The sequence below is a fragment of the Ornithinibacillus salinisoli genome, assembly GCF_042684965.1.
GTDB classification, from domain to species: Bacteria; Bacillota; Bacilli; order Bacillales; family Amphibacillaceae; genus Ornithinibacillus; species Ornithinibacillus salinisoli.
Genome location: NZ_JBHUMI010000003.1, coordinates 288,357 through 346,027 on the forward strand (window position 1 = coordinate 288,357; position 57,671 = coordinate 346,027).

The following is a 57,671-nucleotide window of genomic DNA, read 5'->3' on the forward strand; positions in this document are numbered from 1 at the left end:
TCGCACTAAACGCAACAGTAGAAATCATTGCAACCATAAAGAATGTTCGAGCATTATCCTTCATCCGAAAAGATAGATCGGAAAATAAAAGCATATTTGTTTTTTTCCAATACACCGATTCTCTCTTCTTTAATTGACGAATCACAAAAACACTCAACTGAGTAAACAATAAATACGTACCAATACTTACTACTAGAATAACTGGAATCATAGCGGCTAACACTGCTATTCCTTCTACATATAAAGCAACGGCATAACCGCCCCCAAGTAAAAGGATTGCTAGTATAGTTAAAAATATATTAGCTCTTGGCTCTCCTTTTGATTTTTTATCACCTTTAATCAATTCAACCAATTTTTTGCTTCGTAATATATAGGAAACAAAAAGGGAAATAAAAAAGAACAGGACAATGAACGATACAAACGTGATCATGACCGCTTGTATTGGAATATAAAAGTTAAGCGCATTTTCTAGAATGAGTACATTCTCTGCGACCATTAATATTCCCTTGGCAAAAACAAGTCCAAGAACAATTCCAGCAACTGTAGCAAAGAATCCAATTAACATGTTTTCCAGAAAAACCATTAACCGAATTTGTTTAATTGTCATTCCTTGTATCATCAGAATACCAAATTCTTTCTTTCGTGACTGAAGAAAGGAACTCATCGAATACAAAATAAAGAAAAAGGAGAAAAAGTAAATAATTCCCCCGGAAATGCTCATTCCTTGTGTGACATGGGAATTCATATCATCCCCACTCAATTCCGGATGAAAGGCAAAAATAGCAAACGTAAAAAATACCATTACAGTAAACATGCTACTTAGAAAATAGGCTGCATATAATCGTTTATTGCGGGAAACATTCTTAAACGCGAACTGACGAAAAGTCATTGTCGTCTCCCCCCAATAAAGACAGTGTATCAATTATCTTTTGGAAAAAAGCTTGACGACTGTCCCCTCGATGAATTTCGGAATAAAACTTACCGTCACGGATAAAAACAACCCGATTACAATAACTAGCCGCTTGCGGATCATGAGTAACAAGCATCATGGTTGTGCCGTCTTTTTGATTGATCGTTTCCAGCATTCCCATAACATCCTTCGACGACTTAGAATCTAAGTTCCCCGTCGGTTCATCAGCAAGCAATAACTTCGGTGAATGAATCATCGCGCGTGCAACTGCAGCTCGTTGTGCTTGTCCACCTGATATCTCGTACGTACGCTTATTCATAATTTCTGTAATACCTAGTTTTGTAGCAATTTGTTTAGCTTTCTGCTTCATCTCTTTAACCTTTGTACCATCTAATGTTAGTGGAAGAACAATGTTTTCCTCCACGGTTAATGTATGAAGTAAATTAAAGTCTTGAAAAACAAACCCCAACTCATTACGACGAAATTTTGCTAGTTTGTCTTTTTTTAAACGATGTGGATTATCACCATTTATTAAAATTTCTCCAGTTGTCGGTTCGTCAATCGTAGCAATTAAGTTTAATAAAGTCGTTTTTCCACTTCCCGACGGACCCATAATACCTACAAATTCTCCGTTATCAATGTTTAAATCGATATCGGTTAAGGCTCGATACGCCAATTTTCCTTCATATATCTTGCTGACCTTCTTTACATTTAACATCACAAGATCTCCTTTACATACACATTTTTGATCTGTGATTAGTATAGCGCTGTTTCTGGTGATATAACTATCGATTATTCTTTCAGTTACCTTACAAGCTTGTAAGGTTTTGGGTAGATGAGAAAATAATTCGAAATGTAGTCCCTTTTCCAACTTCCGAGTCCATCTCAATCCGATGTCCCAGATGTTCGCTCACTTCTTTTGTTAAGTAAAGTCCCATTCCTGTCGATTCTCTAAATTGCCGTCCGTTTTCCCCTGTGTAAAAAGGATCAAAAACACGTCTTTGATCCGATTTCGGTATTCCAATTCCAAAATCTGTTACTTCTAATATGGCTTCGGTGTTTTTTTCATATACAGATATGTTGATATACTTACTTTTGCCAAATGAATATTTCACTGCATTGCTAATTAACTGTTCCAAAATAAAAAATAACCATTTTTCATCTGTTTCCACCGTAATAGCATTATTTTCTATCTCTAGCTTAGGGTATACTTGATTTCGAATATAAAATCTCTTTTTATCGCCGTTTACTTCATGGATAATTTGTTGCAAAACAACAGGTTTAATATGTAAATCTTTCTCAATGGATCTTAGACGCGCCATATAAAGAACTGTATTCAGCCCTGTCTTGATTCGATCTGTCTCTTCTCGAATACTTGAGGAATCTGGTTCATCTAAGCCTTGAGCAGAAAGTTCAATAACAGATAAAGGGGTTTTCATTTGGTGTACCCATTGATCCATAAATTGTAAATGCTCTGCTTGATGCTTCTGTATTGTTTTGATTTGTGTTTGATATAGCTTATATTGATCTTTCATTAGCTGATCTAACCTCACTGATATTGGAGCTAACTCAGTTTTTTGCAATGACTCGTCCAATGTTTGTATTGGTTCACTTAGCCGATTATAAAACTTGCGCCGACTTACATAATGATAAAAAAGATAACAAGCTAAAACAAAGAATCCTAGAAAAGCAGCATAAAGTGTTACTCGAATTGAACGATACCCATCAAGCCAAAAAATAGATAATATAATAAAAAATTGTAAGGCTTGTACGACAATCAATAGAGCATGCTCTTTAAAAAATAGCTTCATTAGGCATCCGCCTTTTCCCAGGAAATATGCAACCGATATCCAGCACCCCTCACCGTTTCAATAGCACCTTGAATGCCGAGATCTTGAAACTTTTTGCGAACCCTAGTAACGTTTACATTCAATGTATTCTCATCTACATATGCCTGTTCATCCCACAGTTTTTCTAATAGATCTTCACGACCAGCAACGCGAGGGTAGCGTTCCATCAAAAGTTCAATGATATCTGCTTCCTTTTTTGAAAGAGTGGTATTCTTCGTATCGTATACCAATTCAAGACGCTCCGGGAAAAACTTCAGTCCCTCTTTCTCTATGACACGCTCCTCCATCTTGGTAGCATATTCGCCATAAGCACGACGAAGTTGACTTCTTATTTTTGCCATAACTACCTCAATTTGAAACGGCTTCGTAATAAAATCATCACCGCCATTTTCCAATGCCATGACCTGATCCATTCCACCAACTCGAGCAGAAATAAAAATAACCGGACAAATCGATTCCTGACGTATCTGGCGGCACCAATAGTATCCATCAAAACTAGGAAGATTTATATCAAGGAGAACGAGAGCTGGCATGTGTTTGCGAAACGCCTCCATGACCTGTTGAAAGTCATGAACCAAAACCACATCATACCCATATTTCCCTATATAGGACTGTAAATGCTCCGCAATCTTCGGATCATCCTCCACAATCATGATTTTCTGCACACACACCACACCCTTTTTAACCCTATTATGTCACAGAAAAAATTAAGGTCAAGCAAGGGGCGGAGGGCGGAGGGGTCAGACCCCTCCTCGTCCCACTTCCTAGGCTACTTATTTTCAACTCTACTAATACCTAATGCCGTGTTTTCCCATAAAATTTGCTCTACAGTTCCCCATTGATGATCTTCACAATGTATAATCAATACAATTTCAGATATAATATTGTTACTTTTCGATTTGTCTCGCTTTATGATTAACATTTTTATGAGAAATCCTATAAGTAAACCTGCGACAGCCCCAATAATCCCCCAAATAATTGGGCCCCATGTTAACACATATCCATAAATAGCGCCAAGAAGCATGCCACAAGTTCCAATTATAGCGGCGGCATCGAACATACTAATACCATCTGCTCTATGAATTGTGTCGAACAAACGCCTTGGTTCTGTTCTTTTATCAAGTGGTGCTGCTAATATATTTTCTTTTTTTATGCCTTTTTGCTCAAGCGCGCCAATAGCTAATTCAATGAAAATAGAATTTTCAAAAGTGGCAATAACGTACATGGCTACCATCCTCATTATTATATTGGTAATTTAAAGTTCTTATTTTGATAGTTTTGACGCAAATATTTAGACATCTCTTTTTCAAAAAGCTTATTAAGTTCAACTGCCGAACTATAGGCATTATATAATATAAATAAATAGATAGAAGGAATATAGAGCGTCCATTGCATGTCTAAAGCTTGTATAGCCTTATCAAAATTACCAGTCATGGTATGATGGATCGCTTCTGGTATATGCCCCAAATATAAAATCACTACCGTATAGCCGAACATAAAAAAGCCTGTAATAACCTTATGAAGATACAAATGACCTAGCCCAGGAATAACGACTGACCACATAAGAGCAACCCAAGGCTTTCGTTTATCTAAAAAGTTCATATCCCATGTTCCCATTTTCATATTCAATATTTGGGCATCTTCTCGATCAGCTAATACATACTGTTTGTTTAAATCGATGGTTGTTCGGTAGCTATCCCATATGCTAAACATATAGATACCAACGTATAAAATTAACCATCTTTCTTCCAAAATATGTTTAGCTTTTTCAAAATCACCTAATAATGTATATAAAATACCTTCATTAATATTTGCCATTTGATTAATAAATGTTTCCCACAAAATTAGAATAAAGGCCGCAGCATAACGATGTAGTATCATATGTCCGAATCCGGGATATGAAAAAGAAAAAAAAGCAACAACCCATGGGCTTTTCAAATGAAGTTGCCCAGTTGTAAATTGAGATAGATAAGCCCTCTGTCTACGAAAGAACGGTATTTGATTCATTTCATACACCTATTTCCCATTCAATAATCCTTCCATTATTATTCTCGAAAATTGTATAAGATATCCAAGAAGGATTTAGAGGAGAACCAGAGGGGTCAGACCCCTCGTCCCATTAAAGGCAGTTTAATAGGCAGGATTACTTTTATCAAAAGGATCTTGAATAATCAGGGACAGTGGACCTGTCCCCCGCTTCCTCAAGCTTCTTCCCTTCCATTAGGATTTTTCTTGTTGGAAGTGCTATCGTCACTTTTTCGCTTTCTAATAATGAGTATATTTGTAGGTTGATATCCTCTCTTACTTTTAAATATTTCCCCCATTCTGTTGTTTTTGTGAAAAAGTATAAGAAAATTTCTACCCCATTTTCTTTGTATTGATTAAAGTTCACTAAAATCGTTTCCGGATGAACTTCCGGATGATTCTTCAATAAACTTTCCACTTGTCGAATGATCGTTTCAATTTTTTCTCTAGTCGTATCATAAGTCAATTGTAAATTAAACGTAATTTGCCGTTTTCCCATTTTGCTCCAATTAGTAATCGATTCATTAGAAAGCGTTGCATTGGGAACAGTTACAAGTGCTTGGGCAAATGTTCTTACCTTGGTACTTCGAAAGGAGATGTCTTCAATTGTTCCTTCCACACTTGGTGTTTGCACCCAATCTCCAATCGTAAAAGGCTTCTCCGTAATGATGATAATTCCACCAAACATATTTGCTAGCGCATCCTTAGCAGCCAAGGCAAAAGCTAACCCACCTATGCCTAAACCAGCGACAAAACCATTCACATCATAGCCAAACTCCTGTGCAATCACACTCAAGCTAATTGCAATAATGATAAAACGTAACGCCCGTGAAAACAAAGGGATTAAGATGTTGTCAATTTTCATATTATACTTCTCGTTAATTTTTGAAAAAAGTGCCGATGAAGACGACGACAGATTAAATAGCCCCCAACCAATCATAAAAATAACGCTTGATCTGATCATATGAAGAAACAATGCATTCGTTTGTTCTAAATATGGAAAATAACCAACTGATATATAAACACCAACAATTAAAATGAGCCCTTGAATTGGTAAGGAAAAAGAAGAACGCAACTGATGAAACAAACCGTTCAGCCTACCTCGACTTACCTTTAATAAGAAAATATATACGTATCTTAAAATGTATTTTCGTAAAATGAAAAAAAGCAAGAAAATCGTAAGTGATACTACTAAATCAACCAAATAATTATACGAAATTAACACTTCCCAAGACATCCCCACACTACCCCCATTTTAAATAAGCCTGTACATCATAAATATTCTTGTCAAGCGCTTATTATGCGGGAACGAGTGGGACGAAGGGTCAGACCCCTCGTCCCATATTTACAACGAATAAAAAGGACTAGGCACCCTAAATATGCCTAGTCCACTACTTACTCCATTTATTTTTCGTCAATCCCAGTATCTTCAGCAAACGGTCCAATAATTTTATAATTCCTACATAACAATGAGCTATAAGTGACTAAGCTCATTTTAGTTTAGTTCGATTACAACCCGCTTTAAGCCTCTTCCTTCATCAAATGAGTGTTTATCGAATCAACAAGTTCCTCTACTGAACAATCGAGTGTTTTCACAGGTATATTAACCTGTGTATCCAATAATCCTTTATTCATACGATTTAACACACGCTTCAATCCACTTGCACGATTAATGATAAGCTCGGGATCTTTTGTGTAAATTCCAATATAATGTTGACCACCGAAACTTACAAAATCAACACCTGCTATTTCCTCCCAATTTACTAGACCCGCTCCAATATAACTGGAATGATCCGTAATCCCTTTATCTGAAACAATTAGAGCCGGCTTGCGCTTTATGAGAACTTTTATATAGTAAATCATACATAGTCCAAAAAATAAGATCGTGATTAAACCTATAATTCTGAGCCAGAGCCCGAATGCTCCTTCTTCCGCTCCTCCTGATGTATACATAGTACTTCCGACTACAACAAATACAAAGGAAAGAAAACCTAATACAAATAATTTTCCCCGATTAGAATAAATAATAATTTCATTCATACTATATCTCCCTCTCCATTCATTCACCCTTAAATATATCTCTGTGATACATAGTATCAAGGGTAAATAGTCCCTTTTTTGGTAAATATCCGGTAATATGGAGGCTATTCTCCATATTAGAAAAGGGCCTGACACCTTAAAATGTGTCTAGCCCTCTCATTTTACTTATTTTCGTCTTTCCCCGCTTCATCGGCTAACTGCTCAAAAGTCTTTACTTTGCCATGTGGATTTTTGGCATTCTTACGCGATCGCCATTGTCGTTCTTTTTGTGATTTTGATTCAGTCATAACAATTTCGTACTCCTTTATTTCATTTATCTAAAACTTCCAAAGGTCAGCTCTAGCTTGCTTCGCTTTTTCCTTATGTTCTTTATTAGCAGCTGCACTACCAAATTCTTTTGAGAATTCAGCATCCTGTTTGCTAGAATCAAATCCCTGTTTATTTTTTTGATCAGCATCATTTTTCTTTGTCCTCTTTGCCATGCATTTCCCTCCTTCTTATCTTTTATTATAAGGAGATGGAGTGGAAATATGCGAAAGAGTGCGAATGAGGGTCAGTCCCCTCGTCCCATGATGAAGCTGGGACGACGGACCTGACCCCTCAACCCACCTATTTACTCAATTCTGGACTGCGGGCTATAAAGACAAATTCTAAACCAGGACGATCTGGTGCATCTCGAATATCCTCCACAAGTAAGTTAGCCTTGAATAAGGAGTCCATAATCTCAGACTTACTACGGAACTTCAATGTAGATTCAGAAGTCAGTACTTGACCGTCGTTGTGAAATACGAATGTATGTCGAAACGTAACTAAAGGTAATTGCACATCAAGAAGATCGTGCCACCTCTCTATTTTTCCGATTTCAGGTACTTCTATCACTTTATAGGTCTGTTCACGATTCCAGTTCTTCCATGCTTCTTTTTCAGGGTCACGAACTTCAAAAACTAGCCGGCCACCAGGGCTAATAATATTGCGACATTTTATAAGTGTTGATAACCATTCATCATCAGTTACAAATACTTGTGCGACATTTCCAGTCATCGTAATAAGATCGGTTTGTAAACTTGGGAGTGTAGCTACTGTACCATGTATCCAATTGACTTGATCTGCATATGTTTTACGATTTGCCACTTTAAGAGAGGCGGCGGCTGGATCCACTCCAATCACTTCCTTCCCAAGCGCAGCAAGCCGACAAGCAAGGTTGCCTGTTCCGCAACCAAGATCAATTACTGTGTGAGCATTGAATTCTTCTGCCATCGCAATATACGGGGCAAGATCTGGTCGTTCTGCCGAATCAAACAAATCATATACATCTGCAAGTCTTTGCTCTTCAAATATTCTGTCAGCCAAATTTATATAGCCTCCTTAATTTTTAGTTATTCCATCGATTCGTTTCTAATATAATATCTTTGTAAATTATTTTCATAATAATCACCTCATTTGTAATTTAGTATATAATAACTGATAGGTCTGACATTCGCAAGAAAGTTAAGGGGTCAGGTCCGTCGTCCCATAATGAAACTGGGACGAGGGGTCTGACCCCTCAACCCAAGGAGGTTTTAATAAATGAATGGGAATGAGAGAAAGATGCATCCACCATATTATGCAGTAATTTTTACTTCACAAAGAACTGATGGTGATAATGGATACGGAAAAATGGCACTAGCGATGAAAGAGTTGGCTGCAAAGCAACATGGATTTTTAGGTATTGAAAGTGTAAGCGATAATGAGTTAGGTATTACTGTTTCATATTGGGAATCTTTAGAAGACATTAAGAGTTGGAAAGATAATTCAGCCCATAAAGTAGCCCAGGATAAAGGTAAAAAAGAATGGTATAAAAAATACAATATTCGCATTTGTAAAGTTGAGAAGGAATATTCTTTTCCAATGTAGTTTTTTAAGTGTTAACGGTACAAAAATCACATACAAGCTATCACTACCAAAGTTACAATTACTTAATCCACGGTATTTGTGTCAGCGTTTAGCAACTTGAATTATATGTATAGTAATTCATCAAAAGTTTTTTGGGTGCTGATTTTGTGGTTTACGGCTATTGTTTTACGTAGTGTATTAAAAAAGCAGTATTATCAAGTTATGTTACACTAGAAAGAAAATAAGGTGGAAGTGAGAATATGTTTGAATGGCTTACTGAAATAAAAAAGCCACAATTACCTTTTCATATTGACAATGGCAAATTAAAAATTGAGAAAGTAGAATCAGAGATTTCTTTAAGTAACATGAGTGAAGTTTGCCAATTTTTCGCTTCAGTAGACGTAATTATTGGGAGTGATGGTCTAACAATCTTACCAACTCCAACCGAATACTCGTTTCATACTATAATGAATGAAATCGTACCACATTACTTAGATGTTAAGAAGATTTTTATGAATGGTAAACTAAAGGAAATAAACGTAAGTTGTTTAAAAGAAGAGTCCAAGAAAATTGTAGAGGATTTATTTCCAAACAACGTTTATCCTGTAATACCTGACTTATATCGTTCAAATAATTTAAATATAGCAACTAAACCAAGAGCATTAAAAAACTACTTAGTAAATCAAGAACTAATCAAACCTTTACATTTAAAAGAAACAGAAAATATACGAGAATTTTTTATGAGCTCTTTCTTTGCTGAAAATGGTTCCATAATGCTACAACCAACTGGATGGAAGTTAGATGACGATTTAAAAGAATCCATAACAATACGTACTTTTAGCACATTTGCAAAACGCATTGTGTTATTAGTTGATGAAACAGATCAATCTGTGGTTTCACTTGAAATTTACGGTTAATTATAATGTATTATTGATTAACCGTTAAAAGCAATCGCTTCCTGTAAGTCAAGTATGCAGAAGGAAAATTCCTTACTGAACGAAAATATATATCAATTTTTTTACTTAAAAATTAGTACCAAGTGATAGTAGTAAGTTATAATATTAAGTGATAACTTTTTTATAAGTTCATATTATATAATGAGGTGATTTTTTGTTTATTTCCAAAGCTCGAATTACAGCGATAGGTTCTTATGTTCCTGAAAAAAGGTTAACAAATTTCGATTTAGAAAAAATGGTTGAAACGAATGATGAATGGATTGTTCAACGTACTGGTATTAAAGAGCGAAGAATTGCTGCTAAAGAAGAATTCTCAAGTGATATAAGTTATAACGCTGTCAGAAACTTAATGAAACGATTTGAAAAAACTATTGAAGATGTAGATATGATCATTGTTTGTACATTAACTCCTGACTTCAAAACTCCAAGTGTAGCTTCTTTAGTACAGGCAAAACTCGGCATTAGAGGCGCTGGTGCAATTGATTTAAACGCTGCTTGTGCAGGTTTCACTTATGGTTTGCATGTAGCCAATGGATTAATAACATCAGGTCTTAACAGAAAAGTTCTTGTTATTGGAGCTGAAACCTTATCTAAAGTTACAGATTACGAAGATAGAAGTACTTGCATTTTATTTGGAGATGGTGGAGGGGCTGTTCTTTTGGAGTACGATGAAGAACAACCAAGTTTTCTTTCTTCACATTTGGATTCGGAAGGCGAAGCAGGAAAACATTTATACTGTTCAAATCATTCAAAACATATGTTTGACGAGGAAATAATTAATAGTGATAAAATTGTACAAAACGGACGTGAAGTATACAAATGGGCTGTCTCTACCGTTCCAAAGGGAATGAAAAATGTATTACAAAATGCGTCCACTCCTTTGAATGAAGTGGATTGGTTTGTACCTCATAGTGCTAATTTGAGGATGATTGAATCAATTTGTAAAAGAAGTGATTTTCCCATTGAAAAAACACTGAACAGTTTAGTGGACTATGGAAATACTTCTTCAGCAACAATACCCTTGTCATTAGATAAAGGAGTAACAGAAAATAAACTCAAAAACGGAGATAAAGTTTTACTATATGGTTTTGGTGGCGGTTTAGCACATGCTGGTTTACTAATCAAATGGACAATTTAAGTTTTTTAAACAAATGGGACTATTCTTCAAGAAAGATTTTCATTATGGGAAGTGGATTGGGAATACCTAATACCTAGTGCACTTGGATCGGACTCCTTTACTAGAATTATTTGAAGATGAAGAGATATTATTTATAAGAGAAAAGAGTTATCCGTAGTGAGAATTTCGAAGTTTGACGCAAGAACTTCAAAATGAAGCACAATCAGAAGATATCAAGCTAGTTACAATGGTTAAAGTAAAATTAAAATTAGGATTATCAAAAAATGAGGTTAAAAATCTATTTGGTATCGATCATTAACAAGGAACAAGTGGAAATAATGAAAGTGAAACATGGCGTTATGATTTTTTGGTAAAATAGAAAATTATAGGTCCCCTAATGATAAGTATATTGAAAATGGAGATATCGAGGGGGTGCAGAGTGGTATGGTTCAAGCTCAATTATTTATAAGTTGGAATGAAGAAAATATAGTAAGCAATTATTCTATTTTTTAACAATATGGTGCTTTTTGACGACACAATTATATGAGATAAGTCAGGAGATGGTAACATGAATAATCTAGAAACAGCCGTTTGGGTAGGAAGTATTTCAATCTTACTCATTATTTTCTGTTTTTACTTTACACTTACATTTATTGAAAAATTACACGAGGGTGATACACGTATTACTAAACAGTCAAAATTAGCAGCGATAATTTGTCTTGGTTTAGCTTTATTTATCCCTTTTCTTTATAGTTTAATATTTTAATTGTAGAGACAAAATGTAGACTATCATTATTGAGCAAAACCAGTGATAGAAACTAGGAATTATTCAATCTATGAATGCATTCGAAAACTTAATGATGATAGTTAAAGAAGCCTGCCTCCAAGCTTCTTTTCTTTTGAATAACAATGCAATTTCATTCAATTTATTATGCGAAATGTTCAGTGTTTTCTGTGATTTAACATTTTGCACCTTTTAATGAAACTCATTACCTTTAGTTATGATTTTTGGGTATATAAATACGACGTTATAGCACTGTTTATTGAACTGCTATATAACTTTTAACCCCCAATTAATGCTTACATGATCATTTATTCCAAGGTGAATCATCTTACGTTATATTTTCTTTACTTTCCCTCAATGAAAACAGACAAAATTAAAAGGAGTGTGTATTATTGAACTTCCGCAAAACTCTAATCGTTACTCTCATCTTATTATCTGGGTGTAGTTCACAAACAAATTTTTTTATTGGTAATATACTAAGTATAAATGAGGATACCTTATCTATAAATTGTACGGAATTATTAAATAAAGGCGAGAACGCCGACGATTATGGAATTGATTGTAATATTTTTATAACGGAAGATACACAATTATTTGATGAGAATGGGGAATCTATTAGCGTAGATTACTTATCTGAAGGGGAATCAGTAAAGGTCAACCTAGAAGATAAAATCGATGTGAATCATGCACAACGAGAAGGAATCGCTAAACAAATAATAAAAGTTGAAGAATGAAAACGTTCAAAATCCGCAAAGAACTTTAATATTTGTCCGTACTTTATTCACCCATAATATTCCCCATCAATATGATATTCCACTATCTTGATCGGACAAGGTTCCTGTCACCTCGATCAAGAGCATCCGAAATTTTTATATTTTTTCAAACCAACCATGGGATAGTTTCGTCTAAAAATGTAGGAAGAGGTGATAATACATGAATGTAGATCAAGTGACTGGGACTGATGACCATACGGACGATAGAGAAGAAATAATTGATCAATTAATGTATGAATATAGCGATAATATCCTGCATCTAGTCTATACATATGTTAAAAACCGAACGACAGCAGAGGACTTAACGCAAGATATTTTTATTAAGTGTTATGAAAAGTTTGGTCAGTTTAACAAGCAGGCTACATTAAAAACTTGGTTATATCGAATCGCTAGCAATCATTGTAAGGACTATTTAAGAAGCTGGCATTATCGCAAAGTCACTTTCAATGAAAAGATTTTAGACTATATACCTTCTAAATCAACACAGGTTGATGAAGAAATCATATCAAAGAATGAACAAAACAGCTTAACAAAAGCGGTCATGGATTTACCTATTAAGTACAGAGAAGTAGTTTTCCTCCATTATTATGAGGAGCTACCCTTAGCGGAAATAAGTAAGGTTACTACTGTTAATTTAAATACGATCAAAACTAGATTAAAACGTGCGAAAGAATTATTGAAAGATAAGATGATAGAGGAGGTTTAATCATGGGCGATTCATTTATCAAACTAAAGGATTCTATGAAAGAAACAGTTTTTAAAGATCTTTCCTTTTCCGACGAGCGAAAAAATGCTGTGAAAGAGGTCATACGAAATAAACATTCTCTACACCAGCTTCATTTTTGGAAGGAGGAAACCCTTATAACTGTATTAGAATCGATTCGAAACGGAGAAAAACACGGATTCGATATATCTACCTACCTTTTTCATAAAAGTGAGCTTAGTTTTCAAAATAAAGAAGGGCAGCTTTATACACTCTTACATCTACTAGAAAACAAAGAAGTCCTAACTTCTAAATGGATAGAAGGAAAGAAATATTACTCCTTAACAAAAAAAGGGAAAAAACTATTAGTTGCGTCTAAGCAAGGAAGAATGAAACAACATACTCCCCTTCAAAGCTTACTGGAGGAGGCGTCTTTATGAGTTCCACCAAATTCGAGAAATTTTCAAGCAAAGTCACCTCTAGAGTGAAATCCAAAGAGGTTCATAACATGATCCAAAATGAGCTTACCAGTCATTTAGAAGAACGAAGCCAATTCTTCCAAAAAAAAACGTTTTCTAAAGATGATGCAGATGATAAGGCGATCCAAGAAATGGGAAATCCAATAATCATTGGAGATAACTTAAACAAACTCCATAAACCCAAAATAGATTGGATCCTAATCACCCTATTTGTTATTATTGCAGGAATTAGCTTTCTTCCTTTAATTGGTGGCTCTCCCGAATCAATAGCACCTAGCTCCTATTTTATCGGAAAACAGATGATCTGGTACATTATTGCAGTTCTTATAATTGTAGGTGGCATTCATTTCTTTGATTATCGAAAATTACAGAGCTTGTGGGTTGCCTTCTATGTAATCGGATTGTCGCTACTTTTATTGGTCCTAAATTTTGGTAAAGTAACGATGGGGACCAAAAGATGGGTTGTTCTTGGGGACATTAGTGTCGATGTAACACTACTATCTTTATTTTTATTTTTTCTAGCTTGGACTACGATCCTAAGCAGGGTTAAGGAGTTTAGTAGCTGGAAAAAACAAATCTTATTGTTTTTTCTTTTTTGGACGCCATTTTTCTTCTACATGATGCTTCTACAATTTGTGGTAAGTATCATATATTTCTTTTGCATATTAACGATGATTGCCTTTTCTCGGGCTCATATAAAATTATTCATTTGGTGGATTGTGACTAATGTGGCTGCTTGTTTGCTTTTTATTGGTACAATAATCAATACTTTTCAAAATAATTATTTCTATTTTAGATTATTAGCTTTTATTGATCGTTATTCTGATCCAGACGGAGAAGGTTATATATATTTTGTAATTAATGATGCCCTGTCCAAAGCAGGGTGGTTCGGTAATGGTCTTGACAATGATCTAAACCAACAAGCATTCTCAATAACACATACAGATCTTGCTTTTTCATATCTCGTCTTTTCACTTGGGTGGGCGTTCGGAATTTTTCTTTGTTTTATTTTGTTGGTATTTATTATAAGAATCTCTTTAAATGCTTTTAAAACAAAAGATCAATTTGGGAGATTATTAGTAATCGGTGGTGCTGCATTATTTACCGTTCCTACATGTTGGAACATATTGATGGGATTGGGAATAGTACCGATTATGGGAGTATCCCTACCATTTATTAGCTATGGAGGAAGCATGCTTTTATTTTACGCTACAATATTAGGGTTAACTCTTAATGTGTATCGGAAAAAGGATATTGTCGAGTTTACTGCAGTGAAGATATAATATTTGAATCGATGGTCAGATTTCTTATCCAAAATGAAACTGGGACAGTGGACCTGTCCCCCCTCGTCCCACTTTAAGAACTGCTTTTGTCGTATTTCTCTCGGTAGGGCTTCCCTGTTTAGCTGGGTAAAGCCTGATTGCATTCTTCCTCTTCACTAATAAGTCGAAAAATATAATCTCTCTGAATAGTCTCGGCTTTAGTTAGAAAACTTCACACCTATCTACTTCATTATTATCAATAGTACTACAAGAAGCATTGTTGGATGTATTGCATCTTGCAAGAAAGACGATAAAAATGCAAGAGGTTGTCTCATCACATTCTTTTTATACTTTTACTTTTTCTTTAATTAACTCCATAAACTTACCTGGTTCATCTACTCGAATAGCAACTCGGCTATATTTTCGTTTCATTCCCATTAATAGTGATGCTTCCGTTGGTTGTTTTAATTGGAGAATAACTGTTGGCAGTACTTTTTCCAGATCTTTTGCGATAAACTCCATTGTTTCTTTTGTCGGTTTCTTCTGCAACTCTTTGGGATCATCAATTAATTTTTCAACATTAGCCCATTCAATTTCCATCCGCTTCATTAGTCCTAAAGAAATATATATCTTTTTATCGGTAACTAGAACAGGATTGAATCGTACTGCTTGAATATCCCCTACCAATAGGATAACGGAGTAAATATTTAGTACCAATAAAATGAAAGACAATATAGGAGACCATTCATGTAACCACCAGTGAATCCCTATTGTCTCGATAATAATTGCATGAATAAGCATTACTTGAAGAGCTATTAAACTCGTTTTTTTATGTAATGTAAAGGTAGATTCATTTAAGTGGGGATGTTTTTTCCAACAAGCGAAGGCAAAATAGAATAACAGCATCTCAGAGCAAATAACTGAAATAATTGGTGAATGTTTTACTTTCATCGTTACTGCATGATGAAAAGAAAATAATACTGGCAATGTACTTTGTTTCACCGTCTGCACAATACGAGGTAAATATGTAATGAGAGTTATGACAATCAAAAGCTCGATAATAACTAGTAGACCTTCAACTGCAAATCCTACCCATGTAATAGGGGCAAAAGGTTCCAAGTATTTCATCGGTATAAGAAATCGAACTAGAATAAGACCAACAGCCATCGTCATAATAATATACTTCCAATTCCATTTCCTTGCCCATGTAACATAGAGAATAGGAGATATAATCGATAAATCTATGATGGACCCAATTACCACAGCATTTGAATCCTTTGGAATGATGCTTGCTCCAAACGTTGTATGGTATAACATGAAATTAGAGCCGATCACAACAAATAGAAATAAAAGCCAAGCCTGACGTAGAAACTCCCGCTTAAGTACCACAAAATCCCTCTCCTCAGCAAACAATAATAATGTCACATGTCATCCCGTATTTATGCTCTAACTAAATTTTACCATACTAATGGGGTGGGGGGACAGTCCCCTCGTCCCACCATCACAGAATTAGATAAGTGGGACGGAGGGACTGACCCTCCGTCCCACTCCGTCTCATAGTCTACACACTTGTCAATACTCCGTTGTATGCATTAGTGTATATTTCTCTAATTGAGTCGATGTTTAATGGCCGTGGGCTTCTATCAAGAAGGCGTTTTTGTTTCACACCATTTTGTGCTAAGCGTTCAATATCTTTTTCTTCAATTGGATAGGCACTTAGTTTCAACGGTAGACCAACGTCTCTTACTAAATCTTGTAGGCTAATTACTACATCAATAGAAATTTGTCGTGCACTCTTTCCCTCAGTAGGTAGCCCCATCATTTCTGCTATTTTGACCATTTTATCCAAACAAGATGGCCATATATAGTCATAAACATACGGTAATAGAAGCGCATTGGATTCACCATGGGGAATTTTGAATAATCCACCTAATGGGTAGGCTAAGCCGTGAACACCTGCTACTCCTGCATTATAAAAACTTAATCCGGCTATTAAACTACCAAGCGACATTTGTTCTCTAGCATGTTTATCCTGTCCATTCCAGACGGCAGTACGTACATTTTTTACGATTCGTTGAATGGCATCTAATGCTAAGGAGTCTGTTAATGGCGTCGCATGGATAGATGTATATGCTTCAACCGCATGTGTTAATGCGTCGATACCGCTCGCAGCAGTCACCTTTGGTGGCAAGGTGTATGTTAACACTGGGTCTACGATCGCATAGTCAGCTAGTAGATTTTCATGTGTAATAACATCCTTTGTGTCGTCTAAAGAAAAGACGGCAATGTCGGTAACCTCTGCACCTGTACCAGATGTAGTCGGAATTAACACTTTCGGTAACCCTTTATTCGTTGTTTGTTTACTTCCACTCAAGTTCAAGTAATCTTCTACAGATCCCTCATTCTCCGCTAGCACTGCCGCAGCTTTCGCCAAGTCCAATGCACTTCCACCACCAACGCCAATCACCAAGTCTGGCTTACTTTTTCTAACCGCCTCAACTACTTCATTCCCAGCGCTTAGTGGTGGTTCTGGTACAACATGTGTGTTAATATCCACTGTTACGTCCTGCATTTCCAATTGTTCTAACACTGGATTAATGACACCTAGATCTTTTAGCATCGGGTCTGTTAGTAAAAAAACTTTTCTCGCTTTCACCTCTTTTATAATGATTTCTAATTTAGCTAAAGATCCTTCCCCATGATATATTTTTTTCGGTGAAATAAACTGACTCATTGATGCACTCTCCTTTTTTGAATTTATGCTTTACTGCGATGTCTGACACCATTAAATTCATCCATTATCATTCGGTAATTATTTGGAAGTCGTCTTAACTGATCGATAGGTTTTGTTCTGAATCTATATCCTCATTTGCTTTTTTATTAGGAAATACTAATGTATGAATAATCATAACAACCATACTAATTAATACACCTAAACCAGCTGCTGCAAAAGGATTACTTACATCAAAGCCGAATGGTAGGTAAATAATCCAATAAGAAACTGTTCCTGCACTTAAGGAAAAAATGGCTCCTTGTTTTGTAGCCTTTGGCCATAGTGCTCCAACAACTAGTGGGCCTGCTGTAGCAGAAACGATCCCACCAATTCCAATCCACATAAACACTGATAAATACTGTGGCGGTGCCCATGCCATAAAGATAGCTACGGCAATGACCAGGAATGTTGAATATCTACTAATGATAAGTTCTAATTTTTCAGATTTTTGTTTCGAGATGTTTGTTCTAGGTACGATTGTCTTTCTGAATATATCATTAGCTAATAATTGTGTTAGTGAAACGATTAAACCATCTGATGTAGACATGATCGCTGACAAAACAGCTACCGCTAAAAATGCAGCTAAAAATGGTGGGAAGATTTCTTGGAATAATACTGGAATAATCTGGTCTGGACGAATATCTAAAGCAGGATCAACGACTGCTATCCCTAACATTCCACCTAACCCCATTAATGGCAAAATCGTAGCAAAAATGGTGCAGTACATAATTAATTTTTTCATATCTTTATTCGATTTAACTGCTAAAAACTTATTTCCTAAGTGTGGTAGAATACTGAATGGTAGGTGAGCTACAAATAGCAGACCAACTAACCAAAATGATCCATACGTATCGTGACCTGGGATGAATAACGTGTCAAACCCACCCGATGGATTTCGTTCTTTAATTAATGAAATCATATCTCCAAATCCACCAGTAACACCCACACTGGAAACAAAACATATGACGACGATAATAGATGTAATTAACATTAAAAACCCTTGAACCGCATCGGACATAATATCGGAATGGGAACCACCCATGAACACATAAATTGCTAGTACTACTCCAGTGATAAAAAGTCCTACATTATAGTCTACACCCATCATCGTTTGGAACATGGTCGCTGCAGCAACAAATTGAGACACGACGTAGAAGATCAATAGAACAGAAATGATCGTTAACGTTATCCGCAAAAATTCACTACCGTACCGATCCCCAATAAAATCAGGTATTGTTCTTGTTCCGAACTTATCCCCATAAATCTTGATCGTTTTAGCGACAAACAACACCCCAATGACTGTCGCCACAGGATACAAAAGTGGATACCATAAACTCGGAGCTCCTAAGTCATAGGCGAGACCCGGCATCCCCATAAAAGTGGAACCACTCGATATCCCTGCACTAATAACAAGTGCTATGACAATAGGTCCATAACTAGATCTTGCCGTCGCAAAATCATCGGAGGAATTTGTTTTCTTCATTCCAACGTATCCTAAAGTTAACATGATACCGATAAAAATAATCATAAAAATCCATGAAAACATCATTACATCATTCATAAAACCTTCTCCCCTCTATTTATCTAGTAATTTTGTTTTAAACAAGACAATGGCCATTCCTACCCAAGTTGTAACTAAAACACCAATCATTATATATAGGAAAGTCATATTATCACCTCCTGTTTGTTTAGGTAGTCCCTTACCTCCTTATACTTATCTAACAAATCCTCACTACCAGTGAAAGGCTCTAAAATAACAGTTTTATCAACCCCCTTAATCTTTTTTTGGTAAATAAGGTATGGAATATATAGAAAATAAGAATGTATCAATGTTAACTGTGGATACGACCAGACCTTTCTTTTGTGTAGGTAATTATTTTTCAAAAAGTGAGAGCCTACTTCCATTAACTCTTGTTCTGAGTAACATTTTGGAAGAACTTGATTTGAGTATTCATTTGAAAAAGGGATAAACTGGTCAGTATTCCATTCAAAGAAGCTCGTTTCTTTCTTCGTAAGGTTAGAAATTAGTTGTTTCTTTTCTGTGCGAAGCTTCATAAAAGGTAATGGTTTATATTCGATTTCCCATTCGGTCACTTGATAGGGATAAAATACTAAAGTTGATTCCGGCACTTTTTTTCTTGCTTCATCAAATGAAAATGTATACATATTTCACCGCCTAAAAAGAATAGTTCATGCTAATAAATTTCATATGGGCCATTTCTCGCATTGCATATTTGATTCCTTCATAGCCATATCCGGAAGATTTCAATCCACCATATGGCATGTGATCAAAACGTAATGTCGGCAAGTCATTGATCAACACTTGGCCTACTTCTAACTCATGGGCAAGCTTAAATGCTTGAGGTAGATCATACGTAAAGGCACCGGCATTGAGCCCATATGGACTATTGTTCATTTCTTTTAGCGCATCCTCTGCACTCGTTACGGAGTTAACTAAAACCACCGGACCAAACACTTCATTACAAGATATCTTTGCCTCAGGAGAAACTTTTACAAGAATAGTTGGGCTTATTCCGTTTTCGAATTTCTTACCACCAGTAACTAATTCACTACCTTCAGCAACCGCTTCTTCAATCCACGCTAAAATTCGATTTTGAGATTTTTCATCAATAACACCGGATAAATCTGTTGCTGGATCATTTGGATCACCATATGTTAATGATTCTGTCGCTTCTTTAAAATAGTGTAAAAACTCCTTCCTTACTTCCTCATGTACATAAATCCGTTGTGTACTGATACATACTTGACCATTGTAAGAAAAGGCTCCTACTACTGCTTTTTCTGCTATTTCCTTTAGCTTGTGACTGACACTTTTGTCGATATATAAGGCCGAATTATTACCCAGCTCCAGGGTTATCTTTTTCAAACCTGCTTGTGATTTAATCATCTTACCTACTTGAGGACTTCCGGTAAATGATATTTTTTGTACATCAGAATGATCGATAAGCACCTTGCCAAGTCGTGGCCCATCTCCAGTAATAACTTGATAAGCATCCTTTGGTAGTCCGGCCTCTGTTAAAACTTCAGCTAGTTTTATCGCGGATAACGGAGTTTTTTCCGCTGGTTTGACGATGATCGTATTGCCTACACCAAGCGCAGGACCAACCTTATGAGTAACTAAATTAAGTGGAAAGTTAAAAGGTGTAATGGCACCGACGACACCAATTGGTTGATAAATGGTATAAGCATCTCTTCCTTCCCCATTGGTTGCAGCATCTAGTCGGATTGATTCCCCTTCTAACTTTCTTGCTTCCAATGAAGCAAACTTTAGAGTCTGGACAGTGCGATCAACTTCTCCTAAGGAAAAACGGATTGGTTTTCCTGACTCGAGAGTAATGGTTTTCGCAAAATCATCTTTATTTTGTGCAATAATATCGCTAGCCTTATCTAAAATAAGTGACCTCTCCTCCGAGGATAGCGCTTTCATTTTATGGAAAGCTCTTTTACTATTTGCTATTGCCGCTACCATTTGGTCATTGCTACATTCGGGAATATCCATAATTTTTTCACGTGTATGTGGATTAATTAATGGATACGTATTCATTGATGATTCCCTAAGTTTGTTTAAGTATGATTCGGTTTTATACACTTTAATTCCTCCTAAATTGTTTTCTTTTATGCATACGTATTCATAAACGCTAAAAAATATAACTTCTTTGGTGTCAAAAGTAAATTCGGGATAATTCGGTACAAAAAAATTTAAACATTTAATCGCGATAATAAAATCTACGAAAATAGCCAACACCATTGTACCGATGCCCTCATTTGTTATTGGTAGCTCCTGAACATGCACATTAAATCTTCTTTGTGGTAGTTCGATCAAATAACCTAGTCTCTAATGTTTCTTGTACAAAAGATTTTTTTTGTGGAACTTTATCATCAATAAGATCCACTAAATATTCAATAGCAATTCTACCAAGGTTTGTGTCATCCACTGTTCCGACTGTACTCAATTGAAATGAATGATGGCGACTTAACTCTACATTATCAACACCTATCACGCTAATATCATTCGGGATACTGTACCCTTTTTGAATTAGAAAGTCTATAACATAAATAGCAATCGAATCGGTTGCAGCAAAAATAGCTGTAGGGCGATTTTTACGGGATAGAATCGAACCAATTTCTTTAAAGATTGCTTGTTTGCTCGTATCGGTAATAATGATATTGTCAGGGTTGATCGCATATTGCTTCTGTTCCAGAGCTTGCTTAAATCCTTCGTATCTACCTTGAAACGTGGTCATATTCAATGGACCACCGAGCCAAACAATATCCTTGTGATTTAGCTGAATTAGGTGTTCTGTTGCTAGACGACCAGCCTGAACATTGTCCATTTCCACATAATGGCCAACTTGTTTATGCTTTCGGTTAAACATAATGAATGGAGTGTCCAACTGCTTCAATTGCTCGTAAATTGGGTCATCATACAAGATAGAAGATAAAATGATCCCATCCACTCGGTGACTAAGTACATCCTGATAAACAGACATGTTATCACCAAAGTTTTCAAAGTGCACATTTACATTAAAACCTTTTTCTTTTGCGTAATTGACAATAGATGTTGTCGTTTCTACAAAGAATGGATTATGTAACGGACCCGATAAAAGCGCGATTGACCGCGTTTTCTTGTTAACCAACGACCTAGCAATAGAATTTGGGCGATAATTTAATTCTTTCATCGCCTGATTGACCTTTTCAAGCGTATCTTTATTCACTTTTTCTGGGTTATTCAATACTCTGGACACAGTCGTTTGGGATACACCAGCATGCCTGGCAACATCTTTTGATGAAATCATAACAATCTCCTAAAATAAATTCTATAAATACATGATAAAATGAAAACGTATTCATTGTCAACAATTTTCCGAAAATGGGACAGAGTGGGACGAGGGGTCTGGGACGAGGGGTCAGTCCCTCCCGGTGGGTTGGGGTGGGTTAAGGGGACTGACCCTCCGTCCCACTACCCCAATAAATCTTGGATATCTTCTTCTGTTAGTGTTTCGAGTCGTTCGTCATTTGGGTCGATTACTTCTTCTATCAAATGTCGCTTTTTATCCTGTAATTCATTCATTTTTTCCTCTATTGTTCCTTTTGCCACAAGCTTAATAACTTGAACTGCTTGTTTCTGTCCAATGCGATGCGCTCGATCGGCTGCTTGTTCCTCAACGGCAGGATTCCACCAGCTATCATAAAAAATAACGGTATTCGCACCAGTTAGATTAAGTCCTGTCCCACCTGCTTTTAAGGAAATTAGAAAGATATCACGTTCGCCATCATTAAATTGATTACATAGATCGACTCTTTCCTCAGATGGCGTTTGTCCATCCAAATAGAAATATGGTATCCCTTCAAATGCTAATTCTTGCCCAATGAATTGTAGCATCTTCGTAAATTGAGAGAATATCAATAATCGCCGACCGGATCTTCTTGATTCCTCTACAATCTGCTTCAACTGCTCAAATTTTGCTGCACTTCCCTCATATCCATCTACAAACAATCCTGGATGACAACAAATCTGCCTGAGGCGTGTGATACCCGCAAGGATTTTGATTCGATTTTTCCGAATAGTTTCCTTATCCAAATGTTTCAATGTATCATGCCGTAGCTTGGCCAAATAACTAGCATATAGTTTCTTCTGTTCGGGAAACAGCTCAGTAGAATCAATTTCTTCCCTTTTCTCTGGTAGTTCATCCAGTACATCCTCTTTGATCCTACGAAGCATAAATGGACGGATCCTGCGAGCAATTTCTTTCGTCGTTAAGTTACTATACTCCCTTAACCCTAAGAATAACTCAGGAAAAACAACGTGAAAGATGGACCAAAGCTCCTCAAGTGCATTTTCCATTGGCGTACCCGTTAAAGCAAAACGATGTTTCGCCTGGAGTTTTTTCACCGTACGGGCAGTTTGCGTTAATGGATTTTTAAACACTTGCGCCTCATCAAAAAATATAACATGGAATTCCTGCTCTTTATACCAGTTAATATCACTACGCAACAACGGATAGCTCGTAATGATCACATCTATATTATCAATCTCGTTTTGGAGCTTCACCCGATCGTCTTTTTTGCCATCGATGATAAGTGCCTCAATGTCTGGGGCAAATTTCATGATTTCACTTTGCCAATTATAGGTAACAGACGAAGGACATACAATCAATGCTGGACGTTTACGTTCACGGATCGTAGGGAGTTCGGATAACATAAATGCAATACTTTGAATCGTCTTGCCAAGCCCCATGTCGTCAGCAAGAATCCCTCCAAACCCATATTTAGCAAGGGATTTCAACCATTTAAATCCTTGCTCTTGATAGTTTCGTAATACCCCTTCCAACTGTTTCGGTACTGTAAACTGTAATTGATCTGGATGACGAATGTTTGCAAGAAATTCACGGAAAGATGCTTCCAGTGAAAAAGCATCACTATCTTCCATAGCATTCAGTAGCCGAAGTCCTTCTACAATAGGTACTTCAAATTCCTTTTCCCATTCATCATCCTGCTCGGGCACCGCATGCAAGAAACGCTTGATCTCTTCCATTTCTCTTGTCTCTAAAGAAAGCAAAGCACCATCTCGTAGCCGATAATATTTTCGCTTATCTTCCAGTGCTGCTAAAACTTCTTTGATCTCTTTTTCCGGAATACTATCCATCTCAAACGTAAATGCTAGCCAGTTGGTCCGCTCCTTTTTATGCTTCACTTTAATCTTTGGTATAGTGCTTTTAGGGATAATACGCGCTCGCACTGCCGTCGTGGCATACACGTTTACGCGTTCTTGCAATTTCGGCAGGACATGATACAAAAAGTTATATTCCAATTCTTCATTTTGAAGATAGTACCCACTCTCCGTCCGACTAAACTGGCTCTCTTCCATCAAGTGCAGAATTTCTTCTTCCTTCTCCATATTCCGTATAATCATGGAACCGACCCTCGGTTGCCTATGATCCAGTGGGTTAATAACTACATTTTCGTAATGAAACTCTAGGCCGGCGAGCAAACGATTATTCACACGATCTACGTAAAGCTTCGCCTGCAGCGGTGTTTTCTGTAATTCGGCGGTAATATCACCTGATAAGTGAACCTCCCCCATTTTCCTTAAGGATGGCAAAAGCTTTTCCATGTAATATTTCAATTGATGATTAGGTATTGGAATTTCGTTCGTCCCAGAATACTCTATCATTTTCTTCAATTCGTATAGACGATCTGATTCATCTCGTTTTACCGCTACAATTTTTCCACCATATAGGACAGTATCATATTCCTTTAAGACCACCATTTGACTTAGCCCATCGATAACCAGTTGATATCCACTGTCCTGATTCCCCGTAAATACAAAGGCTAGTGGTAAATGATCATCCGAAACGTGAAAACCAAGAAAATTTCTCCCATTATATTGTAAGGTTACTTGTGGTGCACGTAACAATAAGGGTTCCAATGTTTTCCACGATGATGCTGGAACGATTAGCATTTGTTTTTTCGTTGGAATGTTAGCCTTAGAAGGCATTGCACGACGATATATTTTTTCATCATCCATGATCAGAATAAGCTGTTGAATCACAGCATCGTTTTCTGGGTCAAAACAATGCTTGGTTGGGTCGTATATGATTTCTGGAGCAATGAAATGCCTTTTCCCTTTTCTTACATTTTCAAGAAACTCACGTATATCAACGATTCTCTGTGATGCGACAGACATTTCGATACCCAACATATCATTCCCCTCGTCCAAAGTAACCACTTTACAGAAAAAAGAGAGATCAAGGACTTTTCTATTTTCAAAATGGAGCTGTTGGCCGCTTGATGGAGCTTGTTTAGACGTTTGAAATAATTGTAACAATCCCTCCGAAAGTTCTCCGTCTGCTTTGTCTGATGACATCTGTACACTAGCATCACGCTTCTCTTCTTGCTGGTGATAATGCAATGCGATTAACACTGCAGCAATATGTTGACAATCTTTCTGAAAAGAAGAAAGCGAAGGGCAGCTGCAAGTAGCTTCCAATCCACTTTTATTTTTCTCGAGATGAACGTGAAAATCCTCTGTTCCGAAAACCGTAGCATGTAAAGAATCGGGAGCTACCTTGTCCATTTTCACTTTTCCGTTACGGTAAAAGGCGTCCCCTCTTTTAAAGGAAACAGCCCCACATCGCTCTTTGATGATGTTTTGGTTTAATTTTATTTGCATGGGGTTGGCTCCTTTTACCATACCGAACTATACTCTCTCTATAATTTATCACGAACAGAAAAAACTCGCCAGTTGGGTGGGTTAAGGGGTCGGTGGGTTAAGGGGTCAGACCCCTTAACCCACTTAACCCCGAGCAGGGGGGCATGAGGGACTGACCCCTCGTCCCACCACCTCGTCCCATACTTACATAAAGTCAGCTGCTCCCAAAGGGAACAGCTGACTGTTACTTCCTATACCTTTATATTACCAGCCTCGAAGTTCTACTTCGTAAACTCCGCGACCAAATGTTGCTGCATGTAATACACCTGTTGGTTCATGGTACTCTAAGTCTGTTACTGCAACTAATGGAATACCTTCTCCTAGGCTATACCATTTTTTACCTCCATTTGGTGAAACATAAACCCCAACATCTGTTGCTACATAAATTGTATTACGATTCTTTGGATTAATCACAATGTCATTTACAGGTGCATCTGGAAGGTTAGAGCTAATGTCATCCCATGTTTCTCCACCGTCACGGCTCTTTAAGACATGAGCATCATCCTCTGCTGCACGAAATCCTGAGAAAGTCGCATAAACAATATCCTCATTTTTGGAATCAACTGCAACTCTTGTAACCCAACGACCTGGTAAATCTTCATCCTCTATTTCGGTCCAATTTTCGCCAAGATCTTTTGTCGTCCAAAGACGACCGTCATCCGTTCCTGCATATATAACATCACTATTAGATTTAGCAACGGCAAGAGTGGTAACTGTACCATATGGATAGTTATCTATGCTTTCCGCATCAGAAAGACTTGGACTGATGGCTTCCCAAGTTTTCCCTCCATCAGTTGATCTGTTTACAATATTCCCTGCATAGTACATGATGGAAGGATCGTTTGGATCAAACTCAAGCGGCGACAACCAGTTACGACGGTCTGAAACCGTATTTCGTGTAAAATTATTCATTGTTTCCCCGCCATCATCTGACCAAGAACAGTTACCATACTGATAACATGCGTAAACCCAATTATTGTCTTCATAGTTTATCTGGTTTTCTAGTCCATCTCCGCCATTATAATTATTCCAGTCGACTTCTCCATCTCCCCATGATCGAATGGAACCATTATCCTGGGTTCCACCTGATAGCCTTGATGGATCTTGATGACTTACAGCAAGGGTATAGAACTGGGTGTATGGTTCATAGGTTGCTTTAAACCATTCGTTCGTTACAGAACCGTTATCTTCTGAACGATATACACCGCCATCATTTCCTAAATAAACTCTTCCTGGCACTTTAGGATCCCATGCCATGGAATGTTGGTCTGCGTGTACTTCTCTTCCGTTAGATTGACTCCAATTTTCGCCACCATCAGTCGACTCTAGTAAACTAACTCCAGAAACAAAAACATGATCCTCGTCATTTGGATCTACGTAGTTACGACCAAACCACCAACCAAAAGATGATTGAGAGTTTGCTAGGCGATTATTATGATCAGCCTTTTCCCAGGAATCTCCACCGTCATCGGTAATATAGAACCCTTCAAAATATCCACTAGGTTGAATAACAGTCAAATACGCACGGTCTGGATTACTCTCAGAAATTGCAATACCCATTCTTCCGAGATCCCCATCTGGTAGTCCATCGGTTAACTGTTCCCAAGTGCTTCCACCATCCGTGGAACGATAAATCCCTGTTCCTTCTCCACTGTATTGTCTGCCACTAGGATATCGGATTCGATCCCACATTGTTACAAATATGGTATCTGCATCACTTTGATCGATGGCAATATCTATAGCACCTGTCGTAAGGTTTTCCCCTTCCAGGATTAATTCCCAAGAGTCTCCACCATCTTCTGTTTTGTATAATCCTCGTTCTCCACCATCATGGAATAGAGGTCCAGTAGCAGCCACATAAACAGTATTGGGATCTTCTGGGTCTGCCATGATTCTACCAATAGAACTGGTTTCTTTTAGCCCGATATCATCCCAGCTCTCTCCACCATCTGTAGAACGATAAACCCCAGAACCACCATAAACAATACTTCCTCCACCAGGATTAGCTTCCCCAGTTCCTACAAATAATGTTCCTTCGCTGGTAATTTCAACCGCTCCAATTGATTGCGTTAAATTATCGTCCCAAGCAACTTCGAACGTATCTCCAGCATCTGTACTTTTCCATACCCCTCCGGAAGCTGCACCAATATAAATGGTATCCTCTTCATTCGGGTCAACGACAACATCAACTATACGCCCACCAATATTACTCGGTGCATTAAAACCCCACTCCTGATTTAACGCTCCAGGAGCTTCTTTTGCAGTCGCATTTTTTAATTCATTTGCCTGTTCTCGAGCCTTACGGAAAGCGTCTCTAGGAATAACATCTTCTTCAAACCCTTTTTGGGTCATAAACCAATCGTCTCGTTTCCCCGGTCCCTTCTCGATAAATTCCTCTTTTCCCTCATTAACTTCATCTTCTACGTTCCCTTGTGTAACCTTTGAAGTCGATAGTTGTTGCAGTAAAATTACCGAACCAAATACAACCACTAACGTCAACACTGTTAAAATAGTTGGCCACTTTTTCAACTTCACGAAACATCCCTCCAAAATTAATAGATTCATGAATCTCCATTTTGCAATTTACAGGGTGTTAAATAGAGTAACGAGCAGATCTAGTGAAGCATTATGGATGAGAAATTAATCTAGGTAACCATCCTTTCCAACTCAAATTATCCATGGAACTATTATAATTATTGTTGGAAGACAATTCAATAGAATTGGTAATAAATTTCGAATTATCTAAAAATGGGTTCTAATTCCCTACTACTTTGGCTTTAATTTCTTATCTAAAAGAAAATAAAAATACGATAGATAATAGGAATGTAGTCTGAGAGAAGGTCAAAAGTCTAGGAGGAGCGGAAATTGGGTCGGGGGGACTGACCCCTCGTCCCCCTAGGAGGAATGGAAATTGGGTCAGAGGGACTGACCCCTCGTCCCTACCCTTTAATCGCTCCTTCTGTCATTCCCTTTGCTATTCGTTGTTGGAAAATGGCGTAAAGGATAATAACGGGTATGATTGCAATTACTAGACTTGCAAATAAGGTGCCCCATGCATTCGTATATTGGGCCTCACTACTAATAAAATCGATGGCCAAGGCTAAGGTATAATTATCCTTGTTTTGTAGAAAGATTAACGCCATGAAATATTCATTCCAAAATTGGATGGCATTCATAATCGTCACTGTTATAATTCCGGACATACTAAGTGGTGTAATTATTTTCCACAGCACACCATATGGAGACATCCCATCTATAGCAGCGGATTCTTCCAATGATCTAGGAATGGTACCAATAAAACTTGTTAGAACAAAAATCGTAAACGGCAATTGGCTTACAGCATAAACTATAGCTAAACCAAATATATTATCTAGCAAATTCAGGTCCATTAAGAGAAAGAACAATGGTATCCAACCTAATACCATTGGGATCATCATGGCAGATACATATAATGTAAACAAAAATCTATTGCCACGGAACTGTAATCGTTCAATTGCATAGGAAGTTGGAATGGCAAGAACAAGCGTCAACATCGTACCAACTAATGTTACAATTAAACTATTAAAAACACTTGTATCAATATTATAATTTGACCAAGCTTGGACATAGTTTTGCCAATTAAGGGTTTCTGGAAAACCCCATGGATTTCGATAAATCTCAGCATTCGATTTCAAAGAACCGACGAACATCCAAAAAATCGGATATAATACCGCAATGGACCATAGGATTAACGGAATTCTTATTCCTGTTCTTCCCAAAATCTGACTTATGCTACGCTTCATGACTTTTTCCTCCTTCCTATTTCACACAAATTAACTCTCTAGTATTCCACTTTGTCTCGCCGCATAAAAAATTGTAAGACTAACACAGTAATTAGGGAAAGAATTAAGATCATAACACCAATCGTTGAACCATACCCAAAGTTATACTGAACAAATGCCTGCTGGTATAGGTAGGAACCCATTACATGTGTGGCGTTATTTGGTCCTCCACCAGTCATAACCTGTACAATAATAAAAGACCCATTCAATGTGGTAATTACAATATAAAGAACGGAAATCTTAACTTGCGGCCATATTAGTGGTAAGGTCACCTTCCAAAATTTCTGCCATTCATTTGCCCCATCTAATTCTGCTGCTTCATAATAACTTTTGGAAATGTTCGCTATTCCACCCATTAACATAAGCATGAACAAACCGATCCCAGCCCAAATCGATGGTAAAACAAGACTTGGTAATGCCCACGTTTCACTACCAAGCCATGGTCTTGCTAAAGATCCCAATCCTAAAAACTCCAGACCTGAATTCACAAGTCCCATGGTGGGATTATATATAAACATCCAAAGTATCCCAATGACAACAACGGACATGATATTCGGAAAGAAAAAAATGATTCGATAAAATGGTGCTTCTTTAATTTTTAATTGTGTAAGGGCAACAGCAAAAAACATCGCTAAAATCATAATGCCAATAACCTTCGTTACTACAAGAAAATAATCATGGATTATTGTATTTGGGATAATTGCATCCTGAAATAATTTTATGTAATTCGCAAAACCAATAAACTCTTTGTTCTGTGAAGAGCCAGACCAATCAAAAAATGAATAGTACAAGCCACTAAACAAAGGATAAAGCGTAAATACCGCAAACATAATAAAAGTCGGAACTAAACAAAAAGCTAAAAACGTATACTTTTGCTTTTTCGACTGTACCATCCAATCACTCCTTCTTCGTAATATAACAATTTGGAAGATAAATCAGTAGGGAGATATGTCCCCCTACTGATCTTTACTAGCAGTTACTTAATCATGTTCATTTTTAATTACTACCGCGATATTCAGCAGCAGCTTTTTCAGCCTCTTCGACAAACTCTTCTGCCGTCATATTGCCAAGCATTAAGGACATTAAGGCATTTCCAACCGGTGTTTCCAGATCAGCACTTATTGGATGTGGTTTGTGATAAATTTGAACCTGTTCCGGATCATTAATCATCGCATTTGCTTCCATTAAATACACAGGAACTTCATCACTTTCAGATAAGTCAACACCAGTTAAGTTCATAATTGCTCCTGTATGCTCTGAAAAGGACATAGCATATTCCCTTGTAAATGCAAACTCTACGAAAGCTTTAGCTGCTTCAGGATTTTCCGCATTTTCCGCTATTGCTAATGGACGTAAATCTGGAACAATTGCATATGGCTCCCCAGCATCTTGCATTGGGGAAGGAATAAATCCGAAATCAAAGCCATCTGGTGTATCATTAGCCATTTCGTTCGGTAACCAGAAACCTACAGGTACAAATGCATTTTCATGTAGTAAAAAATTCATTTGAGATTGAGTATGGTTTAATGCTCCTAATCCAGAATCAAACATTCCTTCTTCTGCCAAAAGCTCTACTTTTTTCATCGTTTCTAAAACAACATCACTTGTCCAGGCACCTTCTGCCCCAGTAATGACATCACTTAATAATTCATCACCACCAGCTGCTCCAAATGCCGGGTACAACATACCGCGAAGGAAGTAATACGGATGTTGTCCAGATGTTACTAGTGGATCAATTCCTTCTCCCTCTTTAATTTCTCGCATGGAACTCATAAAGCTATCAAAATCAGTTGGTACTTCATAGCCTTTTTCTTCAAACAAAGCTCGGTCATACCAGGTACCCCATGTATCAAATACTAATGGTAAAGAATAAATTTCCCCATCATATTTCGCTGGTTCTACAATAAAGCTATCAATTAATGGATCTCCATTTTCCAGTTCAATACCCTTTACCCATTCACTTAAATTCATCAATTGCCCATCTTCTACCATTTGCGTTTCACTTGACCCCGCTCCGTCGATATACACTACATCTGGTGGATCATTAGAAACCCAGCGCGATCGCATTTCATCATTAATATTAGGACCTGCGTGTTCAATTACGTTTACATCTGGATAGGCATCTTTAAAATCAGCAATGACTTCCTTCCACCATGAATCTCCATATCCACCAACAAAGTATTGAATTTCTAAATCTCCTGAAACTTCACCATCACTATTACTATTTTCATCAGAGCTGTCTGTTTCTTCTCCATCCGAACAAGCAACAGCAAATATTAGCATGAACATAGCAATAGATAATAACATTATTCGGCAGCTAAATAACTTCTTCAAAAAAATTACCCCCTTCATTTTTTATAAAAACATTAACAGCTAGGAAACTATTAATGGATTTTCTTGATCATGATAGTTTTTCGATTGCTGTCCTTACATATCCGTTACATTTTTCAATTGCAACCCTTGCCTCTTGAACAGAAACTCCAGTCTTAATGACTACGATGGCAGGTTTTACCTGATAGTTTGTCTGTTGAAGTATTTCTTCTGCCTTTTCATAAGATACATTGGTTATTTCCATTATGTTTCGCTTTGCTCTTTCCTTTAATTTGTGATTATTTGCGCAAACATCCACCATGAGATTTTCGTAAACTTTTCCATTCTTCACCATTACCGCCGTACTAATCATGTTTAGTATCATTTTATGTGCAGTTGCTGCTTTCATTCGCGTTGATCCTGTCAAAACCTCTGGACCGACAACTACTTCAATTGGACAATCTGCAAAACTACTAATCAATGGATTTTCATTACATGACAAGGAAATGGTATACGCTCCTAGACCACGTGCATACTTTAATGCACCGATCGGATAAGGAGTTCTCCCACTTGCAGTTATTCCAACCACAACATCCTGTTCAGTGATGCCTTTTACATCTAAATCTGTTGCACCTTGCGCTTCGTTATCTTCAGCCCCTTCAACAGATTCAAAAACCGCATTATTTCCTCCCGCCATCACTGTTTGTACCATATCTGGAGGCGTCATAAATGTTGGTGGGCACTCTGAAGCATCCATCACACCTAATCTTCCACTGGTCCCTGCGCCAATATAAAATAACCTTCCACCATTCGAAAGCACTTCGGATATCCTTTCAATTGCCATCTCCACTTGGGGGATGACTTTTTCCACAGCAAATGCAACTTTTTTATCCTCATCATTAATAAGGCGTAAAATTTCTTCCGTAGACATTTGATCCATATTCATACTTTGCAAATTCCTCTGTTCCGTTGTTAACCTTGCTAATTCCATAAACGCTATCTCCTTGTCCATAAAATAAAGCGATTTCATATTCGTTCTATTACATTTATATTTGAACTATACCTTCAATATAACTAGAGAATTGGGGACAGACCCCTCGTCCCACTTTTCACTAACGGTGAGCGTGCTACATAGTTAAGCAAAAATAGGGAATAATACCATAGAGAGTCCACTGTTGGAAAGGATACGCAGAACTTATGAAATCTATCTTCCTGTATTTTAAAGATTCTCTGACGTATAATGATGATCTATTCATGACCGAGCATATCTATGACGATGTACATGTGGTACTTTTCGGTCTCAAATCCCTAATTGATTTACCGAAAACAAATCAAGCGATTCAAAATCAGATCCAGGCTCCAAATGAATCAAAAGAATCTGTAGTTCAGCATTTGCAAGATATTGGGGACAAGATTACCACCAAAGAACAGGCACTATCAGCAATTTTTAACGGGAAATTACTTATCTATATAACGGGAAATCCAAGCTATTTCATAAGTGTGATACCAATTAACAAAGAGCTTCAGCGTTCAATCGAAGCCCCTACAAATGAAAGTGTCCTACAAGGATCTCAATATTCATTTAACGAAGATAGGAACATCAATGTAGGTCTCCTTCGAAAAGAAATCGTCTCTGAAAAGTTAAAGGTTAAAGATGTAACCATTGGTCAAGATAATACAAGAAATATATCCGTACTCTATTATGAAAGCAAAGCAGATCAACAAATGATTGATAAAGTCATTCAACTTCTTGAAAAGAATAAGTCGAAAGAACTCCATCATATCCAAGATTTGACGAAGATGTTAGGCCTATCTGGTTGGAACGTTGTATCGCAACTTTACACTACGGAGCTACCTCAAGAAGCAAGCACGGCCATATTTAAAGGTAAAATCGTGTTGTTTGTGGATAGATTTCCATTTGCTCTTATTCTTCCTAGTATGATCGGGGATATGTTTATGCTAGAAAATGACCGGAATTTTACCTACCCGCTAATGATTTCCATCCGGTCACTACGAATTTTTGGCTTTCTAATGACACTTATCCTTCCAAGTCTATATGTTGCTTTAGTGTCAGTTAATCCTGAGGTTTTACGAATTGAGTTAGCCTTATCTGTTGCCCAAAGTCGTGAAGGTGTTCCTTACCCAGCTTTTGTGGAAATTATCATAATGCTACTTATATTAGAATTAATTCTTGAAGCTAGTGTAAGACTTCCAAAAAGTGTTGGTCCAACGATTACAATGGTTGGCGGAATTATTCTTGGACAGGCTGTCGTTGAAGCAAAGTTAGTTAGTAATCTGTTAATCATAATTTTGGCAGCTGTAACGATAGCCAATTCCACGATTGTAGGTGTACAAAATTCCACTTCCATACGTCTATTTAAATACATTATCTTAATTTTTTCCGCTAGTTTTGGTGTACTTGGTATCTTGGTAGGTTTGTTTTTCGTATGTGCCTATTTATCGAGTATTAATACCTTTGGTGTCCCATATCTAAATGTAAAGTTCTCAAAGGATGATTTAAACAATGGATAAAAGTTTACAGATTATATTCATGTATATTCTGACTCACATTGGTCTAATATTTTTTCTTTATCCAGCAAATATCATTCAAAGTACGGAGCAAGGATTTTGGATTCCGATAACGATTAGCATTGTCATTCATTTTTTCATTATCATGATATACCTGAAAGGGCTTAGTTACTTTCCTAAAATGGACATCATTTCTATATTTTCAAATACTGGAAAGATCGTTTCTTTTTGTTTGTTAATACCTATCTTTTTCTATTTCATGATGGTAAACGTTATAACGGTTCGAGCCTATTCAGAGATTATAACCATCGTGTTTTTATCAAATACTCCCTTGTGGGCAGTTATGGCTTTATTACTCATCTTTTCAAGTTACCTTGCCGCAAAAGGGGTAGAAGCAATTTTTCGAACTTGTTTCATCTTTTCCTTTGTTTTTTTACCGATCGTATTATTCGTTTTTGTCGTTTCCTTTCAGAATGTCGATTGGTATAGTGTGTTCCCATTTTGGAGTAGTGACTTCTCATTTTTAACGAGTATGCCTTACCTAAAAAGTTTTTTTGCAATAGGAGGAGCTTTCTTGTTCCCTGGTTTTATACAACCTTTTTTTTCATATCAAAGTAAAAAAGTATTCCTTGCACTTGCTATCCTTGTTCCCTGCTACTTCCTTTCTGTCTATATCCCTGTGCTAACGTTTGGCGCATCTACTGCCTCGAACTTTTTATTTCCCTTTGTCATGGCAATCGATGCGGTAAACCTAACCTGGCTTATGTTTGACCGGATTACCATGTTTTTCTTATTGAGTATTCTAACCTTCATTATGTTATTTCTTTCACTTGTTCTTTGGAAAACCGTTCGGATTGCAAATCACTATATTCCTTCCTGGAAGCCAGTATATATTCTAATAATCATTTCTACTTTGATATATATCGTGAGCTTTTTTATTCCAAATTGGAGCGATGTAGAGGAGCTTTTCAAATGGAACACTCTGTTGAGATTCTATGTCATGATCGCTGTTCCTATATCCGTATTTATTCTTGGGGTGAGAGCACAAAAATGAATAAATTAAAACGAACTCTACTGAAATTTTCATCCTTATGTATCTTATTAATTAGCTTGTGCGGATGCTGGGATGTGAAGGATATCAATCACCGAACCATGCCAGTCGTATTAGGTATCACTTCAGAGAATGATGGATATAAGGTTTATTTGCAAATTGCTGAGCCTGTAGGAGATACCTTGGTAACGAATGTCGTCATTGGTGAAGGAAAAACACTTAATCATGTTATTGATAACATTAGTGCGGATATGGAAAGTAGAATAGACCTACTTCATGTGAAAGTAATTGTAGTAGATCACAGTTTGGCCGAAAAAGGATTAAAAGATCTTATCTCCAGTTTTATGCGATCCAGAGATGTTTCCTCAAAAGCTTTGATGGCCACTACTAAAGGGGACATGAATGAATTTTTTGAAGGTATGAAAGAAGATACTGCTCCAATAGGAACCATTCCTTTGGATTATTTTGAAAAAAATGCAGGTTGGAATCCACAAATAGCTTTAACCAGAATTTGGAAAGTGTACCAAAGTATCCATTCCCATACCCAGGATACAGCTATACCAATTATCCAACTTGGAGAAACAACCATGATTGATCAAGTAGGCTCAGCAATTATAAGAACCGGAAAAGTTGTTGAGGAGATCAATTCAGACGAAACCTTATTATATAATGCACTTTGGGAAAATAGCACCCAAGGAATGATCGAAGTATTAGATGAAGCAAGCGTCATGATATTAGGTAACTCCGTAGATTATGACAGTAAATTTACTAATGACCAGGCAAACTTAACAGCTAATTTAAATCTGAATGTAATGGTATTAGAAACAAAAGGAGATCCATCCAAGAGTGAAATAAACAAACAATTAAAAGCGCTTCTCCAAAATAGATTCGATAAGATGATTGAAAAATTACAAACAAGTGAAGCAGACGTTTTAGGAACAGGTAGATATTTTCGTAATAAAATGTCTCCATCCGAATTGAAACAGTGGCGCTCAAAATACTACCCCGATCTAAATTTCACACTGAACATCCATGTCGACATACAAAATGAAGGAAATTTAAAAACCTTAACGAACTAAAAAGATGGGTGAAGGGGACAGACCCCTCGTCCCACTTGTCCAAAAAAACTGCCCTCTCATGTTGGGTAGTGTCCAACACAAGAGGGCAGTTTGATATAATTAGTATTTGTTAGGTATTTACAGCTTTACTCGCCTGGCTTTCATGTAATTTTTTCATTACTAATCTTGCTATCGGTTGTGCAATTAAAATCTCAACCCAAAATGCGATGAAAAAGTTACGTGGCCAAGCATAAAAGAAATTTTTAATCGGCTCAAAACTAATTTCTCTCATCCCAATCCAAGCTCCAATAACTGTCAGAAAAATGGACAAGATGGTAACGCTAAACAATATCGTAAATAATATTCGTGCATTAAATCCGTCCGTAGGTGCAACAAACTTTGGTACCAATTTACTAACAATTGGGTTTGCAACAAGAGTTACCAATAAAATGACACCTATCCATACAAACGGAATTACTTTCAAAGTTTCCAAATAAACTTCTTTATTGAATCCAAGCTCAAATCCCATAATATTAGGCGCAATAATGTTTACCGAAAGTATTGAAATGATTGCTAAGAACAATACAAATTCTTTTCCGTTTCGTGGTAGTCTTGTTTCCTCATGCATATTCGTCATCTCCAAATATTTATATTTCAGATGGCAGACGTATCTCATGAGACATATATTTTTGGTCAATGAAAGCGGACCAATATCTCTACACACTGATTTAATCATATTATCACTTTTTTCAAGTGTATTTCAAGACTTTTTTTACAAGCTATTAAGCTGCTACCTCATCATTTCCTTTCGATTTCTTCCCCGTAATCTCACTTAACAGAGTTGATCCCAATATACAAATTCCACCTACAATTTGAACAGCACTCATACTTTCATGTAAAATAATCGCTGCCATAATAACAGCGGAAATCGGATCGATATAACTAAATACCCCAATAGTTTGTCCCTTTAATTTTTTCATCGCAGAGAAATATAATAAATAGGCAAAACCAGTATGGATTATCCCCAATATAACGATCAAAATTAACGACTGCATATCCAATCCAGTGTAGTTCATGCTCTCTGTCATTCCTACATAAGGAAACAATACAATCGAAGCGATCGATAGCTGCATAACTGTCGTCTCAAAGTCAGATAAATTTTTGATGAACTTATTCATTAAAATAACACTCGCGTAGAATGCCGCAGCCAACAAACCGTAAGCTATGCCAGCTAGATGATTATACGATCCACTATCTAACCCGGTATCTGGTTGGACAACTAAAAACAACCCAATTAGAGCTATTACAATACTTATCCCCTTCTTGCTCGTCCATTTTTCTTTCAGTAAAAATGGTGCCAAAACCATGACAAACACAGGTGCAAAATAATAGCTAAGCGTAGCATTAGAAATGGTTGTATACTGATACGATTCAAATAAAAATATCCAGTTAAACCCCAATGCTGTCCCAGATAAACCTAGCATTAACAAATTCCGTTTCGATGTTTTTAAGTTAAATTTCTGTTTCACAAAAAAACTAGCACCAATTAAAAATAAACTACCAATTGCTCCCCTAAATAAAGCAATCTCACTGGAAGAAAGGTCAATATTTTTCACAAACAATCCAATACTACCAAAAATAAGCATCACGAAAATAAATGTAACTTTTGCCTTCATGTATCGCACCCCCCTGGGTCTGACCCCTCGTCCCACTATTATCTCATGTTAGTGTTTGAAAAAACAGAAAAAATTCTCCTGTTCATAAAGGGTAAAAATCTATATTTAGAACAATCTAAGAATGTGTGTTTTCAGTATGATAAGGAGGGTTCGACATTGCCTGAAAAAGACTATGAGCAAATATATAATGAATACAGAAACCAAAGTGAAGTCCAATCAGATGACAATCCGGAAGATACAAATGGAAAAGAAGAAATTGTTGCAGTCCGAAAGAATGACGATGGTGATATCATCGCTTTCCAAACCAATTCTGGGAGAGAGCTGGATTATGTTACTGCATTAGAAGAAGCAAAGGAAGGTAATCTTGCACATATCGATGTCTTTCATAAGTACGGTCGGGACATCATACGCAGTGAACCAGATGGGATCAAGGAGAATAACTTGGATAATTTACCGCTATTTTAAATGACAGTAGTCTTCAAGAATATCTTGGAGGCTACTTTTTAATTGAAAGTATCATGCCATACAATTCTCTCGTTTCTATTAGTGTCAGATGGCAAATAAATGGGCTTACCAGAATCACAGAAAACCACTGATTCTATATGAAGCAAAATAGCCCAACATAATAAAATTCATTCTTCCGAGCAACAAAATAACCTTCCTCGATCTGTATAATTCCAAATACACAAATTATGCCTTTGACAAGCACAAAAAAAAGATCCTGCAACATATTTCCAATTCATTCCGTCTTATTAAAAAGGTATAAAAGTCTATCTAAGAGAATAAAAGAATACAAAAAGGGGTGTCGAGATGAAAAAATGCTTATTATTGATACTATTAAGTATTAGCATTTTTGTGGTAGCCTGCAGCAATGACACGGAACATAGTGAATCGGCTGATACGGAGACTATTGCGGAGGATTCAACTGGAGATAACCGTTACTCAAATTCTACGAAAAATCAAAATGGTAGTCATGAAACGGAAGGTGAATCTCAAGATGAAGAAAGTCCATCAAACAAAGGTTTAGAAAATCAGCTAGACCGAAAAATAATTTATACAGCTAATCTAGAAATTGAAGTAAAAGATTATCAACAGGCATTTGATCAAATTCAGACTGACGTTTCGAATCGTGGCGGATATATTGTGGAATCGAATATGCATGAGGGCGATGGAGAAAATACGACCAGTGGATATATAACTGCACGAGTCCCTCAGGATCAATTTCGTGAGTTTATAAAGTTGGTGGAAGATGGTAGTAATAAAGTTTTAGAAAGTTCGATTTCGGGGGAGGATGTGACAGAAGAGTATGTTGACTTGGAATCACGCTTAAAATCAAAACGTGTCGTCGAAGAACGCTTACTATCCTTCATGGAGAAGGCGGAAAAAACAGAAGATCTGTTAACGATTTCAAATGATTTAGCAAAAGTTCAAGAAGAGATTGAAGGAATAATGGGACGGATGAAATACCTAGAAAATAGAGCAGATCTAGCAACTGTTACAATCCATATGCAGGAAAATACTGTTAGCCTTTCAAGTATGGACGAAGATGATTTAGACACGTGGGAACGAACGAAGCAACAGTTTTTAAAAAGTATTAATATGCTACTATCCTTTTTCTCTGGGCTTATTGTCTTCCTAGTCGGTAATCTACCAATACTTCTATTGTTGGCTTTAATTGGTTTGGTAACGTATATGCTTATCAGGAAAAGAACGAAAAACAGTATAAATGACAGATCACATAAAACATGAGTCATTCTAGAAGTAGATTATATAAATTAAAAAGGTGCCAACCTCCACTAGTGAACCCGGCACCTTTTTCACCGTGTACCACATTTCTATGTTACCTAATATAAAAATAATGCCACCTTAAAAAAGGAAAAATAAAGGCATAAAAAATAGCTGAATACCACAATTTCCAACCCGTGTAAGTTAAATAGTCAAAATACACAGCTGTCCATTCAAAGAAAATTGTAAATACAGTCCAAAGTAACCAATACGGAATAAAATGGGAAAAGCTATTGGGCATATAGTTTAAGAATAGGATACCGAATATAGGAGCCATAAGAAACTTAATTAACATAACCCCAAAATTAAATTGTACATCTCCTGCAAAATAATAAAACTCCATGATATTCCAGAGAAATAAATCAGCTACAAGTTCTATACAAATAATTGTAATCCAAACGATGTAAATATTACGACGTTCCATATGTTTGGGTTTAATCGAAAAAACCAATAGAAGGATTCCTGTAATAACATACATGTAAATCATAAGGATTATTGCTCCTTTCTATTTCACGCTTCAACTTTAGCAACCCCCATTGCCAGGTGATCCCATAGAATTTTTTCAACTTTTTCAGCTTGTTCTTTGGGACACTCAATCACTAATATCACTTCTGATTTTTTCCCTCTTAATAACCTTTTTCTTTTATGGAAAACTTTAAAAATAAACAAATCAATGATAAAACCTAAAAGAAATCCAATCGTACCAGCTATTAACCCCCAATAAATTGGTCCCCAATCCAGTACAAACCCAACACTTGTCCCTATGACTGAAAATGCCACTGCGAGAGCTGCTCCCTTATCGAACAAGCTTACACCGTCTGAACGATGAAGCGAATCAAACAATTTTCTTTCCTCTGTCCGATTATTAAGTGGCACTGCCAAGATGTTCTGATTTCCAATCCCTATTTCTTTTAAAGCTGAAAGGGCTAGTTCCAAATATGATGAATGTTCAAAAGTAGAAAAAATTTGCAAGTTAGGTCACCTCATGTTGAGCTGAGATTTTTACACGATATTGTTGGTAATTCTTTTTCAAAAACTTCCTCTGTTCGCTTTCAAACAATTTATTATTCTCAACTGTATTGACATAAGAGGCGTAAACAGCAAATCCGTATATAGAAGGTAAAAAAAGTAGCCAAAAAGGATCTAATGCTTCTGTAGCTATATTTATCTGTCCTAAAAATAGGTGGTGAACAGCTATGAGAAAACCTGAAAAATAAACATAAATAATAAACCAGCTTGTCACAAAAATAGCCGTTACGACTCGATGAATGTACAGTTGTCCTAAACCAGGTGTTAATAGAGACCAAATGACTGCCATTAACGGTTTTCGTTTGTCTAAATAATTGATTTCCATAGCGGTAATATTATAAGAGGTAAAATCAGCACTTTCTCTTTCAGCTAATAAAAACACTTTATTTATATCGACAGTTGTTCGATAACTATCCCATATCGCATATATATAAACCGGTAAATACATAAGTAACCATCTTGGATCTAATACTTCCTTAGCCATATCTATATTTCCTGTTAATGTATAAACAATGCCAAGGTTTAAGTTTGACATAATATTAATAAGCATCTCCCATAAGAACAAGGCAAAACCCCTGATGTATTTGGATAAAAGGAGATGTCCAAAGCCAGGAAAAGCAGCAGACCACCAAGCAATAATATATGGATTACGTAGATGTAATTTTGTCGTACCAAGAGCACCTACATATGCTTTGAAACGACGTTCTTTATTTGTAGGTGAAAAATTCTTCATGATCGTCTCTCCTAAAGAAGTCAAATGGGTATCTCCGTTTATTTTGCTATAATCTTCTATTTAATATCCAAATTTCCCATTTGTTACAAAAAGAAGTGAAATTGTGAACGCGAAACTTGATTAAGATGGCGCAGTGAATTTAAACTTGCCTCTTTCTTCATATCAAAGTTATATTCCCCAAGAAAATTAATGTGTTCCCATCCCAAATAGTGTAAGGGGTAATATCTCAACATAGATTTATTTACAGAGTTAATAAACACATTTTGAAGATAGAATACTAGTTTCACTTTGGCTGATAATTTGCGTATATTTTAAGTGTTATTTTGCACATCCAACTTTAAAAACCCAGCTATCTTCACATGAGAAGATTAGCCGGGTTTCTTAATATTTACATCTATTTACATCCAATCATTTATAGAATTATTTGAATTTAAAGCACAGCTGATGCTTGACTAACTAATGAGACAAGCTGTTCGAGATCAATCGTATCCCCTTTGCGAAGCTTCATTGTCTTTCTTTCTGGAGGTCCATCGAACATGTCTTCTGGAAGATTCAGTGTAACGGTATTAAAAATGGTAAAGCTGACTGTTGCTTTAGATGTCGAGATACTTTTTTAAATTTGGCATGGCCTACGGTTTGGTAATCATCCACGTGACTCTACGTAAAAATCCGCCTGGCTTCTTACATCCTCCGACATAAGATAAGAGTTTAATTGTGCTCCCATTTTTCAACAACCTTTCCATTTTAATTACGACGAATATACAATGGTGAAATCGACAAAGGATAAAATTTATTTAATTTTTTTCAACATATTAAGGTGATCTTGTAAAGAGGCTTCCATCGCCTTTATTCCGGGGTCTTGTATGGACTCTAGTTTCTCTTTTAGTCTTTGCAATTCTATTTTGTACTTGCCTCTCACCTTTGGAACCGGCATTCTTAGCGCCCAGTTTAGCGCCTCGTCCTCCGTACTCACATTAATCAACATATATTCCATGATAAGGTCTTGATTTACCGGAAACGGGCCAGCCAATACCTGTGGTTTTCCACCTTTCTTTGGATACGTTATTCTTAAACATGTTGAACTTGGCTGAAGCTCTTCATCGGCAAGAAGTGCACCTTTTTTAACCAATGACTTCTTATACGAAATCATTGCGTCGCGGTAATCCTTTTCGTAGGCTAGTCCTGCCTCCGAGTACTCTGTAGCTTTGATAATCAATAAAAATCTCATTGTTTTTCCCTCCTTGTTTGGAAGAATTGGAGAGCAGAATAGACTGCTCAACTTTCCTTTACCAACACGACGAATAAGGAACGAGATAATCGACAAGGCAGGAAAAAATTTATGTAGATGTTCCTTTTCCACATTCCATTGCGCGATTTAGTAGAAGGGATCGTTCACGTTCATTCTGGGTTAGTGATGCAGCACGTTCAAATTCTGCCCGAGCTTCATCGTAACGCCCTAGCTTCACCAGAAGATCCCCACGGACACTCGGCAATAGATGATATTTCTTTAAGGATGGGGCAGCATTCAACTCGTCTACAATCTGGATGCCAATGTCCGGACCAAATGCCATGGATATAGCAACTGCACGGTTTAATTCTACGATTAGGGAGGGCATTACAATTGAAAGCGCTTCGTAAAGAGCAGCAATTCGTGGCCAATCGGTCTCCTCTGAGGTAGGTGCCTGAGCATGGCAAGCAGAGATGGCTGCCTGCAAAGAATAGGGCCCAAGTGAACGCCCTAAATTCCGGCTGCGCTCCAGTGCTGCCAATCCACGGCGAATCAATAATTGATCCCACTGTGCCCGGTTTTGATCCATAAGAAGAACAGGTTCACCTTTCGAATTAACTCGAGTTTTGAACCGCGAAAATTGAATTTCCATTAAAGCAACTAGCCCATGAACTTCCGGTTCATTAGGTGCAATCTCAGCAAGGACACGTCCCAGTCTCAGTGCCTCTTGGCATAGCAAGGGACGGATCCAGTGTTCCCCGGAAGTTGCTGAATATCCTTCATTAAACATAAGGTAAATCACTTCAAGTACGGTCGACAGGCGATCATTAAGTTCCTCTCCATGAGGTACCTCAAAAGGAATCTTTTTTTCGTTAAGGGTCCTCTTAGCACGGACAATCCTCTGCGCAATGGTTGATTCCGCAACGAGAAATGAACGCGCAATTTCTTCCGTGGTAAGTCCACATAACAGGCGCAGTGTCAAGGCAACTCTGGCATCCTGTGATAATACTGGATGACAGGTCATAAAAATCAGACGAAGGAGATCGTCACCAATCTCCCCATCCAGTACATGATCAATGTCTTCCTCAGTATATAAATCCGTATTTTTAGCAATCTCTGCATACTTTTGATCACGATTCTTCGTTCTTCGCAAAAGATCAATCGCACGCCGTTTCGCCGTTGTCATCAGCCATGCACCAGGATTGTCTGGCATCCCCGCATGCGGCCATTTTTCAAGAGCAACCACCAAGGCATCTTGAGCCAGATCCTCTGCTAGACCAACGTCCCGTACCATCCCAGTCAACTTTGCAATGAGCTTTGGTGACTCTATTCGCCATATCGCTTCAATCGTTCGTTGTGTTTGGGATAAATTCACACCTATTTTCGCTCCTCTACATGCTTGCGAAGTGCTGCTTCTTTTTCCAGTAATTCCGGATTATCTGTCAAGTCTTCCGCCTCAAATACCTGTCTAAGCTCAATTTGTCCCTGTCCAAATCCATGTGGATCTGGCATCCGTAATGCCCATTCAATAGCTTCTTCTCTTGATTTAACTTCAATCAAGGTATATCCAGCAATTATTTCTTTTGCCTCTGTAAACGGACCGTCCATAATCTTTGGTTTACAGCCTGGTTCCGGATAGGAAATCCTAATTCCACTTGAACTAGGTTGTAGTCCATCACCTGCTAATAAAACACCCGCTTTCACCAATTCTTCGTTATACTTCTGCATCGCCTCAATAAGTTCCGGGCTTGGCATTTTTCCTTCCTCTGAATCTGTAGTTGCTTTTACAATCATCATAAATCTCATAAGTAATAACCTCCTATCTTATAGTGAAGCCTCATTCTAATTGTTGCAAAATCGCATTAGCAAATCCGCTTCTATTTATACAACGAATACCTGCCTATTAAATCGACAATCGAAATTATTTTTTGTAAAACTTTTTTCCTAATTAATGATTAGCCGTAAAAAATACTGTAAGCTCCGGCGATATCTTTTTTGTATCAAGTTTCTTAGTATGGCCAAGCCCTTTTTTACTCAGCAATTGCGCATTGGGGAGTACGTTTGCCAATGCTTGAGCACTATGACGAAGAGATGCAGGGCTCTCTTTCCCTTCTAATACCAACGTTGGCATAGTAACACTGCTCAACCATTCAGTAGACAATTCCTTTCCTTCCATATAGCCATCCAACAAAGCCGCATCATAGGGAAGCGTATGTGCAACCGCCATAAGCTTAGACCACACCCCCGGCATAATGCGCATCATGCTAACAACAAATGATGGTGCCCCCATGCCCTTGGTCATAAAGTACTTAATGGCTTCAGCTCTGTTATCCTTGGAAATAAGTTCAGCAGTATGCCTTGTAAAATCTTTCGGTGGTTTACGATCCTCCGCCTTTACCACGAAAGGAGGTTCGTGCAGAGCCAATTTAGTAATATTTATCCCTCTCTTTGCAGCTAGTAGGGCTAGAACAGCTCCCGAAGATAATCCCCAAACATATGCCGATCCACCTGCTTCATCAATCAAAGCCTGAAGATCTTCAATTTCTCGCCCAACATCATATGGCTGTGTATCACCGCTATCACCTCGGCCACGGCGGTCGTAGTTGTAAACCGTGAAGTACTCGGACAACTGGTTAGCCAGCTCCACCTGCTGTGGAAATTTTCGGTAGCTAAAGGCACCTGCTACCAGAATGAGAGCTGGTCCTCGGCCAACTTTGTCATAAGCGATTTTCGTTCCATCTTTTGAATCAACTGAATACATAAATTCTTCCTCCTTTATCATTGCAACTTTTGGATATTTAGCTTCCAATATTTACAGATTATATCCACTTCTAATAAGACGACGAACCACACTAAACAAAATCGACACATCTGCAAAAAAAATTTATAAATTTTCTTTACCAAACATAATTCAGTCTGAATATTATGTATTACAATACACATTACAATATTATTTTTTATCCCTTTTTAAATTTACCTGCTCTATTAATTTTAACATAATATTCCGATAAATATCCCAAAAATAAAAGACCATCAAAATGATGATCATCCTATTACACTCTTGTCCCCCTGTAAGTATCATTATTCAAAAGTAATAAAGGTAGTAGAAGAGCATTTATAAATTTGATTTGTACCAATTAGGTTTATTACTGTTAAAATAATCATGGTCTTCTAAAATTATATCTATTCTTTCTAACGCATCATCAAAAGAATTAGGGTCATATTTTTCAGTCCATACTATGGTAGAAAATATATTCATTGCAGAATATAGGGAATATAATTCCAAAAATAGTCTTCTGGTTGACCTAAGAAATAACCATTTATTTGACCTATAACAAAAGGTTCACTAATTCTTCGGCTAAATAATGCTAAATTATAGAAATCATGATACGGGTCCCCGAAATCGTATCCATTGAAATCAATAATCCCTTTATATTTATAATCTGAAATTATTATATGCTCCAAATGAAAATCGTCATGTAACAGAGTATTAGGTCTATAGGTTAATAACTTTATATTTTCTTCAATAAAACCAATGATTTTACTATCATTATTAAGTTTAAAATTGCCTTTCTCATATTTATTTAAGTAATATCTATATTTCTTGCTTTGTCTATCATCCCATGTAGATACATGTGCTGGGGCTTTTATTTGATGAATTTTATATAGTTCTTTACCAGCCTCTATGCCAATTTGATATTGAATACTATTAGAACATCTTTTAAACGCCTTAATTGCGGGAGTACCTTCAATATACTCAATTACCATAAAACAAATGTTATCATTTATAAACTCACCAAATAAAATAGGTTTTTGTGATTGAATATTTCTTTCTTCTAATTCTTGAAGTAACTTATATTCCACTTCTCTTTTTTGATAATATTTAATGTCTGAAATACGTAAAAGATATTTGTTTACTCCCTTTATAACTATGTATTTATTATCAGGCGAATAACCCTTTTCTATTTTCTCAACACTTGAATAACCATTGAAGAAAGGTATTCCATCTATTATATTTTCAATGATGTATTTCATTTTCTATCTCCTTGTATACAGACTAATTTTAAATAGTCTATTTTTAAGTATTCTGCCCTTATACTTAAGAAGAAAAGGTCGTTGCAGCAATCTTCTTTAACTCTTACAATTTGTTAGAACAACATTTATTTGTTAATGTTTATTACTTATTATCAATTTATCTATATTTCTAAGGTACTTACCTTTTTAGGATTATGAACTTGCAACCACTTTTCTGACTCAATTATCATCCAATTTCCCATCTCATTTAAAAAATCAACTATTTCATTTGGATTTTCTACTGGGTTAATAGCATATTTAAGGGCTTGTTTCATTTCAGAATCTTTTTCTGGGTAATGTTCAGCGAATATCCTATATGCCGGGAATAAGTCTCTTGTATATTTATTTTCTTCCTCTATTACAAGTGCAAGTCCCGCCCTAACTATGATTTTCATAATCCATCCACAACAATCCAATATATCTTCAAGATCGTCATTACCAACAAGGTCATCCTTTGCTTGTTGAATTTGTTTTTTTAGGTTTACAAGATGTTCATTACCAAGTGTTTTATCTGCTTTATAATTAGGCAAATGGACACTTAAATCCTCTCCATATACACATACACTATGAGTTTTAATCATAAACGGTATTATAGAAAAGATATTGGTTTCTAAAATATCTTCATGATAATAGAAACTAAGTTCCACACCATTTACACAACTGTACTTTTTGTTTAATTCTTGTTCAGCCTTGTCAACCCATTTCAAGTCTATATCATTGGTATCTTTATTCGTAATCGCTATTGTATCTAAGTCTGAAACACTATCTATACCCAATCCACGAGGAATAGACCCTCTAATATATATACTATGTAAATCTTCTCTTAAATGAGTTTGGTATTTTTCTATTACCTTTTCTATCACCTTGTAAAAGTCAGGTTTAATATTACTTAGTCTTGAATCATTTATTATATATCCTTTAGTATCGGTCGGACAAAAACGCCCAATTTCTTTAATTTGTGCCAACGTATCTCCCCTTTTGTATGTTGCATTAACCTGCTGCTTTAGCACAAAAAGCTCCTGCCATTGTTGTATAAAAGCAACCCGTACTTAAAGAACCTTATTTCTTTAAACTATCCAAGAAGGTATATCCAAAAACAACGCCAGCGATTATTTGAATAGTTGGACTTCCAATCATAATTATCTCTGGTATTTTAATCGAGTTTACTCCTAAAGAAGAAAATGGTAAAACCGACATTGATAATATATAGCAAGATGGTAATGCAATCGCAATAAACTTTATCCAATCAAATGTCCATTGTTTATTCTGTTTAATTTCAATTAACAACTTTGGTAATCTAAGAAAGAGTCCAATAACAATCGGAAATATAGTTCCAAATAATACAACAGGCATTATTTCAAAATTTATACTGGCTTCTTCTTCTAATCTAACCTGAAACTTACTTCCTAAATAAATAATAAATCCAATAACAATTGTCCAACCAAAATAATAAAAAAACCTTTTAATAAAGCAATCCCCCTTGAAAACGATTTACTTACTTAAATCCCTCCTCAATTCATGCCCTTTAGCACTAGAAACGACAGCTCTTATTAGAACTAATGCCCCCTACAATTCAAAAAGAATTAATTAAGCTAATGTTAGAAGAATTTATTTAGTAATGGGATTATTAAAACCACTGTGATAATACTTTGAACAAAACTTTTTAATAGTCCCTTCTTCCAACTTATTTCATAAATATGATTAAACAACCTTTCAAAGATAAAGTAAATTATTGAAAAAGTAATTATAGCAAAAATAAAGTGATTAAAGTCTTGATAAATAGAGTACAAAAAATCACCTACCCCTCTCGAATAAATCTAACCCATTAGTTTACTGAATCAATTTTCTCAAATATGCTCGAATAAGTACTCCTGATATTGGTTTCGGTTTTAGTATCGTTGTATAGTCCGAAACCCCAAGTTTTAAATCTTCCATCACCTTCACTCATAATACCAGATATATACATCTGGTCCTCAACATCAGGAAATTCATCATAAGTTATATCGTCATATATAAAAGGTACATATGCTTTCTCTGATTCTATGAAAAAAATAGGAAGTTTTAATTCACTATACACTTTTGAATATTTATTTTCTCCTGCCTGTTTTAAATATTCCTTCATAATAAAAATAGCATCGTACTCATCAGAAATGCCTTGATTCTCATACTCTAATTCTTCCAAAGACATATTATGAAAAGAAACATTTTCCTCTCTTACATCAGGTTTTTCACCAATAACACCAATGGTCAAATCCTCCCCCATATAAACTGGAGACTCGTATTCATCTTCTGCATTACAACCCATTAAAAAAACAAGTAAGATAAGAATTCCTATAAATAACTTTTTCAACCCCAAATGCCCTCCCTACTTTAATTGTATTTTTAAAAAAGCATAGATATTAAAAGTGATTACGATTCTGGATAGGGGAGATTATTTCTTGTTATAACCGAAAAATGTCATGTCTCCGATTTCATTCTTATCTATTCTATACGGAGCGGTTTGGTCAGAATATCTGCGAACAAATCTCCCTTTACCTATCGGATAAATCTCAATATGTAGATTACCTCTGAACCTTGTGAAGTATAATTTTCCTTTAATAAGCTCTATTTCAATCTTATTTTGCAGATATGTTCCGCAATACTCTTTAAGCTGTTCTTCGCTAAGAGAATATTCTTCTTGAATTGTCGGCTCAGTAACATCAACATGATGCAGAATATCAGAAATTGCATTTCCCAACCTATATTGGTCAATGGCTTCATTATTTGAAAGAATGATAATACAAATATCTTCATCAAAATAATTCTGCATATAAGTGCCTATCCCAAGGTGATCTCCTCCATGAGAATATCTGCTTGTTCCGTAAACATGATGGTGTTCCAGTCCATAACAGTAGTTACTTTTGTTCTCGTTGAAAAACCTTGTATAAGCTTTCTTCGACAGAATTTTTCTATCCCGCAAGCAGGAATACCATTTGAATAGATCATCGCAATTTGAAATGATAGCTCCTGCACCGATGCTAAATTTTTCATTATGATAAGGCGATTTAATAAGTGCATCCAAATCTTTTACATAATTACTAGATCTATATTTAATCGTTTTACATCCGTCATCAATATCACTGTTCGTCATATTCAAAGGTATAAATATGTTGTTACGAATAAAATCTTCATAAGTCTCTCCTGAAACATTTTCAATGATCCAAGCAAGCAGATTATAGTTCGAATTATTGTAATCAAACTCTTTTCCTGATGGATGTATAGGCTTTTTATTAATATAACGATTAAAAAAATCGTTTCTCGAATAGTTCATTCTGTTATATTCAGCGAAAAATTCATTTTCAAAATCATAAAAATTATACAAACCAGATGTATGCGATAATAAGTGATGTACAGTAATCGAATCGTTGATCTTCAAATCTCTAGGGAGGTGAAAATTTGCAGGTTTATCGATGTCCAACATTTTCTTGTCATATAAGAGCATGATTGCAAAGGCAGTAAATTGTTTAGACATGGAAGCAATTGAAAAGCAAGATTTTATATCATTTTTAATTCCAAACTAGATACTTGAATATCCATATGCTTTTTCAAAAAAATTTCACCTTTTTTAATGACTTGAATAACCCCGTAAAAGTCCCACAATTCAAGATATTTGTTTATATATGTTTCTAGTTTCCAGCGTACTGCTTGCATCAGTTCTCTCCTCACAAAATAAAATAACTTTGATTAAAATTCATTTGAATTAAGAAAATTTTTCTCTTCTGTACTACTTATAAATTCCACAAAAAAAGCGATCTCCTTGTTGAAGGATTGCACCCTTAAGTGCAATAATGACTATTTAATAAATTATATTTTTGAAGCTGTTGCCTGCATTGGATTAGTGTCAAGAGGTTCGCTACTATACCAAGTTTTCACTCTATCACCAATGCCTAATTCATTACGATTTTCACCTTTAAAAACTGTGTCGCTTGAATATTTTAAGTCCACTTTATAATCGTTACCTTGAATTAATAATGAGTCATCATCAATTTCTAAAATTTATCCAGTAACTCCTTCAATGTTCAGTGCATCCTTATCAGATGAACAACCATTAACAAATAATAAAACCATAAAAGAAATTATACTTAGTAAAATTTTAGACTGCATAATACCCTCCTTTGCTTATGCTTTTTATACTACTATCATTAAACTCTACTGCCCACTTAGTTTAATAACGGGTACATGTATCCTTCTTAAAGTAATACACCCGTTAACGCAATATGATAATAAAACTTTTCTTAAAAGTTAAAATTTATTCTAGAAATAAATTATGTACTATTATAAGTAATTAATCCGTTCTAATTAAAAGATGTTTAGAGATGGTCAGACTTTTTGGCAACAAATACAGCTAGCCAGTAATCTCTCCATAAACAATCAACATCTTTAAAACCTACTTCTCGTAAATATTGTAAGTAATTACTAATAGATTCACATTTATTTCCTTCAGCATCTTGCTTTTTCTTATCCTCTCTCATAAATTTATCAATATTATTTGTATCTAGGTTCTCACCTATGCTATTTAACTTTAATCTTGCTCTTTTGCTTCCAATGAGTTTTTCAATTAATGCAGTTTCTCCAGCCATATGGTCAGCAAAAACAAAAACGCCTTCCGAAGTAAGCACATTATATACTTCTCTAAATAATGCTTTTTTGTCTTCAGCGTGATGAATTGCCATAGAACTAGTGACTGCATCAAACTTAATATTTTTATACCTTTTTGACCATAACGATTGAGTAAAATCTAATTTATCATAAACTAGATTAGTTGATTGAGTTAATAGTTTTTTTCTTGCAATTTCTAGCATTACTTCAGCTCCATCAGTTACATAAATTTCATTAATGGAATCTGAATTTATCAATTTCTCCGTAAATAATCCAGAACCTGCTCCTAACTCTAATATGGATGCTCCCTGTTGAATTAAGTCTTCTAATAAGAATAAAGTAACATTTAACATTTCATTTTTCCTTTTAGGGTCGAATCCTTGTTTCGTATTATACTTAGTAGCTCTCTCGGTATTATTATAGGATTTAATACTAATTTGTTCAGACAAAAATACCACCTACCTTTAATTATAAATAATCTCTACTACTAAATCTTTATTAAACCAAGTTGCTCCGATATTTGATATAAAATAAACAGGAACTACCATACTTACGGCTTCCTGTTGTTGTGTAAGTTATACACCCTTTTGTTGAAGAAGGGTATTGATCCCTTCATCCCAGATAAATAACTTATTTATTCCTATTAGGACATTTAGTGAAGGTTACCGTCTAACTTTTAATAGTAAAATAACTTCACTTTCCTCTAACAACTTGCCTGTGTTTACGAATCCAAGTGACTCATAGAATCGAAGTGCCGAATAATTATCTGGCTCTGTTGAAAGTCCAATATAATGACAGTCATCATTCTTTTTGAGCATATCTATGACTTGTTGCATTGCCTCTTTTCCGTATCCCATTCTTTGATAAGAGACATCAATCATAAACCTAGGAATCCAATACTTCCTCTCTTCAATCTCGTTTGGATCACATTCCGTCATCATAAAACCTATAACTTCCTCATCCAAATGTATGGCGTACGGTGTAAAATTGGGATCTACCTTAGACTCTGCAATGGAATAAACATTAGGAGCAATTCGATCAACTTGATCCTCCGCTAACTTTAGGTTTAGGCATTTATACATATTTTTTACAGTTAATTCCTGAATCGATATTTGAGCCATAAACATTCTCCTCTAGATAAGATTTACTACTATATTCTCCGTATAAATAAACATGCTACAGGACCTTAACGCTTTTACTTCAGAGGTGCAAAACAAAAAACTCTGGAAAATTCACAAGCTAAATCACACAACTTTCACAACCGAAATCACAGTATAAATCGCATATTATTATGACACGCAGAACATATTCTTTTCTTCGTATCATTATTTTTATATTTACTTGTGTGACTAAGCCCCCCTTTTGCACCACAACAACAGCGAGGCTTTCTTCAAATTTCGCACCCTTTTGTTTAAGTGCTTTTTAAACAGTTATCCAAAGTGATTATGAAAACACCAAACAATAAGAATCATACTCATTATTCCCCAAGCTGTGGTACTCACTATCCACCAAATTATAGATTTAGCTTTTGTTGAACTTTCCTCGTCTTCCATATTTGCTTTTATAAAAGCGAGTTTACTTTCCATACCTCTTTTCATAGAAGTGAGAGTTACAAATCCGATTAAAATAAAACCAATAGTTATCCATAGTAATAAGTCCACCTTTTATACCTCCCTTTTTCTGAGGATTACTTTCCCTTCAATCTTCTTTATTCAATTTTCCTGCCCGTTTAGCACAAGGTCGTTATAAAATCTATATTAACATAATATTCCAACCATTTTTCATAAAAATAAGAACCATCGATTTGACGTTCTCTTATTTAACTCTTACTCCCTTTAGTACAACAAGAAAATTTTATTCATCATCTTCATTATCAAGTAAATAGCCATAGAATTCTTCATGTAAAGATATACCTGTTAATAGTGACTTTTGTGTTTCTTTGTCTATTAAGTCGAGTAAATAATTATCCGCAAGTTCATCTCCACCATCAATCATGACTAAAATCGAATGAATTACTCCTTTGATAATTTCATTCTGTGTTTTCCAATATGCATTCAACTCTTCTGGCGACCTTTTTTATGATTGAAATAATTCATATTCTTCTTCACTTTCAGACCATATTAAATCAGTATTTGGATTTAAACTATCAACCGCAGTATCTGTCCAATAATCTTTTATTTGCTTTAAATTTTTGAATAAAAGTATATGTTTTTCATTCATATTTGCTTTCCCTTCTTGCTTTAACAATCTAATATTTATTAACTTACTTCTACTTCTTTTAAAAAATAAGAACTGCCAAGCGACAACCCTAGATCACAATAGCCCCCGTTACTTTAATTAGCCTTATCTGAAAGGAAAAAATTCTTTGCTATTCTCGCCAAAACAGCCGATAACGGAATAAATATAATCGGAAAAATAACTAAGTTCATTAGATCAGTTTGAAATAAATCAACAAATAAATGACTTATAAAGTAAAAGTAAAACTGATAACTCGCAAATAGAAGTATCACAAAAAATATCCAAAATAACAAAGTGTCCTTCCTCATGTAATAACCTCTTTCAAAATAAAGTCTTATTAAACAAAACTGCTACGTTAGTATACTATTAAAGAAAACTTTTTTTGATAAATGCTCTTTTATTTCCTCTGTATCATAGTCAGTTTGATATAAAGAAATAATGATTTGTAGTAACCTTATTGATTCAGGATGAAACTTTTTCCCTCTATTTCTAATTTCATAGCAAAAATAAGCATCGAATTTTTGTACATATCTTTGCACTGTTGTTTCTGGAACACTTGTAGCTTCACTTAATTGTTGAAAAGACATATATCCATTCAACCACTAACCAACCACCGCCACTATTATTTTAGTTGATAAAATAGTATTTTAGCAATCTACTTAACCACCACAAGAAAGATATCTACAAATAAATGTATCCCTTTTAAGCTATAATAAATTTTCAACAAGAACACCCCTAGTATATCTTGGTTTTTGTTTACTAAATAGTTCAAATGTAGTATTTACTAAATAGTTCAAATATATTATTTACTAAATAGTTCAAATATAATAGTCTAGTTGTGAAGGAAGTTCTAGTACACAAAAAATACAAGGAGAATTTTTTTATCAAATTTAAAACATGCGTTTCTAAAAGTTTTTCTATTTCGTTAATTTTGACGTTGGTATTTTCATTTTTACCTTTAAGTTCAGTTGGAGCAAGTAGTGATATAAACATGAATAATAAAGGTTTATCAGTTCAAAACATTCATGAAGATAAGGTGAATGGGGCTAATGTTACTACAATGGAATTGGAAAACAATTCATCAAAGGACTTACAAGTAAAGATTACTAAAGAAGAAGATAAAACTGTCTATGCGTCTTATTTAGACGGAGAATTTACTGATAAAACCATAGTATACCCTAATAGCAATGAGATGTTATTTGTTGACAAATATGGTAATTCTAAAACACTTAATATGAATGATTATGCAAAAACAACCGAAAATAAAAGAACGGAGTCAGTAAAACCTAAATCAAGCGAAGATGGAATTGCACAAGATAGTATGAGTATTAATTCTTATTCACCTCCCTCATCCTATTCTATATACCAAAGTGAATATAGTAGTGCCTGGGGGGCATGGGGAGACCTTTATGGTAAAGTTAATTTAACATATGGCCCTACACAAACTATCGTCTTCAGTACTGGTACTGCTGTATCTACTATAATTGGCGTTATTGGGGGAATTTTTACTGGAGGTATTGGCGGTATTCTTTTGGCTTTAGGTGCAACCGCTGTTGGCTCAGTTATTGATTCAAGTATAGATGGCGAAGTTTATTCAAGAACAAGAAAATATGACTACGAAGTTGTATCGCAAGGAGAGTTAGGACTCCGAACATACACTGAAGACGTTGACGCAAGAGTTATTAATAGTAGAACTGGATCTGCTGAGTGGGTTGATCTAGCAGAGCGCGGAGACACACGATCTAGATCAGATATGATTCATGCGGGCATTTATAACGTAGCAATCGGAATATAAAATTATTTTTTTTGAGGTGTTAACTTACATGAAAAAACAACGTTATTTTATAATATTACTTTGTGTAATGTTATTGGCATCATGGGGCTGGTTTTTCTATGTGAATAGCAAGCCTAAGACAAGTGTTGACATCGTCGATAGTCTATTAAAGAATAACAGTAAAGAAATATTGGCAGAGTTAGTTGGACCTCGAACGCAAATGAAACAAGAAGATATTCAAAAGTATAAAAGTTATTTTTCCAATGAAGGTCCTAGTACGGTCAAACAATTTTCGTTTTTAGAATATGATAATAATGATGATGTACTACTAATTCAAACAACTCCAGGGTTGGAAAATCATCAAATTTATATTCAAGATATTATGACTATAGATAGACAAATCATGGAGCTTATACTTAAAGACCAATAAAGAAAAGCTACACATTTTTGTGTAGCTTTTTTTTCATAGATCAACAAGGGACACGACAAAATCAAAGAGAACAAAATTCAGGCTACTATGCCGATGAATCTGGTTATACCAATGAACGAATTTTTGTGTCCATTTCCTTGCTTCTTTTAGTGCCTTGTGCGGAAAATCTGGTCTGTCGGTATTTGAGTGTTCGAAACATCGCTTCTGAATAGGGATTATCATTGCTTACACTCGGTCTCGAAAAGGACTGTTGAATACCTAATGTCTCCAATAACCCAAGGAAAGTGGTAGCTTTCATTGGGCTCCCATGTTTGAATGTAATACAAGAGGAACTCCTTGGATTTTTTCATTGATGACTGCTTTTTTTACAAGCGACTCCGCATACTTTGCTTCCTCTGTTTCCCATACTTCCCATCCAACTACTTTTCTACTAAATAGATCGATAATTAGACAGAGTCGATAGAATAAACCTTTCACAGGTCCACCAAGCCAACGGGCAATTACGACCGACTTTAAAAATGTCAGGAATCCAACCGTTACCCAAAAAGCAAGAAATATAAATCCTTTTAGTTTAATAGGTACAAAGATATCTTGATTTTGCATCAACCATAAATTTATTAAAAAACCTAACATAAAAGAGATAAGTCCTACTATATGAGGCCATTTAAGCGCTTGAATGCTTAGATCAAGCTATTTATTTAATATTCTTCTTTTAACTAGATTATTTTTCATCTGAAAATTGCTATTTACAAGATAGATACCAAGAATAATAAACAGGCCACCAACTATGAGTGAAGGGTATAACGACTCACCTAATAATAACCAGCCAGATAATACACCGAAGAAAGGGGCTAAAAATAAAAAAGCACTCGTCTTTCCTGGATCACCCTTTTGTAAAAGATAATACCAAACGGCAAATTGAACAATAGAAGACATAATACTTAACCATAATAAAATGAACAAGGAATTAATGCTTAAAATAAAAATTGGTTTTTCAAAAATAAAACTCCCAAGTAAAAGTAGTAATCCACCAAAAAGCATCTGATAGGCGGATAGAACCCATATATCGAAAAACGCTCCCCATTTTTTAGCTAATAAAGTGGAAAATGCCCAAAAAACAGCAGAAAGAATTCCGAAAAGAATACCAAACTTAAATTCAATTTGAGCACCCATTGTAATACTTACCCCTACTATCCCTAAAATAACACCAATCCATTGAAAAAGTTTATATCGTATTTGTAAAAATATAGTACAGAATACAACAACAAGTAACGGGTTCGTGAATGTAAGAATTGAGGATTCACTAGCAGTAATTGTTCGTAAACTCAAGAATATGCAACCCATTACACCGGCTGTTTGGAAAGTACCAATAATAAGTATCTTGATCCAGTTTCCTTTAGATATTGGGTGTGGTCTTTTTAAAATGAATACGATTACTGCCATTATAATTCCGGCAAGTGTGAAGCGTAATGCTGCTAATAACAATGGTGATGAATAAATCAAACCAATTTTACCTACAG

General features: G+C 35.9%; 63 protein-coding genes (2 of these 63 cut by a window edge). 16 read left to right on the forward strand and 47 right to left on the reverse strand.

All coding sequences use genetic code 11. From position 1 onward, the window contains the following. The 11 genes from ACFSTA_RS01625 to ACFSTA_RS01675 form a co-directional block, all read right to left on the reverse strand. Positions 1-889, reverse strand: the beginning of a protein-coding gene (locus ACFSTA_RS01625; protein WP_377554774.1) for an ABC transporter permease. The gene continues 977 nt to the left of window position 1, outside the view; 889 of the gene's 1,866 nt are visible here — the first part of the coding sequence; it begins with the start codon at positions 887-889; the stop codon falls past the left edge of the window. Then, positions 864-1,628, reverse strand: coding sequence for an ABC transporter ATP-binding protein (locus ACFSTA_RS01630; RefSeq protein WP_377554776.1), 765 nt, complete (start codon positions 1,626-1,628; stop codon positions 864-866). Before ACFSTA_RS01630 ends, ACFSTA_RS01625 begins: the two co-directional genes overlap by 26 nt. A gap of 91 nt (positions 1,629-1,719) precedes the next feature. After that, entirely contained in the window at positions 1,720-2,721 is a 1,002-nt protein-coding gene (locus tag ACFSTA_RS01635; RefSeq protein WP_377554778.1) for a sensor histidine kinase, read from the reverse strand. Further along, positions 2,721-3,425 carry a response regulator transcription factor gene (locus ACFSTA_RS01640; RefSeq protein ID WP_377554780.1) on the reverse strand — a complete coding sequence of 235 codons (705 nt, stop codon included), beginning with the start codon at positions 3,423-3,425 and terminating at the stop codon, positions 2,721-2,723. Before ACFSTA_RS01640 ends, ACFSTA_RS01635 begins: the two co-directional genes overlap by 1 nt. 104 nt (positions 3,426-3,529) lie before the next feature. Then, complete coding sequence (locus ACFSTA_RS01645; RefSeq protein ID WP_377554782.1) at positions 3,530-3,985, reverse strand: hypothetical protein; 456 nt, start codon at positions 3,983-3,985, stop codon at positions 3,530-3,532. 17 nt (positions 3,986-4,002) lie between these two features. After that, positions 4,003-4,767, reverse strand: coding sequence for a hypothetical protein (locus ACFSTA_RS01650; protein WP_377554784.1), 765 nt, complete (start codon positions 4,765-4,767; stop codon positions 4,003-4,005). 145 nt (positions 4,768-4,912) lie between these two features. Then, positions 4,913-6,022, reverse strand: coding sequence for a mechanosensitive ion channel family protein (locus ACFSTA_RS01655; RefSeq protein WP_377554786.1), 1,110 nt, complete (start codon positions 6,020-6,022; stop codon positions 4,913-4,915). A 284-nt stretch (positions 6,023-6,306) separates the two neighbouring features. Beyond that, complete coding sequence (locus ACFSTA_RS01660; RefSeq protein ID WP_377554788.1) at positions 6,307-6,825, reverse strand: STM3941 family protein; 519 nt, start codon at positions 6,823-6,825, stop codon at positions 6,307-6,309. Between the two features lie 161 nt (positions 6,826-6,986). After that, complete coding sequence (locus ACFSTA_RS01665) at positions 6,987-7,112, reverse strand: DUF6254 family protein (protein ID WP_377554789.1); 126 nt, start codon at positions 7,110-7,112, stop codon at positions 6,987-6,989. 30 nt (positions 7,113-7,142) lie between these two features. After that, positions 7,143-7,307, reverse strand: coding sequence for a hypothetical protein (locus tag ACFSTA_RS01670; RefSeq protein ID WP_377554791.1), 165 nt, complete (start codon positions 7,305-7,307; stop codon positions 7,143-7,145). Between the two features lie 127 nt (positions 7,308-7,434). Continuing rightward, positions 7,435-8,175 carry a class I SAM-dependent DNA methyltransferase gene (locus ACFSTA_RS01675; RefSeq protein WP_377554793.1) on the reverse strand — a complete coding sequence of 247 codons (741 nt, stop codon included), beginning with the start codon at positions 8,173-8,175 and terminating at the stop codon, positions 7,435-7,437. 216 nt (positions 8,176-8,391) lie between these two features. On the opposite strand from ACFSTA_RS01675, the gene ACFSTA_RS01680 reads away from it, so the two are divergent. From ACFSTA_RS01680 to ACFSTA_RS01720, 9 genes are all read left to right on the forward strand, one after another. Further along, entirely contained in the window at positions 8,392-8,718 is a 327-nt protein-coding gene (locus ACFSTA_RS01680) for an antibiotic biosynthesis monooxygenase family protein (protein WP_377554794.1), read from the forward strand. Positions 8,719-8,957: 239 nt separating this feature from the next. Continuing rightward, a complete protein-coding gene (locus tag ACFSTA_RS01685; protein WP_377554796.1) occupies positions 8,958-9,614 on the forward strand; it encodes a hypothetical protein in 657 nt (218 codons plus the stop codon). 193 nt (positions 9,615-9,807) lie between these two features. After that, positions 9,808-10,791 carry a ketoacyl-ACP synthase III gene (locus ACFSTA_RS01690; protein WP_377554798.1) on the forward strand — a complete coding sequence of 328 codons (984 nt, stop codon included), beginning with the start codon at positions 9,808-9,810 and terminating at the stop codon, positions 10,789-10,791. 172 nt (positions 10,792-10,963) lie between these two features. Continuing rightward, entirely contained in the window at positions 10,964-11,089 is a 126-nt protein-coding gene (locus ACFSTA_RS01695) for a hypothetical protein (protein WP_377554799.1), read from the forward strand. A 249-nt stretch (positions 11,090-11,338) separates the two neighbouring features. Next, positions 11,339-11,536, forward strand: coding sequence for a hypothetical protein (locus ACFSTA_RS01700; protein ID WP_377554801.1), 198 nt, complete (start codon positions 11,339-11,341; stop codon positions 11,534-11,536). A 410-nt stretch (positions 11,537-11,946) separates the two neighbouring features. Next, entirely contained in the window at positions 11,947-12,288 is a 342-nt protein-coding gene (locus ACFSTA_RS01705) for a hypothetical protein (RefSeq protein WP_377554803.1), read from the forward strand. 199 nt (positions 12,289-12,487) lie between these two features. After that, on the forward strand, positions 12,488-13,033 hold the full coding sequence (locus tag ACFSTA_RS01710; protein ID WP_377554805.1) for a sigma-70 family RNA polymerase sigma factor: 546 nt from the start codon (positions 12,488-12,490) through the stop codon (positions 13,031-13,033). A 2-nt stretch (positions 13,034-13,035) separates the two neighbouring features. Beyond that, the gene (locus ACFSTA_RS01715; RefSeq protein ID WP_377554807.1) at positions 13,036-13,470 is read left to right on the forward strand and encodes a PadR family transcriptional regulator; all 435 of its coding nucleotides are present in this window, start codon (positions 13,036-13,038) and stop codon (positions 13,468-13,470) included. Continuing rightward, positions 13,467-14,792 (forward strand): FtsW/RodA/SpoVE family cell cycle protein, encoded by a 1,326-nt coding sequence (locus ACFSTA_RS01720; RefSeq protein ID WP_377554808.1) that lies wholly within the window; start codon positions 13,467-13,469, stop codon positions 14,790-14,792. Before ACFSTA_RS01715 ends, ACFSTA_RS01720 begins: the two co-directional genes overlap by 4 nt. A 324-nt stretch (positions 14,793-15,116) precedes the next feature. Here ACFSTA_RS01720 and ACFSTA_RS01725 read toward each other — a convergent pair whose 3' ends face one another. The 12 genes from ACFSTA_RS01725 to murQ all read right to left on the reverse strand — a co-directional run bounded on the left by ACFSTA_RS01725 (position 15,117) and on the right by murQ (position 32,899). After that, a complete protein-coding gene (locus tag ACFSTA_RS01725) occupies positions 15,117-16,160 on the reverse strand; it encodes a beta-carotene 15,15'-monooxygenase (protein ID WP_377554810.1) in 1,044 nt (347 codons plus the stop codon). Between the two features lie 172 nt (positions 16,161-16,332). Further along, on the reverse strand, positions 16,333-17,505 hold the full coding sequence (locus tag ACFSTA_RS01730; RefSeq protein WP_377554812.1) for an iron-containing alcohol dehydrogenase: 1,173 nt from the start codon (positions 17,503-17,505) through the stop codon (positions 16,333-16,335). Between the two features lie 94 nt (positions 17,506-17,599). Further along, positions 17,600-19,105, reverse strand: a complete 1,506-nt coding sequence (locus ACFSTA_RS01735; RefSeq protein ID WP_377554814.1) for a sodium:solute symporter family protein — start codon at positions 19,103-19,105, stop codon at positions 17,600-17,602. A gap of 104 nt (positions 19,106-19,209) precedes the next feature. Beyond that, positions 19,210-19,710, reverse strand: a complete 501-nt coding sequence (locus ACFSTA_RS01740) for a hypothetical protein (RefSeq protein WP_377554815.1) — start codon at positions 19,708-19,710, stop codon at positions 19,210-19,212. Positions 19,711-19,720: 10 nt separating this feature from the next. Next, entirely contained in the window at positions 19,721-21,154 is a 1,434-nt protein-coding gene (locus tag ACFSTA_RS01745) for an aldehyde dehydrogenase family protein (RefSeq protein ID WP_377554817.1), read from the reverse strand. Between the two features lie 205 nt (positions 21,155-21,359). Beyond that, on the reverse strand, positions 21,360-22,361 hold the full coding sequence (locus tag ACFSTA_RS01750) for a LacI family DNA-binding transcriptional regulator (RefSeq protein WP_377554819.1): 1,002 nt from the start codon (positions 22,359-22,361) through the stop codon (positions 21,360-21,362). 164 nt (positions 22,362-22,525) lie between these two features. Next, entirely contained in the window at positions 22,526-25,738 is a 3,213-nt protein-coding gene (locus tag ACFSTA_RS01755) for an SNF2 helicase associated domain-containing protein (protein WP_377554821.1), read from the reverse strand. Positions 25,739-25,981: 243 nt separating this feature from the next. Further along, on the reverse strand, positions 25,982-28,312 hold the full coding sequence (locus ACFSTA_RS01760; protein ID WP_377554823.1) for a hypothetical protein: 2,331 nt from the start codon (positions 28,310-28,312) through the stop codon (positions 25,982-25,984). A gap of 404 nt (positions 28,313-28,716) precedes the next feature. Further along, the gene (locus tag ACFSTA_RS01765) at positions 28,717-29,559 is read right to left on the reverse strand and encodes a carbohydrate ABC transporter permease (protein ID WP_377554825.1); all 843 of its coding nucleotides are present in this window, start codon (positions 29,557-29,559) and stop codon (positions 28,717-28,719) included. A gap of 38 nt (positions 29,560-29,597) precedes the next feature. After that, on the reverse strand, positions 29,598-30,491 hold the full coding sequence (locus tag ACFSTA_RS01770) for a carbohydrate ABC transporter permease (RefSeq protein ID WP_377554826.1): 894 nt from the start codon (positions 30,489-30,491) through the stop codon (positions 29,598-29,600). Between the two features lie 103 nt (positions 30,492-30,594). Next, on the reverse strand, positions 30,595-31,932 hold the full coding sequence (locus tag ACFSTA_RS01775; protein WP_377554827.1) for an ABC transporter substrate-binding protein: 1,338 nt from the start codon (positions 31,930-31,932) through the stop codon (positions 30,595-30,597). Positions 31,933-31,999: 67 nt separating this feature from the next. Then, positions 32,000-32,899 carry an N-acetylmuramic acid 6-phosphate etherase gene (murQ, locus tag ACFSTA_RS01780; RefSeq protein ID WP_377554829.1) on the reverse strand — a complete coding sequence of 300 codons (900 nt, stop codon included), beginning with the start codon at positions 32,897-32,899 and terminating at the stop codon, positions 32,000-32,002. A gap of 206 nt (positions 32,900-33,105) precedes the next feature. On the opposite strand from murQ, the gene ACFSTA_RS01785 reads away from it, so the two are divergent. The 3 genes from ACFSTA_RS01785 to ACFSTA_RS01795 are packed head-to-tail and all read left to right on the forward strand — an operon-like array spanning position 33,106 to position 36,567. After that, complete coding sequence (locus tag ACFSTA_RS01785) at positions 33,106-34,440, forward strand: spore germination protein (protein WP_377554831.1); 1,335 nt, start codon at positions 33,106-33,108, stop codon at positions 34,438-34,440. Beyond that, a complete protein-coding gene (locus ACFSTA_RS01790) occupies positions 34,433-35,491 on the forward strand; it encodes a GerAB/ArcD/ProY family transporter (protein ID WP_377554833.1) in 1,059 nt (352 codons plus the stop codon). Before ACFSTA_RS01785 ends, ACFSTA_RS01790 begins: the two co-directional genes overlap by 8 nt. Beyond that, entirely contained in the window at positions 35,488-36,567 is a 1,080-nt protein-coding gene (locus ACFSTA_RS01795; RefSeq protein ID WP_377554834.1) for a Ger(x)C family spore germination protein, read from the forward strand. The genes ACFSTA_RS01790 and ACFSTA_RS01795 overlap by 4 nt, the downstream gene beginning before the upstream one ends. A gap of 109 nt (positions 36,568-36,676) precedes the next feature. Here ACFSTA_RS01795 and ACFSTA_RS01800 read toward each other — a convergent pair whose 3' ends face one another. Both ACFSTA_RS01800 and ACFSTA_RS01805 read right to left on the reverse strand, forming a co-directional pair. After that, positions 36,677-37,174, reverse strand: a complete 498-nt coding sequence (locus ACFSTA_RS01800) for a hypothetical protein (RefSeq protein ID WP_377554836.1) — start codon at positions 37,172-37,174, stop codon at positions 36,677-36,679. 154 nt (positions 37,175-37,328) lie between these two features. Continuing rightward, complete coding sequence (locus ACFSTA_RS01805; RefSeq protein WP_377554837.1) at positions 37,329-38,222, reverse strand: DMT family transporter; 894 nt, start codon at positions 38,220-38,222, stop codon at positions 37,329-37,331. Positions 38,223-38,378: 156 nt separating this feature from the next. On the opposite strand from ACFSTA_RS01805, the gene ACFSTA_RS01810 reads away from it, so the two are divergent. Both ACFSTA_RS01810 and ACFSTA_RS01815 read left to right on the forward strand, forming a co-directional pair. Continuing rightward, positions 38,379-38,687, forward strand: a complete 309-nt coding sequence (locus ACFSTA_RS01810; RefSeq protein WP_377554839.1) for a DUF3892 domain-containing protein — start codon at positions 38,379-38,381, stop codon at positions 38,685-38,687. Between the two features lie 345 nt (positions 38,688-39,032). Then, positions 39,033-39,971, forward strand: a complete 939-nt coding sequence (locus ACFSTA_RS01815) for a DUF4349 domain-containing protein (protein WP_377554841.1) — start codon at positions 39,033-39,035, stop codon at positions 39,969-39,971. Positions 39,972-40,062: 91 nt separating this feature from the next. Here ACFSTA_RS01815 and ACFSTA_RS01820 read toward each other — a convergent pair whose 3' ends face one another. From ACFSTA_RS01820 to ACFSTA_RS01915, 20 genes are all read right to left on the reverse strand, one after another. After that, the gene (locus tag ACFSTA_RS01820; protein WP_377554843.1) at positions 40,063-40,494 is read right to left on the reverse strand and encodes a hypothetical protein; all 432 of its coding nucleotides are present in this window, start codon (positions 40,492-40,494) and stop codon (positions 40,063-40,065) included. Positions 40,495-40,517: 23 nt separating this feature from the next. Continuing rightward, positions 40,518-40,979 (reverse strand): hypothetical protein, encoded by a 462-nt coding sequence (locus ACFSTA_RS01825; RefSeq protein WP_377554845.1) that lies wholly within the window; start codon positions 40,977-40,979, stop codon positions 40,518-40,520. Between the two features lies 1 nt (position 40,980). Then, positions 40,981-41,769 carry a hypothetical protein gene (locus ACFSTA_RS01830; RefSeq protein WP_377554846.1) on the reverse strand — a complete coding sequence of 263 codons (789 nt, stop codon included), beginning with the start codon at positions 41,767-41,769 and terminating at the stop codon, positions 40,981-40,983. 790 nt (positions 41,770-42,559) lie between these two features. Continuing rightward, complete coding sequence (locus ACFSTA_RS01835; protein ID WP_377554847.1) at positions 42,560-42,997, reverse strand: YciI family protein; 438 nt, start codon at positions 42,995-42,997, stop codon at positions 42,560-42,562. A gap of 109 nt (positions 42,998-43,106) precedes the next feature. Then, complete coding sequence (locus ACFSTA_RS01840) at positions 43,107-44,372, reverse strand: RNA polymerase sigma factor (RefSeq protein ID WP_377554849.1); 1,266 nt, start codon at positions 44,370-44,372, stop codon at positions 43,107-43,109. Positions 44,373-44,374: 2 nt separating this feature from the next. Beyond that, complete coding sequence (locus tag ACFSTA_RS01845; protein ID WP_377554851.1) at positions 44,375-44,803, reverse strand: YciI family protein; 429 nt, start codon at positions 44,801-44,803, stop codon at positions 44,375-44,377. 142 nt (positions 44,804-44,945) lie between these two features. After that, entirely contained in the window at positions 44,946-45,758 is an 813-nt protein-coding gene (locus ACFSTA_RS01850) for an alpha/beta fold hydrolase (RefSeq protein ID WP_377554853.1), read from the reverse strand. Between the two features lie 494 nt (positions 45,759-46,252). Beyond that, positions 46,253-47,032, reverse strand: a complete 780-nt coding sequence (locus ACFSTA_RS01855) for an aminoglycoside phosphotransferase family protein (RefSeq protein WP_377554854.1) — start codon at positions 47,030-47,032, stop codon at positions 46,253-46,255. A gap of 161 nt (positions 47,033-47,193) precedes the next feature. Next, positions 47,194-48,036 (reverse strand): nucleotidyltransferase, encoded by an 843-nt coding sequence (locus tag ACFSTA_RS01860; RefSeq protein WP_377554856.1) that lies wholly within the window; start codon positions 48,034-48,036, stop codon positions 47,194-47,196. A 94-nt stretch (positions 48,037-48,130) separates the two neighbouring features. Continuing rightward, positions 48,131-48,424: a hypothetical protein gene (locus tag ACFSTA_RS01865; RefSeq protein WP_377554857.1), complete on the reverse strand. Its 294-nt coding sequence runs from the start codon at positions 48,422-48,424 to the stop codon at positions 48,131-48,133. Positions 48,425-48,896: 472 nt separating this feature from the next. Continuing rightward, complete coding sequence (locus ACFSTA_RS01870; RefSeq protein WP_377554859.1) at positions 48,897-49,421, reverse strand: hypothetical protein; 525 nt, start codon at positions 49,419-49,421, stop codon at positions 48,897-48,899. 81 nt (positions 49,422-49,502) lie between these two features. After that, positions 49,503-50,582, reverse strand: coding sequence for a serine hydrolase domain-containing protein (locus ACFSTA_RS01875; protein WP_377554860.1), 1,080 nt, complete (start codon positions 50,580-50,582; stop codon positions 49,503-49,505). A gap of 23 nt (positions 50,583-50,605) precedes the next feature. Then, positions 50,606-50,761 carry a hypothetical protein gene (locus tag ACFSTA_RS01880; protein WP_377554862.1) on the reverse strand — a complete coding sequence of 52 codons (156 nt, stop codon included), beginning with the start codon at positions 50,759-50,761 and terminating at the stop codon, positions 50,606-50,608. A 659-nt stretch (positions 50,762-51,420) separates the two neighbouring features. Continuing rightward, positions 51,421-52,158, reverse strand: coding sequence for a class I SAM-dependent methyltransferase (locus tag ACFSTA_RS01885; protein WP_377554864.1), 738 nt, complete (start codon positions 52,156-52,158; stop codon positions 51,421-51,423). A gap of 213 nt (positions 52,159-52,371) precedes the next feature. Next, the gene (locus ACFSTA_RS01890; protein WP_377554865.1) at positions 52,372-52,830 is read right to left on the reverse strand and encodes a GNAT family N-acetyltransferase; all 459 of its coding nucleotides are present in this window, start codon (positions 52,828-52,830) and stop codon (positions 52,372-52,374) included. 309 nt (positions 52,831-53,139) lie between these two features. Then, positions 53,140-53,370, reverse strand: a complete 231-nt coding sequence (locus ACFSTA_RS01895) for a hypothetical protein (protein ID WP_377554866.1) — start codon at positions 53,368-53,370, stop codon at positions 53,140-53,142. A gap of 193 nt (positions 53,371-53,563) precedes the next feature. Continuing rightward, entirely contained in the window at positions 53,564-53,767 is a 204-nt protein-coding gene (locus ACFSTA_RS01900) for a hypothetical protein (RefSeq protein WP_377554867.1), read from the reverse strand. A gap of 18 nt (positions 53,768-53,785) precedes the next feature. Continuing rightward, positions 53,786-53,929, reverse strand: coding sequence for a hypothetical protein (locus ACFSTA_RS01905; protein WP_377554868.1), 144 nt, complete (start codon positions 53,927-53,929; stop codon positions 53,786-53,788). Between the two features lie 113 nt (positions 53,930-54,042). Beyond that, positions 54,043-54,255, reverse strand: a complete 213-nt coding sequence (locus ACFSTA_RS01910; RefSeq protein WP_377554869.1) for a hypothetical protein — start codon at positions 54,253-54,255, stop codon at positions 54,043-54,045. 42 nt (positions 54,256-54,297) lie between these two features. Further along, the gene (locus tag ACFSTA_RS01915) at positions 54,298-54,534 is read right to left on the reverse strand and encodes a MerR family transcriptional regulator (RefSeq protein ID WP_377554870.1); all 237 of its coding nucleotides are present in this window, start codon (positions 54,532-54,534) and stop codon (positions 54,298-54,300) included. Between the two features lie 404 nt (positions 54,535-54,938). Here ACFSTA_RS01915 and ACFSTA_RS01920 point away from each other — a divergent pair, with 404 nt between their 5' ends. Both ACFSTA_RS01920 and ACFSTA_RS01925 read left to right on the forward strand, forming a co-directional pair. Beyond that, on the forward strand, positions 54,939-55,742 hold the full coding sequence (locus ACFSTA_RS01920) for a hypothetical protein (RefSeq protein ID WP_377554871.1): 804 nt from the start codon (positions 54,939-54,941) through the stop codon (positions 55,740-55,742). A gap of 28 nt (positions 55,743-55,770) precedes the next feature. After that, positions 55,771-56,151 (forward strand): hypothetical protein, encoded by a 381-nt coding sequence (locus ACFSTA_RS01925; protein WP_377554872.1) that lies wholly within the window; start codon positions 55,771-55,773, stop codon positions 56,149-56,151. 294 nt (positions 56,152-56,445) lie between these two features. Here the strand turns inward: ACFSTA_RS01925 and ACFSTA_RS01930 are convergent, their stop codons facing one another. Then, positions 56,446-56,784, reverse strand: a complete 339-nt coding sequence (locus ACFSTA_RS01930) for a hypothetical protein (protein ID WP_377554873.1) — start codon at positions 56,782-56,784, stop codon at positions 56,446-56,448. 57 nt (positions 56,785-56,841) lie between these two features. Further along, a protein-coding gene (locus ACFSTA_RS01935) for a DMT family transporter (protein WP_377554874.1) crosses the window boundary here: on the reverse strand, positions 56,842-57,671 show its 3' portion. The gene runs 64 nt beyond the window's last position; the window shows 830 of its 894 coding nt (coding positions 65-894); its start codon lies beyond the right edge, outside the window; it ends in the stop codon at positions 56,842-56,844.

Coding starts and splice junctions, on each gene's coding strand:
- ACFSTA_RS01630 (WP_377554776.1), bottom strand. CDS start 1,628: ATGTTAAATGTAAAGAAGGTCAGCAAGATATATGAAGGAAAATTGGCG.
- ACFSTA_RS01635 (WP_377554778.1), bottom strand. CDS start 2,721: ATGAAGCTATTTTTTAAAGAGCATGCTCTATTGATTGTCGTACAAGCC.
- ACFSTA_RS01645 (WP_377554782.1), bottom strand. CDS start 3,985: ATGTACGTTATTGCCACTTTTGAAAATTCTATTTTCATTGAATTAGCT.
- ACFSTA_RS01650 (WP_377554784.1), bottom strand. CDS start 4,767: ATGAATCAAATACCGTTCTTTCGTAGACAGAGGGCTTATCTATCTCAA.
- ACFSTA_RS01655 (WP_377554786.1), bottom strand. CDS start 6,022: ATGTCTTGGGAAGTGTTAATTTCGTATAATTATTTGGTTGATTTAGTA.
- ACFSTA_RS01660 (WP_377554788.1), bottom strand. CDS start 6,825: ATGAATGAAATTATTATTTATTCTAATCGGGGAAAATTATTTGTATTA.
- ACFSTA_RS01665 (WP_377554789.1), bottom strand. CDS start 7,112: ATGACTGAATCAAAATCACAAAAAGAACGACAATGGCGATCGCGTAAG.
- ACFSTA_RS01670 (WP_377554791.1), bottom strand. CDS start 7,307: ATGGCAAAGAGGACAAAGAAAAATGATGCTGATCAAAAAAATAAACAG.
- ACFSTA_RS01680 (WP_377554794.1), top strand. CDS start 8,392: ATGAATGGGAATGAGAGAAAGATGCATCCACCATATTATGCAGTAATT.
- ACFSTA_RS01685 (WP_377554796.1), top strand. CDS start 8,958: ATGTTTGAATGGCTTACTGAAATAAAAAAGCCACAATTACCTTTTCAT.
- ACFSTA_RS01700 (WP_377554801.1), top strand. CDS start 11,339: ATGAATAATCTAGAAACAGCCGTTTGGGTAGGAAGTATTTCAATCTTA.
- ACFSTA_RS01710 (WP_377554805.1), top strand. CDS start 12,488: ATGAATGTAGATCAAGTGACTGGGACTGATGACCATACGGACGATAGA.
- ACFSTA_RS01715 (WP_377554807.1), top strand. CDS start 13,036: ATGGGCGATTCATTTATCAAACTAAAGGATTCTATGAAAGAAACAGTT.
- ACFSTA_RS01720 (WP_377554808.1), top strand. CDS start 13,467: ATGAGTTCCACCAAATTCGAGAAATTTTCAAGCAAAGTCACCTCTAGA.
- ACFSTA_RS01730 (WP_377554812.1), bottom strand. CDS start 17,505: ATGAGTCAGTTTATTTCACCGAAAAAAATATATCATGGGGAAGGATCT.
- ACFSTA_RS01735 (WP_377554814.1), bottom strand. CDS start 19,105: ATGAATGATGTAATGATGTTTTCATGGATTTTTATGATTATTTTTATC.
- ACFSTA_RS01740 (WP_377554815.1), bottom strand. CDS start 19,710: ATGTATACATTTTCATTTGATGAAGCAAGAAAAAAAGTGCCGGAATCA.
- ACFSTA_RS01750 (WP_377554819.1), bottom strand. CDS start 22,361: ATGATTTCATCAAAAGATGTTGCCAGGCATGCTGGTGTATCCCAAACG.
- ACFSTA_RS01755 (WP_377554821.1), bottom strand. CDS start 25,738: ATGCAAATAAAATTAAACCAAAACATCATCAAAGAGCGATGTGGGGCT.
- ACFSTA_RS01765 (WP_377554825.1), bottom strand. CDS start 29,559: ATGAAGCGTAGCATAAGTCAGATTTTGGGAAGAACAGGAATAAGAATT.
- ACFSTA_RS01770 (WP_377554826.1), bottom strand. CDS start 30,491: ATGGTACAGTCGAAAAAGCAAAAGTATACGTTTTTAGCTTTTTGTTTA.
- murQ (WP_377554829.1), bottom strand. CDS start 32,899: ATGGAATTAGCAAGGTTAACAACGGAACAGAGGAATTTGCAAAGTATG.
- ACFSTA_RS01785 (WP_377554831.1), top strand. CDS start 33,106: ATGAAATCTATCTTCCTGTATTTTAAAGATTCTCTGACGTATAATGAT.
- ACFSTA_RS01790 (WP_377554833.1), top strand. CDS start 34,433: ATGGATAAAAGTTTACAGATTATATTCATGTATATTCTGACTCACATT.
- ACFSTA_RS01795 (WP_377554834.1), top strand. CDS start 35,488: ATGAATAAATTAAAACGAACTCTACTGAAATTTTCATCCTTATGTATC.
- ACFSTA_RS01800 (WP_377554836.1), bottom strand. CDS start 37,174: ATGCATGAGGAAACAAGACTACCACGAAACGGAAAAGAATTTGTATTG.
- ACFSTA_RS01805 (WP_377554837.1), bottom strand. CDS start 38,222: ATGAAGGCAAAAGTTACATTTATTTTCGTGATGCTTATTTTTGGTAGT.
- ACFSTA_RS01815 (WP_377554841.1), top strand. CDS start 39,033: ATGAAAAAATGCTTATTATTGATACTATTAAGTATTAGCATTTTTGTG.
- ACFSTA_RS01820 (WP_377554843.1), bottom strand. CDS start 40,494: ATGATTTACATGTATGTTATTACAGGAATCCTTCTATTGGTTTTTTCG.
- ACFSTA_RS01830 (WP_377554846.1), bottom strand. CDS start 41,769: ATGAAGAATTTTTCACCTACAAATAAAGAACGTCGTTTCAAAGCATAT.
- ACFSTA_RS01835 (WP_377554847.1), bottom strand. CDS start 42,997: ATGAGATTTTTATTGATTATCAAAGCTACAGAGTACTCGGAGGCAGGA.
- ACFSTA_RS01845 (WP_377554851.1), bottom strand. CDS start 44,803: ATGAGATTTATGATGATTGTAAAAGCAACTACAGATTCAGAGGAAGGA.
- ACFSTA_RS01850 (WP_377554853.1), bottom strand. CDS start 45,758: ATGTATTCAGTTGATTCAAAAGATGGAACGAAAATCGCTTATGACAAA.
- ACFSTA_RS01855 (WP_377554854.1), bottom strand. CDS start 47,032: ATGAAATACATCATTGAAAATATAATAGATGGAATACCTTTCTTCAAT.
- ACFSTA_RS01865 (WP_377554857.1), bottom strand. CDS start 48,424: ATGCCTGTTGTATTATTTGGAACTATATTTCCGATTGTTATTGGACTC.
- ACFSTA_RS01875 (WP_377554860.1), bottom strand. CDS start 50,582: ATGTCTAAACAATTTACTGCCTTTGCAATCATGCTCTTATATGACAAG.
- ACFSTA_RS01880 (WP_377554862.1), bottom strand. CDS start 50,761: ATGCAAGCAGTACGCTGGAAACTAGAAACATATATAAACAAATATCTT.
- ACFSTA_RS01890 (WP_377554865.1), bottom strand. CDS start 52,830: ATGGCTCAAATATCGATTCAGGAATTAACTGTAAAAAATATGTATAAA.
- ACFSTA_RS01905 (WP_377554868.1), bottom strand. CDS start 53,929: ATGAATGAAAAACATATACTTTTATTCAAAAATTTAAAGCAAATAAAA.
- ACFSTA_RS01910 (WP_377554869.1), bottom strand. CDS start 54,255: ATGAGGAAGGACACTTTGTTATTTTGGATATTTTTTGTGATACTTCTA.
- ACFSTA_RS01915 (WP_377554870.1), bottom strand. CDS start 54,534: ATGTCTTTTCAACAATTAAGTGAAGCTACAAGTGTTCCAGAAACAACA.
- ACFSTA_RS01920 (WP_377554871.1), top strand. CDS start 54,939: ATGAATAATAAAGGTTTATCAGTTCAAAACATTCATGAAGATAAGGTG.
- ACFSTA_RS01925 (WP_377554872.1), top strand. CDS start 55,771: ATGAAAAAACAACGTTATTTTATAATATTACTTTGTGTAATGTTATTG.
- ACFSTA_RS01930 (WP_377554873.1), bottom strand. CDS start 56,784: ATGTTAGGTTTTTTAATAAATTTATGGTTGATGCAAAATCAAGATATC.